This window comes from Streptomyces sp. NPDC003284 (genome assembly GCF_053589675.1).
Genome location: NZ_JBSFSI010000004.1, coordinates 115,344 through 170,180 on the forward strand (window position 1 = coordinate 115,344; position 54,837 = coordinate 170,180).

Here is a 54,837-nt window from a genome sequence, read left to right on the forward strand (position 1 = left end):
ACCACCACGTCCGCCTCGTGCCGCTCCACCTCCCCGGGCTGCTCGTGGTGCCGGGTCGCGATGTCCCAGGTGTCCGCGATGCCCCGGCCGACCTCGACGACCTCGCGGTTGGGCTGAAGCCGCACCAGGTCGGGCCGTCCGTCGACGAAGCGGTGGACGTACATCCGCTGGTAGATGGCCCGCAGGGTGTGCGGGGAGATCCCGTCGCTGCTCAGCACCTGCTCGGCGTTGAACGCCTTCCGCGCGTCCACGGGCAGGCCGTAGAAGTAGTCGGAGTGGCAGGGCATGTAGAAGTCGTTGGTGAAGGGCGAGTCGTCGATGGGGAAGTAGTTGCGGCGGCGGGAGATCCAGGACACCCGGCGGGGCAGCGCGTCGCCGGGCCGGGAGATGAGGTCCAGGAACGCCTCCGCGCCGGACTGTCCGCCGCCGACGACCACGATCCGCTTGCCGCCCATCTCGCGGGCCCGGGTGGTGAACTCGCTGACGTGGAACTGGGTGGGCTCCGGTCGGCGTGCTGCCTGGGGCGGCAGGTACGGGCGGCTGCCGACGCCGAGCACGACGTTGTCGGCGGTCAGGGTGCGCCGGCCGGTGCGTACGCGGAACACGCCCGCGGCGAAGCCGACCTCCCGCACCTCCTCGCCGAAGACGATGTTGTCGTTGCGGGCGCAGGCCCAGGCCAGGTAGTCGCGGAACTCCTGCCGGGGCACCGCGGTGAACTGCGCGTTGATGAAGTGGTAGGCGCGGCCCCGGTCGTGCAGGTAGGCGAGGAAGGAGAAGGGGTTGGTCGGGTCGGCGAGGCTGACCAGGTCCTTGAACAGCGACACCTGGAGGGTCGTGCCGTCGATCTGCTGTCCGTCGTGCCAGCCGAAGGCCGGTTTCCGGTCGAGGAAGAGATTGGACACCTCGGCGGGCGTGTGCAGGAGGGATGCCAGGCTCAGGTTCGCCGGCCCCACTCCGACCCCGATGCACCGGTAGTGCGCCACGGGGTGTTCGGGACGGTTGTGTCCCATGTCCGGGCCTCTCTTTCGGGTGACGATGGAGGGATCACTGACTGCGCCGGTCACCGGTGGGGGCGGCGGCGCGCGGGGCGGGGCCTCATCGCACGGCGGAGAAGCGGGGGCCCGGGGCGGCGGCGCCGCCGGAGGGCGCGCCGGGTGCGGGGGTGCCGAGGGCGTGCGAGCGCCACCACTCGCGGCCCTCGTCCGGGAGGGTGTACACCGGGTCGTAGTACTCGTGGAGCCGTGACAGGTCGTCGGCGTCGCCCGGGTCGAGGTGGGTGCGGTAGTTCTTGGACCAGTAGGAGATGCCGTGCACCCGGTCGTAGTCGGCGAGTTGGTGGACCCAGCGCTTTCCCACGAAGGGCACGTCACAGACGATGCGCGGGGTCGCGAAGCCGGGGAGGTAGCCCATGATGGCGTGCTGGAGTTCCTGTGCCTCGGCGACCGACGTCCGCCAGTGCTCGCTGTACGGGATCATGTCGCACATGTAGAAGTAGTAGGGCATGATCCCGGCCCGGTCGAGCAGGGCGAAGCACAGGTCCAGCAGGGCGTGCGGGGTGTCGTTGACCGTCCGCAGCAGGACCGCCTGGTTGCGCACGTCGCGCAGGCCGGCGTCCAGGAGCAGCCGTGAGGCGTGGGCGACGCTGCGGGTGATCTGCTGCTCGGCGTTGGCGTGGGTGTGCAGCGCGATCTGCACGCCCCGCGCGCGGGCCGTCTCGGACAGCCGGGCCACACCCGCCAGGACGGCGCCGTCGGTCCAGTACTGCGGGAGCCCGATCAGACCCTTGCTGGCCAGCCGTACGTCTCGTACCGACTCGATCTCCAGCAGGGCGTCGACGAACGCCTCGACGCGGGGCCAGGGCACGTTGGCGATGTCGCCGCCGGAGACCACCACGTCCCGCACGACCGGGGTCTTCCGCAGGTAGTCGATCATGGCTTGGAGCCGTGCCTCGGGCTTGAGCACGAAGCGGGTCTTGCCGACCTGCGGGGTGGAGTTGCCCACGAGGTCCATGCGGGTGCAGTGCCCGCAGTACTGCGGGCAGGTCGTCACCAGTTCCGCCAGCACCTTGGTGGGGTAGCGGTGCGTCAGCCCCTCGGTGGCCCACATGTCCCGCTCGTGGAGCGAGTCGCGGTCGGCGTAGGGGTGGGAGGGGAAGTCCGTCCGGCGGTCGGAGAACACCGGCAGCATGTAGCGGCGCACCGGGTCGGAGTAGTAGGCGTCGGTCAGCGACCCGGGCCGCCCGGACGGGGCGTGCGGCGCGATGGTGTTGATCATGTGCGGGGTGATGAGCAGCGACATGGTCGCGCGCTCGCGCTGGTCGCGCTCCAGGTCCGCGAAGAAGGTGTCGTCCAGCAGATCGCCGGTGACCGCGCGCAGTTGGCGGAGGTTCTTCACACAGTGGGCCCGCTGCCACTGGGGCGAGTCCCACTCCTCCTCGGTGGCCTCGCGCCACCCGGGTAAGCGCCGCCAGTCGGGTTCCTCGGCCTCCGTGCGGCGGTAGGAGTACGGCTGTGACAGGCCGTCGGACATGCCAATCCTCTCGGTCGGTTCCACGTCGGTGCCGGGGGCGGGACGGTGGGGGTACGGGCCCTGGCCGGGCCCTCGCCACCCCGTACCGGCGCTGCCGCTCCGCCGCCCCGCGCCCCGCGGCGGTGGTGCCGCGGGGCGCGGGGGACCCGGGCCGGGGCTACGGGCGACGGCCCGGGGGCCGTGCGTCCGGAGCCGGCCGGGCGGTCAGCGTACGAAGGAGGGCGCGCACACGCTCGCGCCGCTGGACACCTGGTCCAGGGTGCTCAGTCCGCGCAGCGCCCGGCCGTAGGGTTCGCTCAGAGGGGCGAGTACGTCGTGCAACGGCTGGTCGACCTCGGGGAGTTGCCGTAGGGCCTGCTCCACCCGGTCCTTCCAGCGTCCGGTGACGGCGGGGTCGCCGCCCTGGTCCGTCGTGACCGTCCCCCGGCAGCCGGGGCCGCGGCACAGGCACCGCATGCTCCAGCCCGCGTCCTCGACGAAGGTCGCGTAGTCGCACGTGACCTCCTCGCCGGGGGCGATGTCCCGTACGGCGATGCCGAAGTCCAGCCCGAGGTCGAGGACGTTGGCCTCGCAGGAGTGGTTCATCAGGTAGGCGCCGAGGCAGGGCAGCAGCAGGCTGCCGTCCCGCAGCAGGTGCCCGTAGGTGTCGAGCGCCGTGAAGCGGGCCTCGGGCAGCGCGGCGACCTCCTCCTTCGACCAGCGGGAGCATTTGGTGCAGGGTGCCCAGACGGCGGTCCCGGCCGGGACGGTCTCGGTGGCGAACAGTCCCACGTTGTGGGTGCGGCTGGCGCGTACGTCGATCCCCTTGGTCAGCACGGGATCACGCCAGCTTCAGCACGTCGGCGAGACCGGACTCCAGTTCGTCCACCCGGCTGTGGCTCTCGGCCACGACCAGGTAGCGCCACTTGCCGTCGAAGGCGAGCGTGTCGGAGGTGAGGACCACGCCTTCCCGTGCGCCGGGTGTGAAGTCGAGGCCCGCGCTGCGGACCCGCGCGAGTCCGGCGGCGAAGTCCCGTTCGACCCCGCCGGGACGGGAGTCGGCCGCCCATACAGTCCGGGCCGCCCGCTCCGTGCCGAGCAGCCGCCGGACGAGCAGGTCCAGATAGGTGCAGCCGGTCCGGCGGACGTTGCTCTCGGTGGAGTACAGCACGTCGTCCGCGGTGATGCCGCCGTCGATGTCGAAGGGGCCGCGGTAGCCCTCCGTGTGCAGGTGGCGGCCCAACGCCAGCCCGCTCTCGACCAGTTCCTCCACCGCCGAGCTGCTCGCCACCAGCGGGGTGACCTGCCCGCTGAAGCTGCCGTTCGGGGTGCGCATCTCCCCGACGTGCAGGACGCGGGGGCCGTCCTCGTCCACCTCCATCTCGACGGTCACCACCCGGGCGAAGCCGAGCCGTTCCTCGACCACCCAGCCGGGGGGCTGCTCGGCGACCGTCGGGAGGTAGGCGGCGAGCCCGGCCTCCAGCTCGGGCAGGTCCGCCGCGTCCCAGAAGCCGACGCCGTAGCCGTTGGAGCCGCGCGCGGGCTTCACGACCGCCGCGCCCTTCTCGGTGAGGATCTTGCGCAGGCCCGCGGCCAGTTCCTCGGGGGTGTCGCAGGTGAGCCCGTCGGCGATCCTGATGCCGAGGTCACCGGCGACCTGCCGGAAGCCGGGCTTGGTGTTGATCCGGTACGCGGCCGCCACGGCGCTCGCGGGGACGCCGTCCGGCCCGTATCCCTCCAGGGGTACGCCGATCTCCGCGGCGAACTCGACGGCGGGGCGGTCCTGGGCGAAGGGCTGCATGCGGATGCCGGGCCGCTGCCGCACCTCCGAACGCAGCCGCTCCACCAGGCCGTTGCGGCGGACGGCGGCGGTCAGGGTCGCCAGTGCGTCCGTGGGGGCGTCCAGCAGCGTCACGTCCGAGGGCGAGAAGCCGAGCAGGTCGCAGGCGTAGTCGCACAGCGGTCCGGACATGGGGCGGGGGGTGACGAGGACGTCGCCGGGCTGGGTGAGCCAGATCTTGCGCGGCGAGACGGCGACGAGCGCGTCGGCGTGCCGGTGCACGGGGACGGTGACCATCAGCTCGTTGACGAAGTTGCCGAAGACCAGCAGGGGGTGCTCGCGATGCACGGTGGTTGTCCTCACTTCCGGGGCTTCACGCCGCCGTAGACGGCGTGGCCGGCCTTCATCCAGTGGACGTCGACGTCGGTGAACCCGGCGTCGCGCAGCCAGCCGAGCTGGTCGGGGAGCGGGGAGGGCTTGTCGAGCTCGTCGGGGTACTCGTAGCAGCTCCACTCCAGCGCGTGGAACCGCTCGTACGGTTCGAGGCCGCCCGTCCCGGCCAGGCTCTGCGCCTTGACCGACTCGTTCCACATCCGGCGGGCGAGGGCGAGGCCGCGTTCGCCGACGGGCTGCACGAGGTCGGCGATGACGAGCGCTCCGCCGGGGCGCAGCAGGGCGAACACATCGGTGAACAGCGCGCGTTTGCCGGCACCGTCCAGGTGGTGCACGGCCAGCGAGGACACGACGGCGGCCGGCGCCTGGTCCCGGGTGCGCCAGTCCGCGGCGGCGAGGTCGAACTTCTCGGTGACGAAGCGGGGGCCGTAGGAGGACAGCTCCTGCTGCGCGGTGCCCAGCATGGTGGGGCTCAGGTCCAGTCCCACCACGGTGGCCTGCGGGAAGGCGGCGAGGAGCGCCCCGCTCAGCCGGCCCTGGCCGCAGCACAGGTCCAGGATCTGCGCCGGGCCCTCGGGCTCCGGGAGGAGCGAGGTGACGACGTCCATCTGCACGTCGCGTTCCGGGACGAAGTACTCACCCAGCTCGATGAATTCGCCCGAGTCGTCTTCTTCCCAGTCCTGTTGCACGCTCAAGGGATGCTTCCTTTCGCTTTCTCGCGATGGTCGGAACATCGTCGCCACGGCCGGGCGAGGACGGGCGTTCCAAGTCCCCCGGAAGGATGACCGGGCATGCCTGCATGGCGACAGGAAAAGCGCAGCCTTGCCACCGACTGAATTCCGTCGGCGCTATCGGGAACAATCTCCCGGCGACCCGTTGAATGGGCAGGAGGAGGAGAGTGGGAAAGGCCCTTTCAGATGAGGTTCGGTGAACGAGAAGCAGTGCTGGCGATTGATCCCCCCGCCGCCGGTCCGCAGCTTTTCCCTAGCCTTTCCCTATTCTTTCCCATCATACGTGAATTACGGACTTGTGGTCCAGGAACCGCCGGATCGCCGCCGTGACGGCCTCGGGGGCATCGGCGTGGCACATGTGCCCGGCCCCGGCGACGACTTCGGGCGTGCCGCGGGCGACGGACCGGGTGAGGCGCGCCACGTGGCCGGGACCGGCCCAGCCGTCCAGGTCCCCCGCGATGACCAGGGCGGGGCGGACCACGTCGGCGGCCCGCTCCATCACCGCGTCCAGCCGGGGGAACACCTCTTCGTTGAAGTGGCGCAGCGCGTCGGTGTTCGCCGGCCACCGGGCGAGCCGTGCCTGCCAGGCGCGTACCGCTGGTGTCATGGGTCCCACCCACAGCGGGATGACGTCGGCGACGAGCCGGCCGAGGGCGGCGTCGTCCGGGGGGTAGTCGTCCCCCTGGGCGGCGAGCGCCGCCAGCGCCGCGGCGACCGCCGGTTCGGCGCGCCGGGCCTGCTGGAACGCCTCCGCCTCGGCCTCGGCCTCGTCGCCGCCGTACGCGGGCGTCGCCAGGAGCACCAGGCTGCGGACGAGGTCGGGGCGGTCCGCGGCGACCAGGGCGGCGACCATCCCGCCGTGCGAATGGCCCAGCAGGTCGACGGGGCGTCCGCCCGCCTCCCGCTCGATCCAGGCCACCAGGTCCTCCGCGTACCGCTCCGGCCGGTAAGCTCCCGGCCCGTGCGGGCGCGGGCTGTCTCCCGTACCGCGCGGGTGGACCAGGGCCACCGTCCGGCCGCCCGGGGCGGCGAGGGCGGCCAGGGGGTCCAGGTAGTGCGGGTGCATTCCCGGTCCGCCGGGGTGGCACACCAGCAGGGGGCCGCTGCCGTACCGGGTGTCGGCCAGCCGCAGCGCCATCACGCCTCCTTGGGGACGAACAGCCGGGCGCAGAGCGCGGAGGCCACCGTCAGCACCGCGGCGACGGCCAGGGCGTTCTGCGGCGAGGTGGCCCCCACCAGGAAGCCGCCCGCCGCCGTGCCGATGGGGAACCCGATCAGGTTGACGCTGATGGAGACGGTCATGATGCGGCCCAGCCAGCCCGGGTCGGTACGCCGTTGCCGCAGGGAGAGCAGACTGACGTTGACCGTCCCCTCCATCAGGCCGAACGCGGCCAGTCCGACGGTGAGGGCGACGAGGGAGCCCAGCGCGCTGAGGGGGTAGATCGCGACGGCCGCCAGAGCGGTGGCCCCCACCAGGTAGCGGCGTTCGACCCCGGCGCGGACGAGCTTGCCGGCCACGAGCGCGCCCATGCCGCCGCACAGCCCGGCGACGGCCCACACCACACCCACCCAGCGGCTCGACGCGTCCCCTTCGGTGCCCCACCGCGCGATGGCGACCGGGACGATGAGGACCAGCATCCCGTACGACACCTGGAACAGGGAGTAGGAGACCGCGAGTCCGCGCAGGGTGGCGTTGCGCAGGAGGTAGACGACGCCCTCCCAGGCCGAGCGCAGCAGGTGCGGGCGCGGTCCGGCCGCACCGGCCGTGGCGCCCCCGGACGCGGCGCCCGCGGCCGTGGCCTCGGCGGCGGTCGCCGCACCGGTCGATGTGCCCGTGCGCAGCAGGGCCAGGCTGAGTCCGGCGAGCCCGTACATGGCGGCCACGGTGATCAGCGTCGGGTTGGCGCCGAGTGCGGCGAAAAGGGTGCCGGCGACCAGCGGGCCGCCCACCTCGATCACCGAATAGGTGCTCAGGTCCAGCGCGTTCGCCCGGTCGTAGGCGGAATCCGGGACGAACTGCGGGAACAGCGTCCGGATTCCCCCGTCGGTCAGCGGGCTGGTCAGGGAGAACAGCGCCAGCAGAACGTAGAGGACGACCGGCGCCAGCCGGTCGGCCAGGGAGAACACCGCGATCGCGCCGATGATCAGTCCGCTGGCCGCGGTGTCCAGGGCCACCGCCCGCAGCGCGCCGAACCGGTCGAGAACGGCACCGGCGACCGGGCTGATGAGGAACCCCGGGAGGGTGAGGAAGAAGCCGCACATTCCGGCGACCGAGGCCGAGTCGAATTCGGCGAGCGCATACAGCACGATGACGAACAGCAGCATCCCGTGCGCCAGCCGGGAAAGGGATGCCGCGAGCAGGAGTTGTGGAACGTTACGGCTTGCGAGGACCTGTCGGTACGTGACGGCCGGTTTCACGGCGGAATCCACGGAACCTTGCGGTGGTGTCATGCTGACGCACTCACCCGTGAGCCGGCCGTATCCGTGGCGTGCCGCACACGGAAACACATCACGCGAAGTCCCCCCTGTCATGAAGATACCAGTGATACACATGCGATCGAGCGAGAGTGATGTTGCCACAGGCAAAGCACCTATGGAAGCCTTGCCGTACGCCGGCCGGAGGGGGGTGAAACTTTCCGGCCAGCGGGTAATGCGGACCGCTTGGCGAAATTCCGAGGGGGGACGAGCAGGGTGGCGAACGCGTTCTCACCGCGCCCGACCGGCGCGGAGCACGACATTCTCTATCTCGGATGGCAGCGGGAGGCCGTCGAGGCGCTGGGCCGGCTCGGCGCGCGGGTGGCCTGTGTCGTGTCGTCGTCCGACCGGTTCAAGCCGACGGACGAGGGCTTCGACGGGCCGCTGGCCGTGGCCGCCGACCACACGAGCCCGGAGAGCGTGCTCGGCGCGCTGGACGAACTGGGCCTGGCGCCCGGCGCGTTCTGGACCGTGTGCACCGAGGACGAGTTCGCGATCGTCACGGCGGCCGTCCTCGGCAGCCTCGGCTGCCGCCGTGCGGTCCCCGTCGCCGGTGCGCTGTCCCTGCGCGACAAGGCCGCCCAGAAGAAGCTGATCCGCCGGGCCGGCCTCCCGGTCGCCGCGTGTGTACGCGTCCCGGACCTGGCGGCGGTGGAACGGGCCGTCTCCTCGCACGGCATCGGCCTGCCGTGCGTCGTCAAGCCGCCCGCCGGAGCCGGTTCCCAGCACACCCATGTGGTGCGCGACCGCCGGGAAATGGCCGCCACGCTGGACGCCCTGGCCGAAGAGGCCGGCGGCACCGTCGGCCCGTGGCTGGTCGAGGCGTTCGTACCCGGCGAGGAACTGCACATCGACGGCGCGGTGCGCGACGGGAAGCTCGTCCTGGCCTCGGCCAGCCGCTACCTGCACAACGTCGTCGAGGTCCACCGCGGCCGCCTCGTGGCCTCCGCCACGCTGGACGACGTCACCGAGCGCGAACTGGCCGACGCCGCCGTCCTGCTGACCGAGCGGGCCCTGACCGCGCTGAACCACACGGACGGGGTCTTCCACCTGGAGGCCTTCCACGAGGACGGCGTCCTCACCTTCAGCGAGTGCGCGGGCCGCATCGGCGGCGGGATGGTCCTGGAGGCCGTACGCGGCAAGTACGGCACCGACCTGTACGACGAGTGGGCCGCGGCCGTCCTGGACGCCCCCTCCCCCACCCCGGCCGACGCTGGGGAGCCGCGCCCCGGCTCCTTCGGCTGGGCGAACCTCACCGCGCCGCCGGGTCCGCTGCGCAACCTGCCCACGCGCGGGGACATCGAGGCCAGACCGGGGGTGGTGGAGGCGCAGTTGTGGGCGAAGGAGGGTGACCTGGTCGACGACATGCGCCGGGCCTCCCACCACCTGGCCGCCAAGGCCCTCGTCCACGCGCCGACCGAGGAGGCCGCCCGCGCCCGTCTCGTCGAGGTGGCGTCCTGGTTCACCGGCACCCTGCGCGGCGACGAGCGGGGGTGCGGCGATGCGTGAGCCCCGGCTGCTGGACCTCGCACGGGCCGCCGCGCTGCCCTCCTGGGCGGCCCTGTGCGGTCCGGCCGACCTGTTCTGCGCCCCCCGGTGGCTGGCGGTGGAACAGGACAAGGTGGGGCCCTGGGTGCCCGCCGCCCACGGGTGCCTCGTCGCCGGTGCGGACGACCGTCTCACCGCGGGCCTCACGGTGCTGGCGTTCGACCGCACGGTCGACGACGACACCTGCCGCCTGGACAAGATGGTCCGGGAACTGCCCGGCGCCCGGCACCTGCCGCCCGCCGAGCTGGAGGACGCCCTCCTGCCCTCCCTGATGTGCGGGGGGTGGTTCAACTCCACCGTGCTGACCCGTCCCGGTGCCGACGCCCAGGAGGCCGCCGTAGCCCGCCGCGGCCTGATCGACAAGGCCGTGGCCACCGCCCGGGACCAGGGCGGCCGGGCGGTCTTCTTCCCCTTCCTGGACGCCGACGACACCGCCCTGCGCGCCGATCTGCGCCGGGCGGGCTTTCGCGAACTGCCCGCCCCCGCACGGCATGTCCTCGACTCCGGCCACCGGGACCACGAGACCTATCTCGCCGCGCTCCCGTCCCGTCGGCGCGTCCGGATCCGCAAGGAACTGCGCCTGTTCTCCGAGGCGGGCGTCGTCACCGGCCACAGCGCCCTGGACGGCTCGAACGTCGAACAGGTCGCCGCGCTCGCGCACAACCTGGAGCGGAAGTACGAGCAGACGTCCACGCTCGGCCAGCTGACCGAGTGGTTCGAGGCCATCGCGAAACACGTGCCCGCCTCGGTGTTCACCGCGGAACTGGACGGCCGGCTGTGCGCCATGTCGCTGTGGCTGCACCACGAGGACCGGCTGTACGGCTTCCACGCCGGGTTCGACTACGACATCGGCCGCGGGCTGCCCATGTACTCGGTGGTCGGCTACCACCTGCCGATCGCCCACGCCTGCTCCGACCCGGCCGTCAAGGTGCTGGAGTACGGCACCAGCGCGGACCACGCCAAACTGCTCAGGGGCACCCGCGCCCTGCCGCAGCTCCTCGCCGTGAAGCCGCTGACGCCACGGGCCGAGGCCGTGCTCGACGCGGTGGCGTGTCCGATCGCCGGATGAGGCCGGGACGACTCGGCGCTCCCGCGGGCGAGACGGTGCCGCGAGCCGCGGGAGGCGAGCCCTCGCGCGGGTGGCGGTGGTTCCGGGGGGCCGGGCAAGCCGACAGGGCCGTGCGGCCGTCGGCGCGGTGCGGTGCGGTGCGGATAGCGTGCGCGGATGGAGCGGATGCAGCGAGCGGCCGGTGCGGTCGTCGGCTCGGCGGTGGGCGACGCCCTGGGCGGCCCCTTCGAGTTCGGGCCGCCGGGAGCGTTCTCCGCGCGGTTCCCCGCGCCCGGTGCCGGTGGCGAGATGTGCGGAGGCGGTGGCTGGGACCCCGGCGAGGCCACGGACGACACGCAGATGGCCGTCCTTGTCGCGGAGTCCCTGCTGGAGCGGGGCGGACTCGATCTGCCGGACATCTTCGGCCGCTTCCAGCGGTGGGCGGCGGCGGAACCGAAGGACATCGGCTTGCAGACCGAGGACGTCCTGACCAACGGCATGCCCTGGGACCTCGCCGCCGCGCTTCATTTCCAGGTCAACCGACGAGCGGCGGGGAACGGCTCCCTGATGCGGGCATCCACCTCCGCGGTGCGCTTCGCACCCGCCGGCCAGGAAGCCACCATGGACGCGGCCCGCCGCATCGCCGCCCTCACCCACGGCGACCGCGCGGCGTGGGAGGGCACCGCGATCTTCCACGAGCTCGTCCGTGTCACGTTCGAGGACACCGACCCCCTCGCCGCGCTCCCGGACACCCTGGCCCTGGTCCACCCCGGCCACCGCGACCGCTACGCCACCGTCCTCGCGCCCGGCTGGCACCCCGGTCAGGCGACCGAGTTCAACGGCGCCGTCTGGCCCTGTCTGGGCTCGGCCGTCTGGGCCCTGCGCACCACCACCGGCTTCGAGGAGGCGATCCGCGCGGCGATCGACCTCGGCGGCGACACGGACACCGTCGCCGCGGTGACCGGAGGTCTCGCGGGGGCGTACTACGGGCTGGACGCGATCCCCGCCCGCTGGACCCAGCCGCTCCATGTGCCCCTCCCCGGCTTCGACGGACGGGTGCTGCGCCTGGCGGATCTGCTCCGCCTCGCGGACCGTCTCGGGGACGGCCTCGGGGACGGCCTCGGGGCTGAACCGGGTGCTGCTCCGCCATCGAGTCCGAGCACCGGATGACAGCACCGGATGACAGCACCGGATGACCATGAGCGCCTTCGGGACGGAGCGCGGACCGGGGACCGCCCCGGCCCGCGCTCCGTCCGTGTGCGGGGGAGGTCAGCTGGTGGCGAGCCTGCCGACCGCGTGGATCTCATCGACGTCGCCGGTGCTGAAGAACGTCCACGGCACGGTGAAGAAGCCGCCGTCGCCCCAGCCGGAGCCCCAGCTGTTCTCGACCTTCACGCCCTGGGAGTTGTACCCGACTATGGTGACCTCGTGCCCGCCGAGGACCGGGTCGCTGGAGGAATCGCCGGGCAGGTAGCTGTAGTCCGAGGCGGTCCGGGAGTCGAGGTCCTCGAAGCTCTGGTGCACCGTGAAGCCGATCGCCACGGGCTCGCCCTGGGAGATGGCGTTCTCGATGGCGGACTTGGCCGACGTACCGCTGGTGGGCAGTTCGTCGAAGCCCGACAGCCGGTACCCGGCCGCGTTGGCGCGCTCGTTGTCGTCCGGCTGGGTCGTGTAGTCCTCGGTGCCCTGCCAGTAGTCGGACTGGGTGTCGATGCCCTGGTCCCGCTCCATGGGCAGGGCGACGCTCGCGGTGGTGCCCTCGTCGTCGCCCCTGGCGATCTGCGAGTAGATGTACATCGGAGCCATGGGCGAGCCGCCGATGCCCTGTTCGTTCATGAGGACGCCGTACGCCGAGTACCCGGTGGCCCAGGCGACGCAGGAGCCGACCTTGCCCTGGTCGCCCGGCGAGAGCGCGTACTTGCTCAGGTCGGCGCTGGCCGGCGCGGCACCGGACCGCTCGAAGACCGGCTGCGCGCCGTGACGGCTGAGCTTCGCGTTCGGGTGCTTGCCCTGTAGTTCCTTCAGGTTCAGGCCCAGACCGTGCGTCAGGTGGTGGGCGGCGCGAGGGGCAGGTTGTGCGGCGGTGTTCGCGGTGTTCGCGAACGCGCTGGTGCACAGGCAGGACAGGGCGGCGGCGGTCACGGTGGCGACACCGGCGACTCTGCGGAAACGCATCGTTCCGACTCCTTGGGACGCGGTAGTGGGGGGACGTGCCAGGGCCACCGGACGGTGGAGACCGGGCACACGCCGGTGAACGCGAGACGGGTGGGGGAAGAGGGAAGGACCTGGTGGCCTGGACTTCCGTCACTCGGCTGCCTGTTCGACCGGCATCCGGAAGCCTGCGCCACCCGGCCCGGACGCGGCAAGGTCATCCCGCCGTTAACTGTTAGGAGTTGATCAGAATGGGATCAATGAACCCGGTTGCCCGCTTCTCGACCGCAACTCTTACCTGCTTCGCGTTGACTTGACGTGAGCCCCCCACTTCGCTGGGGTCCACGCGGGACCACGCTCCCGGGGCCAGGACCGGGGCCGGTGGATCGTCCGACTGCGCAGCCGGGACACCGGCCCGACGTCCGCAGGAGGTTGACCCGACGATGCACGACGATGCCGCTCCCCCTCCCGAGGAGCCGCTGGCGAGACTGCTGCGCACCGGCCCCTTCCCCGACGCCCTGCGGGCCGCGATGGACGCCAGTGGTCTGACCCTCGACCGCATCCGGCACCGGCTCCACGGCTTGGGCACGCCGGTGTCCACGGCCACCCTCAGTTGCTGGCGCTCCGGCCGCCACCAGCCGTCACAGACCGCCGCGCTGGCCGCGCTCGCCTCGCTCGAACGCGTGCTGGATGTGCCGCCGGGCGCCCTCAGCTCACTGCTCGGCCCTTCCCGCCCCCGGAGCCGGTGGCTGCGTCTGGCCGCCGACGCACCCGGTCTCACCGCGCTCTGGCCGGAACCCCGGCGGCGCGACGTGAGCGACGCGTACCGCAGCGTCGACTCCCGCTGGATCTCCTCGCTGCGCTGCCTCAACCGCCATATGCGGCTGGAGATCGACGCGCACGGACGCGAACACCGCGTGTGGATGCGCCAGGTGGTACGGGCCGAACAGGACGGACCGGACCGCACGGTCCTCGCCCATCTGCCGGACACCCCCGGCTCGGTACCGTCCCTGGACCTGCGGCCGCCGTGCCGCCGGGGCGCCGTCGTCGAGAACCCGCACACCGGCATGCTTGTCGCCGAGGTGCTGTTCAGCCGGCCGCTGCGGCGCGGCGACACCGCCATCTTCGAGGCCACCCTGACCCATGCCGAACCCCGCCCACCGGCAAGGGAGTTCACCTTCCGCCAGCAGGCACCCGCTGGGGAGTACGCGCTGGAGGTGCACTTCCACCCGGCCGCGCTGCCCGCCACTTGCTACGCCTTCAGCAGTTCGATCGCATCAGGGCGGGACGCCCGCCGCGTCCTGCACCCCACCGACGGCTGCGTCCACGTGATCGGTTCGCGGGCGGGCCCCGGTGTCTTCGGCATCCGCTGGGAGTGACCGCCCGGAGCCCGCCATTCGGGCCCGAACGGGCGCACGGCCGGAGACCGTACGGGAGCCAGGGCCCCCTCACGCGGGGCCCCGCGACCGGATCAGACGGTCAGGACGAGCTTGCCCTGGAGGTGACCGCCGTCGAGCAGCCGGTGCGCGTCGACGACGCGCTCGAACGGGAACGTCTCCTGCACATGGACCCGGAGTCTGCCCTGTTCGACGAGATCGACGAGACCTCGCAGGGCGACCGGGTCGGGGTCGACCCCGATCCCGCTGAAGCGCAGACCGGCCGCCTCGTACCTGGCGATGAGCGCCGTGTCCTCCTCGGCGACCGCCGTCACCAGGTGACCGCCCGGCCGGAGCACGCCGAGTGACCGTTCGACGGTGTCACCGCCGATCGTGTCGAGCACGACGTCGACATCGCGGACCGCCTCGGTGAAGTCGACCGCCGTGTAGTCGATCACCTCGTCGGCGCCGATCCCCTCGACGAACTCCCGCTTGCTCCCTCCGGCGGTCGCGATGACATGCGCGCCGAGCGCCTTCGCGATCTGGACCGCGACATGGCCGACCCCGCCCCCACCGCCGTGGACCAGGACGCGGTCGCCCCCGCGCACGCCGCCGAGATCGACAAGGCCCTGCCACGCCGTCAGCCCGACAACCGGCAGCGCCGCCGCCTCGACGTGCGAGAGCGACTCCGGCTTGCGGGTCAGGTGCAACGCCGGGGCCGGCACCAGCTCGGCGTACGCCCCTGCCGCCCGCGGGAACAGCGGCATCCCGAACACCTCGTCGCCGGGCCTGAACCGCCACGTCCGCGCCTCCACGACCACGCCGCTGAGGTCCCAGCCCAGGACGAACGGCGGGCGGCCGAGCAGCGGGAACTCACCGGCGCGCAGGCGCGCCTCCAGCGGGTTCAGCCCGATCGCCTCGACACGGACGAGGACCTCGGTCGGAAGGGGCTGCGGTTCGGGCGCGTCCACGACGGTGAGCACCTCGGGACCGCCGAACTCCTGCTGGGTGACGACTCGCATGACTCTCCTGGCTTCGAAGGGGGAAGGAGAATCCAGGCTATGAATCCGACAGGAACCAGCAGGTGCCTGCGGCGCGGGTACGTTTGGCGCATGAGCGGTTGCGATTTCCGTCCCGGTGATCCCTTTCTCGCCGACTGCCCGGCGCGTCTGGCGGTCGATCTGATCGCCGACAAGTGGACGGTGGTCGTGCTCTACGCCCTCAGCAGGGGCCCGGTGCGCCACGGGGAGCTGATCGAGCTGATCGGCGGCATCTCCCGCAAGATGCTCACCCAGACGCTCCGACGGCTCGGGGCGCACGGACTCGTCCGCCGCCACGCCTACGCCGAGGCGCCGCCCCGCGTCGAGTACGAACTCACCTCGCTCGGGGCGACGCTGATCGAGCCGATCCACATGCTGACCGAGTGGGCGAGGGCGAACGGCGACGCGGTGCTCGACGCGCTCGATGGCCTCGATGCGCTCGATGCCGACGGCGAGCCGGGCACCCGGGGCGACTGAGACCCTTGCCGGGGACGGCCCGTTCAGCTCCAAGTCCCGGGGATCGGCCCGGGACTTGGTGATGAGCGCGCCGTAGGCGAGCAGGTAGAACATCGACATGACGGCCCCGCGCCGTTCGGCGGGGACATGGGCGGTCAGATGGCGCAGCGAGCCGCCGAAGGCGAGCCCGTAGGCGCCGCCCTGGAGGGCGACGGTGACGATGATGGCGACGGCGTTGCCGGTCGCGAAGCTGACCGCACCGGCCAGCATGAACACGGCAAGCCCGGTAGCGCGCACCGGCGATCTGTGTCGCGGCGGCGGCGAGGGTCACGGCCGCGACGACGACACCGCCGAAGAGCGGCCCGTCCACGTGCGCGGCGTGGGCGGCGATGGAGGGCTCCAGCGAGAAGCACGCGAGAAGCACACCCCGAGTACGGCCCAGGCGGCGCCCGCGCCGAGCACGGCGAAGACGAAGCAGCCCCGGATCTCCTGGGGCACCTGCGGGCGCGGGATGCCCAGGGGTGCGGTACCGGGCGAGGTGTGCGGTTCGCGCATCACCAGCAGGAGGACGAGCAGGACGAGGCCGATCAGTCCGTCGGCGAGGTAGGGCAGGAGCAGGGGGTTGGAGGCCGCTCTGGGCGAGGGCCGCGGTGCCGAGCACGGCGACGGCGATCCCGATGTCGAACGCGATGGCGGTGAGCGTCCCGCTCCGGGCCGCTCGCTCGGGACTCACGTCCAGCAGGGCCGCTCCGCCCACGACGACGATCGCGCCGGTCCCCAGGCCGTTGAGCATCCGGGCCACGACGAGATACCCGGGCCCCGCGGCGAAGACGAAGACGGCGAGCCCGGCGAGCAGCAGCACGACGGAGCCGATGAGCACCGGCCGGCGGCCGTACCGGTCGGACAGGGCGCCGGACAGGAGGATCGCGACGAGCGCCACCGCTCCGTACGCGGCGAAGATGACGGTGGTGAGAACGGGAGGGTAGTCCCATTTCCCGGCGTACAGGGAGTAGAGCGGTGAGGGGATGGCTGAGGTCGCCTGGCCCTTGGGAGATCCCTTCCGCCCAGTTGCCGCCCGTTGCCGCGGTCCAGAAGCTGCTGCGCGCGCTCGCCGACCCCGTGCGCCTGGAGATGGTTCGCCGGCTGGCGGCGGACCCTGTCGGCGAAGCCCCCTGTTCGAGCCTCTACGAGAACCTGAACAAGTCCACCGCGACCCACCACTTCAAGATCCTCGTGGAAGCGGGCGTGCTTCATCCGGTCATGGTCGGCCCCTCCCGCGGCCACCGCCTGCGACGTGACGCCTTGCAGCAGGCGGCGCCCGGCCTGCTGGACGCGCTGATGGGGGCGTTGGCCCGTCAGGACTGACGCCGTGCCGGGGGGCGCTGGCTAGCGCGTGGTCCCCGCGGGCGGGTCGGCGAATATGCCGGTCAGCATGCCGGTGGCCTGGCCGACCTCGATGAGGTAGCCGTCCGGGTCCCGCAGGTAGCAGCGCAGCTCGGCCTTCCGGTCGAGAGGCTCGGTGAGGAACCGCGCGCCCTTGGCCGTGGCGTCGGCGTAGAAGGCGGCGATGTCCGCCACGCGCACGTTCAGGAAGCTGGAGACGGTGTCCCCAGCGCCCGGCGGCTCCAGGGTGACGCCGGGCTTGTCGGGAGTCGGCCCACCGCCCGGGTTCATGATGATCCAGCTGTTGGCGACCTTCACGATGGCCGGATTCTCCTCCAGCACGACCTCGCCGCCGAGGATCTCGGCGTAGAAACGCCGCGAGACCGCCGCGTCGCGAACGGTCAGAAAGTGGGTCAGGATGAGCCCCGTTTCGGGCGCGGGCAGTTTGCCGTCAGTCGTCATGGTGGCGTCCGTCCTTCCGCACGACCGGCCTGTTCGGGCGGCCACCGGGCGGGTAACCCTTCTGGCGGCGGATAGGCATGGGGCGGGCATGAGCGAGCCGGGCAGCACGGGAGACGCGGCTGTGCGGGAGTGCGGCTGTGCGGGAGTGCCGGGAGGCCGTCGGCGCGCTGGGGGCCGATGCGCGCGGCGTGGCCGGTTGCCCGCAGGGCCTGCTCGGCTTCTACGCCGACGAGAACGCGCCGGTGAACCGGGTCACGACCGGCCGGGCACCGCTGGAGGCGACCACCACCTTCCGCATCCAGAGCCGATGTCGGCTCGCTCTGCCGACCGGTCAGGGGCACCCACCGGTGGGGGCCGGGGCGGAACTGTCCGCCGCCGGGGCCCGGACCGCCTCGACGACACGGTCGGCGAGGTCCGTCCACGGGCGCGGGGCGAGCACCGGGACTCCGGCGGCCCGCGCCTGTGCGGCGAGCCACCTGCCGTACAGCACGCTGACGCGTGCGCGCGGCCCCTGAGGCCCGGCCTCCGGCTCCCGGCGCAGGTAGTTGGCCGTCACCTGCGCCTCGTCGTCCTCGTGCAGAAAGACGGCACGCACCAGACCTCCGGGCCTCGCAAGCCCGGGGAGCACGTAGTCACCTTCCACGATCACCGGCGTGTCGGTGTCCACGTGGTTGGCCACCACCGCCTCGACCGCGGGCGCCAGTGCCCCGGCGATCGCGATCTGCCGCTCGACCACCGACTCGGGCGCCTGACGGGCGGCCTCGGGGTGGGTGCGCCAGAAATGGACCTCCGGCAGATGCTCGGGCAGGGTCACCGCGAGAAGGGCCTCCACGATGTCGTCGACCTCCACGACGGGGACGCCGTACCGCCGCGCCACAGCCCGGCCGACACCGGTCTTCCCCATCCCCGAAGCGCCCCCGACGACGAGCACCCGCCACTCCGGAAGCCCCCGCACCTCATCCGCACCGTTCACCCAGGCAGAGTAACGGTCGGCCGAGGAGACGTCGGCAGAGACCGCCGGTCACACCGGCACCTGCCCCCGTGCGGCTGTCCCGGTGGTCACCGGGGGGCGCGCGGGTCGGGGGCGGGTACGTGACCGGAGGTTGCGCGGGTTCCTGGCGCGCGGGTCCGTCCCGCCCCCGACTGCGGCGCGCCTACCCAGGATCCCGTTCCGGACGCGTTCGCCCGCTCTGGTTCCTGGCCGGGTCGGCACACCGCGGACATGCCTGCGGGGCCCGGCCGTGTGGACGGCCGGGCCCCGCGGGGCGGTGGACGGGTGCTGCGTACGGTGTCAGGTCACCATCGGTACCAGCGGCCGCGGCCGCCGCCCGCGTTCGTGGAGCGCATGACGAACCCGAGCAGCCACACCACCAGCACGATCACGGCCACCCACCACAGAATCTCCAGGGCGAAACCGGCGCCGAAAAGAATGAGCGCAAGAAGCAGTACAAGCAAAAGCGGAACCATGGATATCAACCTCCTGAGACGCCTTGTGCCCCGCACCCTGCCGCATATTCCTCGCACGCCTCTTTTTTCTTCGCACGCTCCTTGTCTGTGCGAGGCTGTCCTTCATGGGTACCGGCGAGAATTCCGTATGAGTGTCCTCGGGACCGACCCGGGGGCACAATGGTGATCATGACATCGACGCCGTCCGGCACCTTCCTGCCGATCCTGGAACGCATAGCCGAGGAGATCAGCCACACCCCCGGGAGCGGGCGCCCCGCCGACTACATCCCGGCCCTCGCCGCCTGTGATCCGCGCAGCTTCGGCATGGCCGTCGCCGAACTGGACGGCACGGTGTACGGCGTGGGGGAATGGCGACAGCCTTTCTCGGCCCAGTCCGTCACCAAAGTGTTCACCCTCGCCCTCGATCTGGCCCGCGAGGGTGACGAACTCTGGGAGCACGTCGGCCGCGAGCCCTCGGGAAATCCGTTCAATTCCCTGGTCCAACTGGAATATGAGAACGGTATCCCGCGAAATCCCTTCATCAACGCGGGCGCACTCGTCGTCACGGACCGGCTCCAGACCCGTACCGGCGACGCCGCCGGGGAGCTGCTGGCCTTCCTGCGCGCCGAGAGCGGCAACCCCGCCCTGGACTTCGACCAGGAGGTCGCCGCCTCCGAAACCGCGCACGGCGCCCGCAACGCCGCCCTCGCCCACTTCATGGCGTCCTACGGCAACATCGACAACGACGTCCCGGTCCTGCTCGACCAGTACTTCCGGCAGTGCTCCGTCGCCACCTCCTGCGCCGACCTCGCCCTGGCCAGCGGCTTCCTCGCCCGGCACGGCATCCGCGCCGACGGCTCCCGGCTGCTCAGCCGCAGCCAGGCCAAACAGATCAACGCGGTCATGCTGACCTGCGGCACCTACGACGCGGCCGGCGACTTCGCGTACCGGGTCGGGCTTCCGGGCAAGAGCGGCGTCGGCGGCGGGATCATCGCCGTCGTACCCGGCCGGTGCACGTTGTGCGTGTGGAGCCCGGGACTGGACGAGCGCGGCAACTCGGTGGCCGGGGTGGCGGCCCTCGACCGCTTCACCACGCTCACCGGCCTCTCGGTGTTCTGACCGAGTCTCGTCCCGTACCCGGACGCCTGCCCGGAGCCTGGGCACCTGGTCAGCGTCTGCGCGACCAGGTGCTGCCGATTCCCGCGACGTGCAGGGCCAGGGCGGTCAGGCCGAGGAGCATGACGTTGACCGACGAGAACGTCTGATTGGTGCTGATGTCGGCCGCGTTGATGAGGAACGCGATGAAGAACAGTACTGCCGCGACGATGCCGAGCATGATGAGCCCCTCTCGAAAGTAGTGAACCCCGTATGCCCGGTCATCGCCCTCGCAGACGCGGACGGCGCCTCCGAATCCGCGGCCCCTCAGGCGGGTGCCTGGCGGGTGCTCGCCGCCCTGCGCGGGGCGGCGTGATGCGCGGGCCGGCCTGTCGCGGGAACGGGCAGACGCCGCAGGGACAGGCCCGCGGTGACAAGGAGTCCGGTGAAGACGGCCAGGAGGAGGGCGCACACCCACATCTGCCGGCTCCCGGGCGTCTGCCAGCCCGTCCAGGCCAAGGCCGCCGCCCACAGCAGGGCGCCTGACGCGTAGAAGGAGCGGACGCGGTGCAACTGCCGCACGGCCCGCAGGAACTGGATACGTTCGGTCTTCGGTGCCATGCCGGGCCGTGTACCCCGACGAACCGCAACCATCAGGGCGGAACGAATCGTGAGCAGCGGGGTCCGTTCCGTCCCGGACGGCCTTCCCGGGTGTCTTCCATGGTCGTCTACTTGTCGGCGCGGGCCACGAGCAGCGGCTGGAAGAAGCCTGTCTCCTGCGGCATCCGCCACCGGACGTCGATGAATCCGGCCTCGGCCGCGAGACCGGCCAGCCGGTCCCGGCTGAGCGCCCAGTAGGTCGTCCGGCGGACCTGGACGTGCCATTCTCCGCCTTCTCCGCCTGTCGGCAGGAGTTGGAAGTGTTCCAAGTCGTAGTGCTCACCGTCGGCGTGCCAGTGCCACAGTTGGAAGGTGACGGCCCGTTCGCCGCCGTCGTCGCCGTCGCCCTCGCTGTCGTCGTCGGTCCGGTGGACTTGCGGAGGTGTCGAAACGGGGTGGTCGCGCAGCAAGTCGTCGTAGGGGCGTGTGCTGACCAGCAGCAGGCCGTCGGGGCGCAGTACGCGGCGCATCGACGCCAGGGCGGTGTGCACATCCTGCTCCGTCAGCAGGTGGGGCAGCGAGTTGTCGGCGCAGACGACGACGTCGAACCGGCCATCGGGAAACGGGAGATGTCTCATGTCCGCGGCTGCCGTGCGCAGGCAGAGGCCCCGGCGGGCCGCCTCACGACCGGCGCGGGCGGCGGCGCGAGGGCTGAGATCGGTCCCGGTGACGCGGTGTCCGCGCAGCGCCAGGCCGATGGCCTGCGTGCCGATGCCGCAGGAACAGTCGAGCACCTCGGCGCGCTCTCGGCCGACAAGGGCGTCGAGAGCGTCCCCCTGCCGACGCATGCTCGCGTCCCAGTCCGAGTAGACCAGGTGGTAGGTGTCGGCCAGTTCGTCGTAGAAATGCGCCACCGGTGCCTCAGACATGGCAAGAGGCTACCGCGCCTGTCCCCCCGGAGGCACCGGTCGCCCCAGCATCTCGCTCCACGCGTGGGCCCGTCCGCTGGTCGAGAGCCGGGCCCCGGACGGACACCCTCCCCTCTCCAGTGGGCCGCTGTCCGGTGACAGGTCTAGAGCTGCGAGGCCCCTCCGTCGACAGGGAACTCCGTTCCCGTCGAGAAGGTCGCGCCGAACGCCAAGTAGGCCACCGCGGCGGCCACTTCCTCGGACGTCCCCAGCCGTTGCATCGGGATGGTGCTCCGGTAGGTGTCCTTCACCGTCTCGACGACATCGGCGGGGACGGAGCGGTCCAGGATGCCCGTGTCGGTCGGGCCGGGGCTCACGGCATTGACACGCACCTTGCGCGGCAGCAGCTCGCGGGCCAGAGTGCGCGTCATCGACCGCAGGGCCGCTTTGCTCGCCGAGTAGACACTGAGCGCGTCGAGGCCGAGGACGTTCACCACCGATGTGGTGAGGACGACGCCGCTTCCCTCGCGCATCAGCGGCGCCAGCGCCTGCACGGTGAAGTACGGGCCCTTGGTGTTGATGTCGAACAGTTCGTCGTACATTTCTTCCGTCGTCGAGTCGAGCGGCGCGGACGCGGTGACACCGGCGTTGACGAACAGCGCGTCCACCGCGCCGAACCGCTCCTGAACCGTGTCGGCCAGCGCCTCGATCTCCTTCAGGGACGCTGCGTCGCTGCGGACGGCGATCGCCTTGTCCCCCAGTCGCTCCAGGGCGGTGTCCAGGGTGGACCGGGTGCGGCCGGTGATCAGTACATGCGCCCCACCGCCCGCGAACAGCCGGGCGGCAGCCAGGCCGATACCGCTGCTGCCGCCCGTGATCACGATCTTCTTGCCGTCATAAGTGGTCATGCCCTCAAGCCAAATGGCCATCGGCACACCTTGTCCAAGACCTGTTCCGTATGCCGTCATACGCCTGGCGCATGAGCGCATGAGCGCATGAGCGCATGAGCGCATGAGCGCATGACAGCGCGCGACGTACGCTGGGCAGATGGACGTCGATCTGCGGCTCGTGCGCTACTTCACGGTCGTGGCGGAGTACGGCAACTTCGGCCGGGCCGCCACCAGTCTGCACCTGGCGCAGCCGTCGCTGAGCCGCCAGATCCAGCGGCTGGAAGCTCAGCTCGGTGTCCGGCTTCTCGACCGCTCGCCGCAGGGCAGCAGCCTCACCGACGCCGGCCGGGCATTCCTTCCCCGGGCCCGGATCCTGCTCCAGGAAGCCGAGCACGCCGCTCGTACCGCCAGAGCCGCCGTGCAGCCCCGTACCGTCACCGTCGGCTGCGCCGAAGGACTGGTCCTCACCGCCTGCGTGCAGGAACTGCGCCGTCGGCACCCTGGAGGCCAGGTCCGCACCCGGCACCTCGACTGGCGGGACACGCGCGCGCTCGCCGAGGGGCGGGTCGACGCCCTCGTCGCGTACAGACCCCTGCCGTTTCCCACGGACGGACTCCGGGTGACCACGCTCCGCGAGGAACCGCGGGTGCTCGTCGCATCGACGAGTCATCCTCTGGCGAACGAAAGAGCGGTCAGCCTGCGGGCCCTGTCGGACGTGGAACTGGTGGCCTGCGTCAGCACTCCGGTTGTCTGGAGCACTCCCCAGCCGGTCGGCGGCCACCCGGCGCCGCCTCCGCCCTCGATCGACGACAGCTTCGAGGACAAGCTGGAGCTCGTCGCCACCGGCCACTGTGTCGCGATCTTCCCTGCCGGTGACCGACGCGCCGCGGTGCGCGAGGACATCGCCCTGGTACCCGTCGTCGACACCGATCCCTGCGAGGTCGTGCTCGTCACACGCGCCGACGACCCGAACCCGCTGCTCGGCCCGCTGGAAGATGTCGCACGTACAGTGCTCGGCACGGTCTCCCCGGCGGACCAGCGCGGCTCGTCCGCCGAGGTCCGCTCCTGACCGAGCCGGCTCGATACGACCGACCTCGCCGAGCGGACCGAGGAGGCCCGGCGGGCGAATTCCTCCGGTGCCTGGCTCGGGGATGTCTGCGTGTGCGTGTGCGTCAGGAAGTCTGCGGGCCGCCCCGGCCCAGTTCACGTGCCGCGAGCGTGGCACAGAGGACGGCCAGCGGGAGTTCGGCACACAGGGCCATCGCGAGGGCGGAGGCCAGGTCGCCGCCCGTGGCCGCCGTCGTGGTGTCGAACCAGGCGTCGACCACCAGCAGCGTCGCCGTCACGGCCGCCGCGAGGGCGTGCCGCCGGTCGCGGCGGGTGGCGAGCAGGCCGGTGGTGATCAGGCCGACCGCCTGCAACGCGTCGAGACCGACCCAGGCGACCGGCCAGTGCGCGGCCGTCGCGGTGTCGGGCAGCCCTGTGGCGAGCACGTACAGCCAGGGCAGCAGGACGAGCCCGCACAGCACGAGGAGGCATCCGGCGCGCCGTACTCCCCGCGCGGGCGGCACCGGTGTCCGGACCGCCTCGTACAGGGAGATGATCTCCGCGTCCTCGGACACCGGCTCCGTCGTCCGGACGCCCCCGGCCGTCGTCGTGTCCGCCGCGGAGCCCGTCTCGTGAGTCCTCGGTCGACGCATGTTCCGCTCCCTCAGCCGTGTGGTCCCCTGCACGGTCACCACCCTGCGACGCGGGGCGGCCCTCGGTCAGTCACGCAGGGTTCCGATCCGGGGTGGAGAAAAGTGCACCCCGGAGCCGGGCACGGGCGTGATGGTCCGACCGTGGCCCGCGGCTCTACCGTGGGGCGCATGTACTTCACGACCTGGCTGCGGCAGGTGCCCGGCCGGCCGTTCCGCGGAGCGGGACGCCGCACCGCCCTCGTCGCCGCCGGCCTGCCGCTCCACGTCGCGGCGGTGCCGCTGTGGGTCTGGCTGGTGGGGACGGTGGTGGCCGTGGTGCCCGCCGCCACCCCGCTGCCCGTCCTGGTCGCGCTCGCGCTGACCCCCGTGCTGACCGCGGCCCAGCGGCGCCGCTACCGGGCACTGACCGGCAAGGAACTGCCGCGCCCCGCCCACGGCGCACCGCGGCGCGGTGTGCGTTCCGTGCTGCGCCCTCTGACCGCACGGGCCTTCTGGCGGCAGGTCTGCCACCACACCCTCGCCGGTCCGCTGCTCGCCGTCCTGGACGTCGCCGTCCTCGCCGTCTGGGCCGCCGGGCTGGTGGCCGCCACCGTCTATGTGTGGATCTGGGCGCTGCCGCCGGGGTGGCGGATCGCCCACGCCGGGTACACCACGCAGGCGGGGTACGTCACCGCCGGGGGCGTGCTCCTGCTGTTCGCTGCGCCGCGGCTGACCGGCCTCCTGGTGCGGGCGCAGACCTGGGCCGCCGAGATCCTGCTCGGCCGCAGCCGTACGGAGGAGCTGACCCGCCGGGTCGAGGACCTGACCGAGAGCCGGGCCGGTGTGCTCGACGCGGCCGACGCCGAACGGCGGCGCATCGAGCGCGATCTGCACGACGGGGCGCAGCAGCGGCTCGTCTCGCTCGCCGTCAACCTGGGCCTGGCCAGATCCACCCTGCGCGACCTGCCCGAGGACGCCCGCCGGGTGATCGACGACGCGCACCGGGAGGCCAAGGAGGCGATCGCCGAGCTGAACAGCCTGGTGCGCGGCCTGCATCCGGTCGTCCTGGAGGACCGGGGGCTCGACGCCGCGCTGTCGGGCATCGCCGGGCGCGCCCCGATCCCGGTGCGGGTGGCCGTGGACCTGGCGCGGCGCCCGGCGCCGACCGTCGAGGCGGTCGCGTACTTCGTGGTCTCCGAGGCGCTGACGAACGTGGTCAAACACGCCCGCGCCGACCGGGCGGACGTGACCGTGGCACAGGTCGGGGAGACACTGCGGGTGGTCGTCACGGACGACGGCATCGGAGGTGCGGTGCCGTCGGGCCCCGCAGCCTCCGGTGGACCCACGGACCGCACGGGCACCGGACTCGCGGGGCTCGCCAAGCGGGTCGCGTCCGTCGACGGCGTGTTCTCCTGCCACAGCCCCGCCGGGGGCCCGACCGTCATCACCGTGGAGCTGCCGTGCGCGCTGTGATCGCCGAGGATTCCGTCCTGCTGCGGATCGGGGTGGTGAAGGTACTGGAGATGGCCGGGTTCGAGGTGTGCGCCGAGGTCGACGACGCCGAGGCGCTGCTGACGGCGGTCGAGGAACACCGGCCCGACATCGCGGTGGTCGACGTGCGCATGCCGCCCGGCTTCACCGACGAGGGGGTACGCGCCGCGCTCGTCGTCCGCCGCCAGTGGCCGGACACCTCGGTACTGCTGCTGTCGCAGTACGTGGAGGAGCGGTACGCCGCCGATCTCCTCGCCGCCAACACCTCGGGCGTCGGCTACCTCCTGAAGCAACGGGTCGCCGACGTCGACGAGTTCGCCGACGCCGTGCGCCGGGTCGCGTCCGGCGGCACCGCCCTCGACCCGCAGGTCGTCGCCCAGCTCCTCGTACGCCGTCACAGCGACCCGCTCGACCGTCTCACCCCCCGCGAACGCGACGTCCTCGCCCTCATGGCGGGCGGCCGCTCCAACTCCGGCATCGCCGCCGAGCTGGTGGTGAGCGAGAGCGCCGTCGCCAAGCACATCAACAGCATCTTCACCAAGCTCGACCTCCCCAGGGCGGACGCCGACCACCGCCGCGTACTGGCGGTCCTGCGCTTCCTCGGGGTCGCGTCGGGCTAGGTCGCGTGCCGCTGCCCGTAGTCGCCTTTGCCGGACTCGGGTGGCCGTCCCCCTCGGGATCCGCTTGCTTGGAGTGCACATCAAGGCCATAGCGTGGCAACAGCTGAACCGAACACCCACCGCGTCGACGCACCATCCAGCACCCCCGACCAACTGGAAAGACGGCAAGTGGCAGACAACCAATTCACCCCGCATGCGGCACTCTTCGACCTGCGTGGAAAGCGCGCGCTCGTCACCGGTGGCACCCGAGGCATCGGCATGATGATCGCGCGAGGTCTCCTCCAGGCGGGCGCCCGCGTGGTGATCAGCTCACGCAACGCGGAAGCGTGCGCTCAGGCGCAGGAACAACTGTCCGCATTCGGTGAGGTGCGGGCCGTCCCCGCCGACCTGTCCCGCCACGACGAGTGCCGGCGGCTGTCGGACCTCGTCACCGCCGGCTCGGAGCGTCTCGACATCCTCGTCAACAACGCGGGCGCCCTGTGGGACGAGCCGCTGGCGACGTTCCCGGACGCGGCCTGGGACACGGTCCTCGACATCAACCTGAAGTCGCCGTTCTGGCTCGTCCAAGAGCTGCTGCCCGCACTGCGCAGGGCGGGCACCGCCGACGATCCCGCGCGGATCGTCAACATCGGCAGCATCGCCGCCATCCACATCCCCCAGCGGCCCAACTACTCGTACTCCAGCAGCAAGGCCGCGCTGCATCAACTCACCAGAGTGCTCGCCAAGGAACTGGGACCGCAGCACGTCACCGTGAACGCCGTGGCGCCGGGACCGTTCCCGTCGACGATGATGGCCGCGACCCTCGATGAGTTCGGCGAGGCGATCGCGGCGGCGGCCCCACTACGCCGGATCGGCCGCGACGACGACATGGCGGGTGTCGCCGTGTTCCTCACCAGCCGGGCAGGCGCATACCTGACAGGCGCCGTGATCCCCGTCGACGGCGGCATCGCCACAACCGCGTAGGCCAGTCGGGTCGGCCTGACCATCTGGGACGTGGACATCGGCTCCACGGTCTGCCGGGCCCACCCGCACGCTCGCGGTCCGCTACGAGGCGACCGTGCTGGTCGCAGTCCTCAACGAGCGGCTGCGACCAGCACTTTCCCAACGGACCGTAGTCGGGTCTATCGCGTTGGCGGGACGGGGCGGGCCCGACGGGCAGGTCCGACAGGCAGGTCCGACGGGCGGGGCCGGGGCGTCAGGCGGCCTCCTCGTCAGTCGGTTTGCGAGCCAGGAAGCTGGCGAACTTCCAGTTCCGTTTCTCGTCGGGCTCCTGCACCAGCTGAGCGGTGACGGTGAATCCGACCTGGTGCAGCAGTTCGGCGAGCTGGTGCGGGGGGAGCCGGTACGACACGTAGGCCACGGGGTGGCCGCCGTAGCCGTGTGCCGGGCGGCGGTGCTCGCCGGTGCCGACATGGCCGGCGAGGAGGAGATGGCCGCCGGGTGCCAGGGTGCGGTGGAACTCGGCGAACACGACCGGCAGCAGCTCCGGAGGTGTGTGATGGGTGGAGTAGTACGCCAGGACGCCGCCGAGCGTGTCGTCCCCGATCTCCAGCGCGGTCATGGAGCCCACGGAGAAACGCAGGTCCGGATAGGCGCGTCGGGCCAGTTCGACCATCTTCGGGGACACGTCGACACCGAACGCGGACACCCCGAGGCCGGCCATGTGGGCCGTCACTCTCCCGGGTCCGCACCCCAGGTCCGCGACCGGTCCCCGGTCAGCCGTCCGCACCAGTTCGGCGAAGGCGGTCAGCAACGAGCGGGACAGCGGGTCCAGTTCGGACGGGCTCCTGACGAGAGCGGCGTAGTCGTCGGCCACGGTGTCGTAGGACTCCCGGACCGCGGCGAGGTAGGAAGGCTCGGTCATGCGGTGAATCTAGACGGGCGCACCGACAGCGCCTGTGGGCGGGCTCAGGGCGCTCCGGCTCGCCTGCTGTGTCCGCGGGCGCCCAGATCCATACCGGTCAACACGACGAACGGCCAGTGGGACCAGGGGAGATGTCTGTGCGTCACCGGGCCGCGCCATGAGCCGACTGTGCGTGTAACAGGAATGTACTAGGCGGCGATCCGGGGGAACGGGGCGGCGGGTCCGGGCTGTCCCATGGGGCAGAGTGGCCGGGGACGGCCGCTCGTGCCGTCTCCCACCGATGCTGAGGAAGAAACGATGCGTGTGCACAAGGCAACCAAGGTCACCTACGCGGCCCTGGTCGTCGCCGCGAGTCTCTCGCTCACGGCCTGCCAGAGCGACGACGACGGCGGTACGGGGCAGAGCGCCCCGTCGTCCGCGGCCACCGTGCCGTCCGCGGATGGCGGCACCCAGGAGTCCTCCGGCAGCGGCTCCGGCGGGAGCAGTTCCTCCGGGAAGACCTCCGGCGGGCAGAACGCCGCCTCGGGGACCGGGTCCGGCCAGAGCGGCAGCACCGGCGGCACCGGCGGCACCGGTGGGTCCAGCGGGTCGGGTGCGGCCGGTGGGCTGAGCAAGTGCCGTACCAGCGATCTGACGATCACGGCGTCGGACGCCACGGTCGGCGGCGACCCCGACCTCACCGTGGCGGTGCAGTTCAAGAACCGCAGCGGGCGGGACTGCACGCTCTCCGGGTACGCGGGGGTCGACCTGAAGACCAACTACGATCCCGTGTCGGCCAAGCGCTCCGGTGAGAAGGCCGGTACGTCCGTCCTCAAGGCCGGCAAGTCGACGTACTTCGGCATCCACTACCCGGCCAACAAGACGGGCGGCACCGGCGTCCGCATCCTGGGGCTGCTGGTGACCCCGCCGGACGAGACCAGGACGGTCGCCCTCGCCTGGCCGGGCGCCCCCTCCCTGGCCGTCACCGAGAGCGGCGGCGACCCCATCACGGTCGGCCCGATCGGCAGCGCGGGCCAGGGCGAATGACCCGCACGGCCGTCCCTGGAGTTCACCGCTCGGCGCTCGTCGGCGCGGTGGGCTCCTCCTCGGCGAGCCGGTCGGCGAGCCGCTGTACGGCCGACCGGATGCCCTGGCCGTAGCCGTCGTCGTGGAGCGCGTCGAGGTGCTCCCGGGCCTGGGTCAGGTGCGTGCGGGCCTGCGGGACGTCCCCGAGTCGGTGGAAGTCCGCGGCGAGGTTGAGGTGCAGGGACGGGTAGAACCCGCGGATGGCCAGGGACGAGTCGTGCCGCCTGGCCCGGTCGTCGGTCACCGAGGCGGCGGCGTCCAAGGCCCGCAGGTCCCAGTCCAGTTCGTCCCGCGGGTCCTGCTGGAGGTCGGCCATGTAGTGGGCGAGGACGCAGCGGTGGAACGGGTCGCCGTCCGGGGCGATCTCCTCCCAGATCTCGGTGAACCGCCGCCGGGCAGCGTCGGCATCGCCCGCGTGCTGCGACGCGATGGCGGCCTCGATGCGCTTCATGGTCCTGTCCTCGGTGGTCACGGCAGCCTCTCCGTCGCTCTTCGGTGATCGCCACGCAGCGTAGGGGCAGCCACTGACATCGAACGGCGTCGGGCGCCTCGACGGCGTGACTTCGGGCGGCCCGTCTCAGGAGATCCGCTGCCGCGAGGTCTCTCCCCCACCACCATCACACAGGCTGTTCGCCGCGGCGGGCACGGACGGGAAGGCCGGGTCCTCGTATGCGGGGACACCGACCAGCGCGGCACGGGAGCCGGACCGGTTCAGCGCGGCACGGGAGCCGGACCGGTAGATCCGTTCAGTTGCCGGTGCCGTGCAGTCACCTTGACGTCCGCGCGTGCTTGAAGATGACGGCCATCGGCTCCAACTCCCTTCCCTGTAGCCGTATCTGACGCGGCTTCGGGTCGGCGGCGGAGGGAGGCCGGTCAGGCGGGTGGCGTCCAGGCGGCTGTCGCCTCCTGGACGGTGGGGTGGGTGGTGAAGACCTGTTCCAGGCCGACGATGCGGAAGATCCGCCGGACGCGTTCGGGGACGGCGGCCAGGGCGATGTCCGCGCCCGCCTCCAGGGCGTGGTTGCGGGCGGCGATCAGGACGGTGATGCCGCTGGAGTCGCAGAAGGTGAGAGCGCCCAGGCCGACGACGAGCTGCTGCCCCGGACGCAGGTCCAGGTCCGCCAGAGCGTCGCGGACCCGGGGGGCGCTGTCGTGGTCGAGGTCGCCTGCGATGTCGATGACAGGGCCGCCGGGGGCGGTGCGGATACTCAGCGTCAGGGGGGTCACTGCTGCTCTTCACCGGGGGGTCGGGGCACATGGACGGCCAGGACGGCGGTGTCGTCGTCCAGGCCGGTGCCGAGGTCGTCGAGCAGGTCGCTCAGGGCCCGGATCGTGTCCGAGGCGGTGGCGGGGGCCAGCGAGCGTGCGAAGTCCAGCAGCGCTTCGTCGCCGTAGCGGCCGCCGGACCGGTCGGTGTGGGCCTCGGTGAGGCCGTCGGTGTAGAGCAGCAGGGTGTCGCCCGGGTCCAGGCGGACGGTGGTGGTGGCGATGTGGGCGTGGGGCAGGACGCCGATGAGCTGGCCGCCGGGCGTGTGCAGGTGGTCGGCGCTTCCGTCGGCGCGCATCAGGACGGCCGGGGGGTGGCCTCCGCTCGCCAGGGTGATCTGGAAGGCACCCTCGTCGCCGTCCGGGGTGAGCAGGCCGAAGATCACGGTGCAGAAGCGGGGGTCGGTGCCGTGGTGCTTCTGGTTCAGGACGGTGTTGAGGTTGCCGAGGACGGCGGCGGGGTCGGGATCGTAGACGGCGGCGGCGCGCAGGGTGTAGCGGGCCAGGGAGGTGACGGCGGCCGCGGCGGCGCCCTTGCCGCACACATCGCCGAGGAACAGGCCCCAGGTGCCGTGGGCGAGGGGGAACAGGTCGTAGAAGTCGCCGCCGACCTCGTCGGCCGAGGCGATGTGGTAGTGGGCGGCGACGTCCAGTCCGGGTACGTCGTCCAGGGCCGGGGGCAGCAGGGTGCGTTGCAGCGTGGCCGTGAGGACCTTGAGCCGGTCGCGTTCGCGGTCGGCCTCCTGCCGGGCGCGCAGCAGTTCCGTCTCGTAGGCGCGCCGGTCGCGGGCGTCGGTGACGGTGGTGCGGATCAGCAGCGGCTGCCCGTCGTCGCCGGTCTTGACGGTGGAGGTGACCAGGACCGGCAGGCGGCTGCCGTCGGCGGCCCTGAGCTCCAGCGCGATGCCGCCGACCCCGCCCTGCAAGGAGAGCAGCGGCGCGAAATGGGTTTCGTGGTAGAGCTTGCCGCCCACGGTGAGCAGGTCGGAGAACCGCCTTCGCCCGACCAGGTCCTCCCGGCGGTAGCCGAGCCAGTCCAGGAGTGTCTTGTTGACCTTGGCGATCTGTCCGTCCAGCAGCGTGGACAGATAGCCGCAGGGCGCGTTCTCGTACAGGTCCGCGGCGCTGTCCTCCAGCAGCGCGGCGAACGGCGCCTGCTCGTCGGCGGGACCTGCCGCTCGGTGGTCGTGTCGGTCGTCGGTCACACACATCACCGGGTAACTCCTGCGGCGAACGAGGCGATCGCCGCGCCGGTCGCCTCGGGCGCGCTCAGTTGCGGGCAGTGACCGGTCGCCTCCAGGGTGACCAGTTCGCTGCCCTTGATCCGGGCGTGGACGAAGGCTCCCACCTCCGGCGGGGCGATCGCGTCGAGGGAGCACTGGGCGATCAGGGTGGGGACCGTGACCGCGTCGAGGTCGGCGCGGTTGTCGGACAGGAAGGTGGCCCGTGCGAAGACGCGGGCCATCTCCGGATCGGTGCGGCAGAAGCTGTTGGTCAGCTCCTGCCCCAGTTCAGGCCGCTGCGGGTTGCCCATGATCACCGGGGCCATCGACGCCGACCAGCCCAGATAGTTCGATTCCAGCGAGTGGAGCAGCTCGTCGATGTCCTCGGCGCTGAACCCTCCCCGGTAGCCGGTGGCGGGATCGTCGATGTAGCACGGCGACGGGGTGAGCAGCACCAGGCCGGCGAAGCGCTCGGGTTCCCGCGCGGCGGCCAGGACGCCCATCATGGCGCTCACGGAGTGCCCCACGAAGACCACCGGACCCAGGTCCAGTTCGCGGCAGATCTCCAGTACGTCCTGCGTATGGCCGTCGAGGCCGGCGTAGCGCTCCTCGCTCCAGGCCGCCGGATCGGAGCGGCCCGCCCCCACGTGGTCGAAGAGGACCACCCGGAAGTCGCGCTCCAGGGCCGGTACCACCAGGCGCCACATGTTCTGGTCGCAGCCGAAGCCGTGCGCGAGCATCACCACGGGCCCGTCCGTCCGGCCTGTCACCGTCACATGGTTCCTGGCTCGTACATCCATACGAACCATCCTCGCACCTCCACCCTTCTCGCTGTTCCCCCCGCCGTTCCGCGCGCTCGGCGCCGCCGCCGAGGGAGGAGTGCGGGCCCCGGTCCGGCTCGCCGCCGCCTCGCCCGCGCCGCGCCCCGCTTTCAGAGGGCGCCGGACGGTGCCGGGTCCTCGGGGAGTTCCCAGGCGCCGCCGCGGTCCCGCGTGGCGAGGCGTGCGGCGAGGCCGGGGATGCGGAGGAAGCAGGCCAGTGCGGTGGTGGCCTGGAAGGCGTCGATCGCGCGCCGCGTCATCGGCAGGCCCAGGCGCAGCAGGCGCGGGTTGACCTCGCCCTGGATCTCGTCGACGAAGGGCCGCAGCACCCGGTCGTAGCCCGCCAGCGCGGCCGGCAGGTCGTCCGGGTGCCGGTTGATCTCCCCGGCCAGGACGTGGGCGCCGACCAGGCCGCCGGAGACGCCCATGCCGCTGTAGGGCGAGGCGCAGTGCGCGGCGTCCCCGGCCAGCACCACGCGCCCCTTCGACCAGGTGTCGGTGCGGACCTGGACGACCTCCTGGGAGTAGAAGAACGGGCTGGTCCGCATGCCCTCGACGAAGCGCTCGGTCTGCCATCCGGCATCGCGGAAGCGGCTCGCCCAGAACGCGTGCCGGTCCTCGACGGGCGCCCGGTGGATCGCCGAGGCCTCCGCCGATTCCTCCCGCAGGACGAAGTACACCTGGGTCTCGCTCGGGCTGTGGCTGCGACGCATGATCTGGCGGCCGCCCGGGACCATGCAGGTGTCCCGGATGCTGCTGTCGGACGCGATGCGCGGGACGAACCAGTAGGCCATGTGGATGCCCGTGCGCCAGTACGGGTCGAGGTCCTGCGGGAGGATCGCCCGCCGGATGCGCGATCCCTGTCCGTCCGCGCCGATCAGGAGGTCGTACGCGCCGGAGGACCCGTCGGAGAAGTGCCCGACGACCTTCCCGGCGTCCTGCTCGAAGCCCTCCACGCCCACGCCGAAGACGTACTCCGTGTCGTCCTTGGTGGCGTCGTGCAGGATGCGCACCAGGTCCCCGCGCATGATCTCGTACTCGGACGTGAGGGTCTGCCGCCCCTTCCCCGAGGTGTTCGCCATGATCGTCGCCCTCGGCCTGCCGTGTGCGTCGATGAAGGCGACGCCCGCCTCGTCCACGAGCTTGCGGCGTACGGCGTCGAGCAGCCCCATCCGCCTGACGGCCTCGATGCCCTGGCCGCGCAGATCGACCTGGGCCCCGGTGTCCCGCAGCGCGGGAGCGCGTTCGGCGACGGTCACCCGGTGGCCGCCCCGGGTGAGCCAGAAGGCCAGGGCCTGGCCCGCGATCCCGCCCCCGGCGACGAGAACCCTCAGAGGCTGTCCGCCCGATCCTCTCGTCATGCCCGTCCCTCCAAAATCTATCAGTGAAAGATTCCTTTCCAGCGTCATCTATCAGCGATAGATTGTCAACGTGACCAAGATGAACCGCGAGACCGTCGTCGCCGAGGCGCTCGGTCTGCTCGACGAGGTCGGGCTGGACGCCGTCAGCACGAGAAGGCTGGCGAAGCGGCTGAACGTCGAACAGCCGTCGCTCTACTGGTACTTCCGCACCAAGAAGGACCTTCTGGCCGCCATGGCCGAGGCGGCGATGGCACCCCATGCGAGCGCGCCGCTGCCGGTGCCCGGCGACGACTGGCGCGACTGGTTCGCGGAGAACACACGCGGCTTCAGGCGCACCCTGCTGATGCGCCGGGACGGAGCACGGCTCCACGCCGGGAGCACCCCCGTCGGTGATCTCGACCGGATCCGGCGCAAGATGGAATTCCTCGTGGCCTCCGGCGTCCCCGAGCGGGATGCGCAGATGGCGATGCTGGCCGCGAGCCGCTTCACGGTCGGCAGCGTCCTGGAGGAGCAGGCTGAGACCGGGAGCGGAAGCGGGAGCGGGAACGGGAACGGAAGCGGGAGCGGGAACGGAAGCGGGGCCGGTACCGGGAGCGGTGCGGCTCCCGGTGACGGGGTGGACCTGCCGGCCGATGTACCGGTGATCGATCACGAGTCGGCGTTCGAGGCGGGGCTCGCCCTCATCCTGGGCGGTCTGGCGCACCGCGTCGGGCCCTCGGGCCCGCCACGGACGTCGACCGGCGGCTGAGTCCCGGCGAGCCGGGTTTTGCCGGACGGAACCTCAGTCGCTCGCGTCGAGCGTCCGCGCCAGCGCGTCGAGGGTCACGTCGACGATGGCGCGCAGTTGCTCCGCGCTCGCTCCGGCCCTGCTCATGACGGCGAGTGACTGGTTCACGGCAGCGAGGTGGGCCGCGTAGGAGTCGGCCGCCTCGTCGTGCAGTCGGCCGGCCTTCAGCGCGGCGCGCAGCCGGGCGTGCTGGCGGCCGATCGCCTCCCGCGCGTGCGCCGCGACGTTCGCGCTCAGCGCGGGGGCCGCCATCACGGTCTGGGCCACCAGGCAACCGTCGGGCACGCCGGGGTCCGCGATGCGGTCCAGCGTGATGTCGAAGAACGCCCGCGCGGCTGCCAGGGGCCGGTCGGCGGCGCAGGACAACGCGGCGTCGTACTTGCCTCCGTACCGCGTGGTGTAGCGCTCCAGGCAGCGGACGAAGAGCGTGTCCTTGTCCCCGAGGGAGGAGTAGATGGAGCTGCGGTTGAGTCCGGTCGCCCGGGACAGGTCGTCCACGGACGTGTCCGCGTAACCGGCCCGCCAGAACTGGATCATCGCGGCATCGAGCGCCGTGGCCATGTCGAACTGCTTCTTGCCCGCCATGCCGCGCCTTCCTCCCGCTCCGCCTTGCCTTCCGGTGGCGTCCATCCTCTCACCTCGGAATCATCTTGAACTGCTCGGTTCAAGATGAGTTAGGGTGAAGGCATGCCGACGCGCGGCGCGGCCCCGGCGACCGCCCTCACATCAGTGGAGGAGACTCATGAACGACCCCGCAAGCGCCCCCCGCACCCCCCTCACCCCCCGCGCCACCGGCAACCCGGTCCGCGGCCTGGCGCTGCCCGACCTGGCCGGTTTCGCCCACCGCTGGGTGGACGCGGACGGCGTGCGGCTGCACGCCGTCGAGGGCGGGCGGCCGGACGCTCCGACCGTCGTGCTGCTCGCCGGGTTCCCGCAGACCTGGTGGGCATGGCGCAAGGTGATGCCGGACCTGGCCGACCGGTTCCATGTCGTCGCGATCGACCTGCCGGGCCAGGGCCACTCCGAGCGGCCGGACATCAGCCACGACACGCACACGGTCGCCGCGCACGTCCATGCCGCGGTCGAGGCGCTGGGGGTCTCGGCGTACTGGCTGGCCGCCCACGACATCGGCGCGTGGGTCGCCTTCTCCCTCGCCCTGGAGCACCAGCGCCAGTTGCGGGGCGTGGCGCTGCTCGACGCCGGCATCCCGGGCATCACCCTCCCCGACGCCATCCCGACCGACCCCGAACAGGCGTGGAAGACCTGGCACTTCGCCTTCCATCTCGTGCCCGGTCTGCCCGAGACACTGCTCAGCGGCCGCGAACGAGAGTACGTCGGCTGGTTCCTGAGGGCCAAGTCCCTCTCCCCCGACGCCTTCGACGACGCCGAGATCGAGCGCTACGCCGCGTCCGTGGCCGCCGAGGGCGGTCTCCGTGCCTCCCTGGCCTACTACCGGGACGCCGCTGAGTCGGCACGGAAGAACCACGAGGCGCTGGAGCAGCGGCGCCTGACGGTCCCGGTTCTCGGGATCTCCGGCAGCCACGGCTCCATCCCCGACATGGCGGCTTCCCTCAGGCCATGGGCCGCCCACGCCACCGGGGTCGTCGTGCCGGACTCGGGGCACTTCATCCCCGATGAACAGCCCGCCGCCGTCGCTGCCGCACTGGCCGCCTTCATCACCGAGGACGAGGAGGACGGGGGAGCCGAGGGAGAGGAGGCAGAGGAGGGAGTGTGAGCGGGATCCGGTCTTCCGTGGGCGCTCGCGCGGACTCCCGTGTGCCGGGTGCGGTCCGGCCCTCGGCCCTCCCCCTCGAAGAATCGGTATCTTGATGTGACCCACATCACGTTACCGGAGGTATCTGAAACACCGTGTCGCAGGTAAGTTGCCGTTCATACGCAGAAGTTGGAACCGCGTGTCCGAGCAACTGCCGTGCCCCCAGGGGCAGGGCGCGTCTCCGCCCCCGCCTCTGCCCGGAGGCCCGCGAGCGAGAGTGAGGATCCTCCGCGATGGAGCAGACCCGCGTCGACGTCCTGGTCATCGGCGCCGGAATATCCGGCATCAGCGCCGCCCGCCACGTCCTGCGTGACAATCCCGGCGCCTCGCTCGTCGTACTCGAACGCCGCGCCCGGGTCGGCGGCACCTGGGACCTCTTCCGGTACCCGGGGATCCGCTCCGACTCCGACATGCCCACCTTCGGATTCGGCTTCCGCCCCTGGCGCGACAAGCGCATCCTCGCCGACGGGGCGAAGATCCGGCAGTACGTCGAGGACGCCGCCGACGACAGCGGCGTCCTGGGACGCGTCCGCTTCGGACGCCGCGCGCTCAGCGCCGACTTCTCGCACGACACCGGGCGCTGGACGGTCGAGGTCGACGACGAGAACACCGGCGAGCGCGAGTCGTACAGCGCGGGCTACCTCGTCGGCGCGACCGGCTACTACGACTACGACCGGCCCTACCGCCCCGAGTTCCCCGGCGAGGCGGACTTCCGGGGCACCCTCGTCCACCCGCAGCACTGGCCCGAGGACCTCGACCACACCGGCAAGCGCGTCGTCGTCATCGGCTCCGGCGCCACCGCCATCACCCTGCTGCCCGCGATGGCCGACGCCGCCGCGCACATCACCATGCTCCAGCGCTCGCCCACCTATGTGCTCGCGCTGCCCGAGGTCGACCCGCTCACCGCCGTCCTCCAGAAGCTGCGCGCCCCCGCCCGCCTGACCCACAAGGTCGTGCGCTCCCGCAACATCGCACTGCAACGCGGGAGTTACGCCTTCTGCCGCGCCTACCCGCGCCTCGCCCGCAAGGTGCTCCTCGGCCTCGTACGGGCCCAGACCGGCAAGGGCGTCGACATGCGCCACTTCAGCCCCAAGTACAAGCCCTGGGACCAGCGCCTGTGCGTCGTCCCCGGCGGCGACCTGTTCAAGGTGCTCAAGAGCGGCAAGGCGTCCATCGCCACCGACCACATCGACACGTTCACCGCCGACGGCATCCGGCTGCGGTCCGGCGAGGAGCTCAAGGCCGACATCGTCGTCACCGCCACCGGCCTGACCGTCCGCCTCATGGGCGGCATGGCCCTCAGCGTCGACGGCGAGCCGGTGGACGTCAAGGACCGCGTCCTCTACAAGGCCGTGCTGCTGGAGGGCGTCCCCAACATGTCGCTCGTCATCGGCTACACCAACGCCTCCTGGACGCTGAAGGCGGATCTGGCGGCCGACTACACCGCCCGGCTGCTCGCCCATATGCGGCGCCACGGCCACGACATCGCCACTCCGGTGGCCTCCGACGGCGACCGCTCGGCGTTCTCCGTCATGGGCGAGGCGCTGACCTCCGGCTACATCGCCCGCGCCGACGAGGTCATGCCGCGCCAGGGCACCCGCGACCCGTGGCGGCTCTGGAACAACTACTACCGCGACCGCGCCCTGCTCCAGAACTCCCCCCTCGACGACAGCCCCCTTCGCTTCGAGAAGGCCGGCGCGCCACGGACCGCGCCGACCCGCGCCGCCTGACCGCTTCGCGTACGACAGGAACCGAGGACGAAGATGACCGCGAACCTGACCAGGAAGCTGTACGACGAGCGTCTGCGGACCCTGTCCGAGGGCTCGGTGAACGTCAACTTCAACGCCTTCATCGACATCAAGTGGGACGACCCCGAGTTCGCCGTGGACACCAGCGACCCGCGCTGGGTCCTCACCAGCGCGGACGCCCTCGGCGCCCACCCGTGGTACCGGGAGCAGCCCCTGGAGACGCGGATCCGGATCGGGATCTGGCGGTGGGCGGTGATCGCCAAGGTGGGCATGCAGTTCGAGAACATCCTGATGCGCGGCGCCCTGGACTACCTCTACGAACTGGGCAACCGCAACGAGGAGTTCCGGTACCTCACCCACGAGATCACCGAGGAGACCCACCACACCCAGATGTTCCAGGAGCTGGTCAACCGCACCGGCGTGGACACCGCGGGCGGCAAGCGCTGGTTCCGCAGGGTGAGCCGCTTCCTGCCGCTGGCGGGCTCGCTCTACCCCGAGGCGTTCTTCACCGGCATCCTCGCCGGTGAGGAGCCCATCGACCACCTCCAGAAGTCGGCCCTGCGCAGCGGCGAGCCGGTCCATCCGCTGCCGCAGCGGATCATGCAGATCCACATAGCCGAGGAGGCGCGGCACATCTCCTTCGCGCACGAGTTCCTGCGTCTGCGCGTCCCGCACATGGGCAAGGCCCGCCGCGGCGCCCTGTCCGTCCTCTTCCCGCTCATCATGCGGGTCCTGTGCGACGTCATCATGATCCCGGACCGCAGGTCCGCCGCGCAGGTCGGCATCCCGGCCTGGGTGGTCAAGGACGTCTTCTGGAAGTCCGAGGCGGGCCGGAGGATGCTCCACGACCTCTTCTCCGACGTACGGATGCTCGCCGAGGACATCGGCCTGATGAACAAGGTGTCCCGGCCGGTCTGGAAGGCCCTGCGCATCGACGGCCGCCCGGCCCGCTTCCGCGGCGAACCCGCCCTGCACACCGACTGACGGCGCCTTCACCGGCTGCACCGACTGCGTCGACTGCGTCAGCTTCACCGGCTACCTCGGCTTCACCGCGCTTCACCGCGTTTCATCACCGAACGGAGAACAGCCCGCCGTGCCGTACGTCGTCACCCGCTCCTGCTGCGCCGACGCCTCCTGTGTGCTGGCCTGTCCGGTCAACTGCATCCACCCCGCGCCGGGCGAACCCGGCTTCGGCACGGCCGAGATGCTCTACGTCGACCCGCGCACCTGCGTGGACTGCGGCGCCTGCACGACGGCCTGCCCGGTCGACGCGCTCAAGCCGCACACGAAGCTCGGCGAGGGCGAACTGCCGTTCCTGGAGCTGAACGCCGGCTACTACCGGCGGAACCCGCACGCCGACCGCACCCCCATGTACGTCGTACCGCGTCAACGCTCGGTGCCCGAAGGCGAGTTGTCCGTGGCCGTGGTCGGCGCGGGCCCGGCCGGGATGTTCGCCGCCGACGAGTTGCTCCGCCACCCGGGCGTCAGCGTCACCGTCCACGACCGGCTGCCGACGCCGTACGGTCTCGCGCGGGCCGGTGTCGCCCCGGACCACCAGGACACCAAGCAGGTCACACGGCTCTTCGGGGCGATCGAGTCGCAGCCCGGCTTCCGCTACCGCCTCGGCGTCGAGGTCGGCACCGACCTCACCCACGCCGACCTCCTGGCCGAGCACCACGCGGTGCTCTACGCCGTCGGCGCCGCGACCGACAGACGCCTCGGCATCGAGGGCGAGGACCTGCGCGGCAGCGTCTCCGCGACGGACTTCGTCGGCTGGTACAACGGCCACCCCGACCGGGCCCACGACGACCACCCGCTGGACACCGAGCGCGCCGTCGTCATCGGCAACGGCAATGTCGCCCTCGACATCGCCCGCATCCTCACCGCCGACCCCGGCACCCTCGCCCGTACCGACATCTCCGACCGCGCCCTCGCCGCGCTCCGGGCCGGCCGGGTCCGCGAGGTCGTCCTGCTGGGCCGCCGCGGACCCGCGCAAGCGGCGTTCACCGTGCCCGAACTCCTCGCGCTCTCCGCGCTGAAGGACGTGGACGTGCTGGTCGAGGGCTGGCCCGACGGCCTGGACCCGGACACCGGCGAGAAGACCCGGCTGCTCGCGGATCTGGCCGCCCGTACACCGGCCGGGGGCCGCCGCCGCATCGTGCTGCGCTTCCTGACCAGTCCGGTGCGGCTCACCGGCGACACCTCCGTACGCGCTCTGGAGATCACCCCCACCGAGCTGTACGAGGACGAGGACGGCACCGTCCGCGCCCGGCCCACGGGCGGCGGCACACAGACCCTGGAGACCGGCCTCGTCCTGCGCTCCGTCGGCTACCGTGCCCGCCCGGTTCCCGGCCTGCCCTTCGACGAGGCGAGTGCGACGGTCCCGCACGAGCGCGGGCGGGTCGGGCCCGGTGTCTACGTCGCGGGCTGGATCAAGCGCGGCCCCACCGGCTTCATCGGGACGAACAAGACCTGCGCGCAGGAGACGGTCGCCTCGCTCCTGGACGACTTCGCCGCGGGCCGCCTCACCGGACCCGCACGAGCCGTCCGTACGCGGACGCAGGCGCTCGACCTGGACGCCTGGCGCGCGATCGACCGGGCGGAGCGGGCGGCGGGCGAGGCGCAGGGCCGCCCCCGCGTCAAGTTCACGGACGCCGAGTCCCTGCTCAGCGCCGCGCGGGCGGCCCGGACGGCCCGCACCTGACGGTCACGGGGTTGCGCGGTGGGCTCAGACCCGCTCCAGGTCCGCCACCCGCTGCCCCGGCGAGAGTTCCACGCCCAGGTCCCGCAGGGCCGCGTCGAGGACCGCCCACACCGAACGGCACAGCATCGCGCACAGTTCCTCCTCGGACTGCTCGCGCCGCTCGTCCCGCATCCACTGGTTGACCGACGTGTCCACGAACCCCACGATCCCGATCGCGACCGACCGGATCGGCGCCTCGCTCACCCCGAGCGCCTTGAGCACGTCGCTGAACCGGTCGCTCAGCATCATCGCGATGGCCGTCTTCGTGTCCGCCACCAGCGACCCGTCGCCCATCGCGTGCTCCCCGACCCCCATGTAGGCGTACAGGCGCGGGTGGTGTGCCACCCAGTCCAGATGCGCGCCGATCACGCGCTGCACGGCCTCCTCGATCGTCCCGTCGAAGGTGAGCGTGGGCTCCATCCGCCGCATGAACAGCTCCACCACCCGGCGGCGGATCAACTCGTCCAGATTGGCACGGTCCTTGAAGTGCCGGTACAGCACGGACCGCGGCAGACCCACCCGCTCAGCGAGCCGCTGCACCCGGAAGCGCGCGCCCTCCTCCTCGATGAGAGCGACCGCCGCGTCCACCAACTCGACCTGCCGCTGCGCCTTGTGCTCGCCCCACCGGGTGGAGCGCCCGTCGATCTGCGGCTCACCGCCGGTTCTGTCCGCCATCACGCCAGGATATCGGCCTCCCGCACGCCGACGGCGGGCATCGTCGTTCTTGCCGCCGCCCCTGGTCACGGGGCCGCGTGGCCCAGGCGCCGGACGGCCGCTCACGTCCCGTCGCGCCGCTCGGCCGGTGCCAGCAGCAGCACTTCGAGCGCCCGCGCGCAGGAGAGGGCCCGTTCCAGGAAGCGCGGCAGGGCCGCCGCCGTGATCAGTTCCGGGGTCCCCCGCACCGCCAGCGCGAACCGTGCGTGACCGGCACGGTCGAGGACCGGTACCGCGAGCGTGCGCACGCCCTGTGCCGACTCGCCGTCGTTGAGGGCGTGGCCGTCCTCGCGTACGCGCCCCAACTCCGCCCGCAGGGCGTCTCGTTCGACGATCGTACGCTCGGTGAAGGCATGCAGCGGCGGCAGCGAGCCGAGGTCGGGGTCGCCGGGGCGCGGCCACGCGAGGAGTACCTTGCCGAGCGCCGTCGAGTGCAGCGGACGGCGCAGCCCCACCTTCGGCGTGACCGATCCGCCCGCGACGATGACCGCGTACGGTCCGCTGCGCAACGCCAAGTCGGCGGTGGCACCGGTGCGTTCGGCCAGGTCGGCCAGTTCGGGTGCGGCCAGGTGCAGGCCGCGCTGGTGGTAGGAGAGCCGGCCCAGCTCGGTGACGGCGGGTCCGAGGCGGTAGCGGGACGTGCGGAAGTCCTGCTCCAGGAAGTCGGCGGCCAGCAGGGTGCGCGCCAGCCGGTGGGCGGTGGACATCGGCAGCTCCAGGCGGCGGGCCAGGTCCGACGCGCTGAGGTCAGGCCCGTTGTCGTGGAAGCAGTGCAGGAGGTCGAGCGCGCGGCGCACCGCCTGAGCGCCGGACGGTGCCCGCGCCGGTGGGGGGACGGCGGCGGACGCCGGACGGAGGGCATCGGCTGCGGAATCGGTCACTGCGGTCCTCGGGAATGGACGGTGACGGGAACCCCCGTACTCTATGCCGCTCCCACATTACGGCAGCGCTGGACGGCCCGAAGGGGTCTGTGCAACAAGGCGTTCACACTCGTTCCCACATGGTGGGAAGCGACTTGCCGTGCCGTCGCGCGGCGTGCCACGCTGCGGCCACAGCGGGCCGGCCTGGCCCGTACCGAGAAGACCTCGGGGACCGGACCGAAGAGGCCTCGGGACCGAAGAGACCTCGGAGACCGAGGAGAGGGGAGCCGCGCCATGCACCGTCGCACCGACCGCGTCGCGCCCACCGCTCCCGTCGCCCTTCCGGTCCCGGCCGTGTTCACGCTCCGCCGCCACATCGACCTGGCCCGCGTGACCAGCGCCTCCTGTCGCCGCGCCCGCGCCTGAGCGCCGCAGCACCCTTTCTCCCCGCGGGCCCGTACGACGTCCCGTACGACGTCCCGTACGACCTGCCGTACCGCTTCCCGCACGACGTGCCGTACGGCCTCGCGCAGCACACGCCGCGCACGCCCCGACGGCCTGCCCGCGCGCCGCCCCCGCCCCTCACCCCCGGGACCCCGCATGCCCTCGCACACCTCCGTCCGCGGCACCCGCACCGCCACCCCCAAAACCCTCTGGTTCACCCGCTGTCCCGTGCCCACGGCCACCGGCATCGCCGCCGACCGGCGCTGGCTGGCCGACGAGTTCGCCGCGGACGGGATCGCCGTACGGTCCCTCCAGGACGCGGCACCCGATGTCGACCGCCAGACCCACTACACCCACGCGCTGCCGGGCCTGTTCCGGGAGGGCGGCAATGTGCCCGCCCTGTGGGCCCGTGCGCGCGGCGAGCGGACCCGGCTCATCGGTCTGACCTGGATCGAGGAGCGCCAGGCGATCCTCGTGCGGCCCGACAGCCCGGTGCGCGGCGCCGAGGCGCTGCGCGGTCTGCGCCTGGCCGTGCCCCGGCACTCCCTGGCGATCGACTTCTGGCGGGCCATGGCCCTGCGCGGCTTCGAGGGTGCCCTCGCCTCCGCCCGGCTCACCCTGGACGGCGCCCGCCCGGTGGACGTCCCCGCCGACGGACATCCCGGACAGTGGGCCGCCGAGCTCGCCGCCCTGCGCCGCGGTGAGGTCGACGCCGTCTACGTGAAGGGCGCCCTCGCCGTCGAGGCCGCCCGGCGCGCCGGAGCCCGCGTCGCCGTGGAACTCGACGAGCTACCCGACCGGACCCACCGGGTCAACAACGGCACCCCGCGCCCCATCACCGTGCACCAGAGCCTCCTCGACGACCACCCGGGCCTCGTCGACCGGTTCCTCGCCGTCCTGCTGCGCGCCGCCGACTGGGCCGCGGACCACCCCGCCGACGTGGCCCGCATCCTCGGCGCCGAGACCGGTGCGGGCGCCGAGGGCGTCGCCGGGGCCTACCGCCCCGGCACCCACCGCACCCTGCGTCCGGATCTGTCCGCCGACCGCCTCGACCTGCTCGCCCTACAGGAAAGCCGGTTGCGCGCGCACGGCTTCCTGCCCGCGGCCGTCGACGTACGCGCCTGGGCCGATCCGGCGCCGCTGCTCCGCGCCCGACAGCTCCACCCCGCCCCTGAACGTTCGTGAGGACGCCCGCCATGCGCACACCGAAATCCGTCACCGCCCTCGCCGCAGCCGCGGCGCTCACCGCCTTCGCCGCCGGCTGCGGCACCTCGCAGGCCGACGCCGGGAAGGGCGGGAGCGGGCAGATCACCGTCCGCATCCCCGACCCCGGCAACTCCGGCGTCCTCGCCGTCGGGAAGAAGGACGGCAGCCTCGACAAGGCGCTCGCGAAGGTGCACGCGAAGGTCGAGTGGACCGGCAGCGCGGGCCCGTTCGCGCCCGCCGCGCAGGCCATGAACGCGAACCAGCTCGACATCGCCACCGGCTCCATCACCTCCGGCATCACCTCGCTCACCCAGACGCCCGGCTTCAAGTTCTTCACGGCGACCGCACCCGACGGCGTGGGCGAGGGCATCCTCGCCAGAACGGGCTCCGGCATCGACTCCGTCGGGGATCTCGTCGGCAGGAAGGTCGCCGTCAACCAGGGCGGAACCGGCGAGTACCTCCTCCTCAAGGCGCTCGCCGCGCACCACATCCCCGCCTCCCGGGTGGAGCGGGTCCGTCTGCGGCCCGACCAGACCGCGGCCGTCTTCAACAGCGGCAAGGTCGACGCCTGGGCGGTCTGGGCGACGTACTCGGTCGCCGAACTCGGCACCGGCAAGGCGAAGTTCGTCGCCACCGGCCGGCAGATCGGCTCGGACAACTACAGCCTCACCGCCGTGCGCACCGCCTTCGCCGACCAGCATCCCGAGGTCGTGCGCGCGCTCTACGACTACCTCCACACCGCCAGCGCCAAGGAGAAGCAGGACCCGGCGGCGTACCTGAACGTGAACACCGACGCGGGACCGCAGGCCCTCACCGGCGCCGCGAAGACGGCCCAGATAGCCATCACGCGGCAGGGCGGCACCGTCGAACCCGTCACCCGGGCGGACATCGAGCGCTTCGAGGACGTCGCCCGGTTCTACGCCGAGCAGAAGGTCACCGAGAAGACCGTGGACATCGCCGCCCACGTCCTGGACGTGGAGAAACTGTCATGACGGCACAGGCACAGGCACAGGCACAGGCGCAGGTGCAGGGACAGGGACAGGCGCAGGCGCAGCCACCGGCCGAGGCACAAGCACCAGCAGACGCACAGGTCACGACGCTGGTCGCGCCCCGGCCGCCGCGCGTCCGTACGCGCCGTCGCGGACACACGGCCGTCATCCGGGCCCTCGGCCCGCTCGGCCTGCTCGCCGCGTGGTGGACCGCCTCCGCGACCGGCGCCCTCACCCAGGACGTACTCGCCTCGCCCGCACACGTCGTCGCAGCGGTGGCGGAGTTGTGGGGCAACGGCCAGCTCTCCGACGCGCTCGCCGCCTCCCTCGCCCGCGCCGGCATCGGACTCGTCATCGGGCTCACCGCCGGTCTGGTCCTCGGCGTCGTCACGGGCTTCACCCGCCTGGGCGACGAACTCCTCGATTCCTCCCTCCAGACCCTGCGCACCATCCCGTTCCTCTCCCTGGTGCCCCTCTTCATGGTCTGGTTCGGGATCAACGAGACCGCGAAGATCCTCCTCATCGCGGTCGCCACCACCTTCCCCATGTACGTCTCCACGTACGGCGGTGTCCGCAACGCCGACCGCAAACTGGTCGAGGCCATGCGCAGCTTCGGCATGGGCCGCCTCGCCGTGGTCCGCGAGGTCGTCCTGCCCGGCGCGCTGCCCTCGCTCCTCGCGGGACTGCGCCTGTCCATGACGCTCAGCGTGATCGCCTTGATCGCCGCCGAGGAGATCAACGCCACGGCGGGCATCGGCTACCTGATGGCGCAGGCCCAGAGCTACGCCCGTACCGACGTCCTCGCGGTCTGCATCCTGATCTACGGGCTGCTCGGACTCACCGCCGACACCGTCGTACGCCTCCTCGAACGCGTCCTCATGCCGTGGCGCGCGGCAGGACAAGGGGCGACGCGATGACCGGCCCCGCCGTGACCACCGACGGCACCGCCGTCCGCATCCGGGGACTGCGCCGCGTCTTCGGCGACCGCGCCGTGCTCGACGGCCTGGAACTCACCATCCGGCGTGGCGAGTTCGTCGCCCTGCTCGGCGCGAGCGGGAGCGGCAAGACGACCCTGCTGCGCATCCTCGGCGCGCTCGACCGGGCCGACGGCGGTGAGGTGCTCGTCCCGCGGGCCCGCACCGTCGTCTTCCAGGAACCGCGCCTCGTCCCGTCCAAGAAGGTCCTCGCGAACGTCGCCGTCGCCCTGCCGCGCGGCCGCGCCACGCGACAGCGCGCCCGCACCGCCCTCACCGAGGTCGGCCTCGACCGGCACGCCGACGCCTGGCCCGCGACCCTCTCGGGCGGTGAGGCCCAGCGGGTGGCTCTCGCCCGTGCCCTGGTCCGCGAACCCGAACTCCTGCTCCTGGACGAGCCTTTCGCCGCGCTCGACGCGCTCACCCGCCTCAAGATGCAGGACCTCGTCGGCGACCTGTGCCGGGTCCACCGGCCCGCCGTCCTCCTCGTCACCCACGACGTGGACGAGGCGGTCCGCCTCGCCGACCGGGTCTGCGTCCTGCGCGACGGGCAGCTCGTCACCGACGAGGCCGTCACCGTCGACCGCCCCCGCGACCCGGGCGACCCCGCCTTCGCCTCGCTGCGCCGCCGCCTCCTCACCGACCTCGGCGTCCACCCGGCCACACCCCTTTCGCCTTCTTCACCTCAAACGCCTCTCACGCCTCTCACGCCCCTCACGCCTCTCACCACAGGAGCTCACTGACATGACCGTCACCATCGGCGTCCACCACAGCAACCCGACGCTCTACCACCTCTCCCGCCTCGACTACGCCCAGGAAGAACTGGCCTCGATCGGTGAGACCGCCGCCTTCCACAGGTACACCGACGGGGTGCGCACCGGGCCGCTCCTGACCGAGGGCGTCATCGACTTCGGCGGCACCGGCTCCACCCCGCCGATCACCGCGCAGGCCGCCGGGCACGACATCGTCTACACCGCCGTCTCCGCGCCACGCCCCGACCACGGTGCCCTCCTCGTCCCGGCGGACAGCCCGCTGCGCACCGCGGCCGACCTGAAGGGTGCCACCGTGCACCTCGCCATCGGCTCCTGGCAGACCCACCTCGTGGCCAAGCTCCTGGACGGAGCCGGGCTCTCCTACGCCACCGACATCACGGCCGTACGGTCCGACGAGGACAGCGAGCACCGGCTGCGGGCACGGGAGATCGAGGCCTGGGTGGCGCAGGGCCCGCAGCTCGTCGCCGCGCTGCGCACCGGCGAGGTCCGCGTCCTGGTGCCCACCGCCGACGTCATCACCGACCGGTCCGTCTTCTTCGCCCGCCGCGACCTCGCCGAGCAGCGGCCCGAGATCGTCGCCGCGCTGGTCCGCGCCCTGCGGAGGGCGGACGACTGGGCGCGGACGCACCCCCGCGAGGCCGCCGAGACCGCAGCCGGGGACCAGGGCGGCGCCGTCGCCGACTGGGAGACCGCCCTGAAGGCACTGCCCTGGCGCATCGAGGACGTCACGGACGCGTTCCTCGCCGAACAGCAGGAAGCGGCGGACATCTTCGCGCGCACCGGGTTCATCGAGCGGCCGGTGACGGTCGCGGACGCCGTGGCGCGGGCGGGGCAGGCCCGACCGTGACGACGACCCACGACGCACCCGAAGTCCTCTGGTACATCATCCCCCGCGAAGGCGCCTACCCCTGGGAACCGGCGGGCCGCCGCCCGATCGACCTCGGCTACCTCCAGCAGCTCGCCGGGACCGTCGAACGCCTCGGCTACACCGGAGCCCTGCTCGCCACCGACCTCTACGACGTGTGGCCCCTCGGCAGCGCCCTGGCCGCCTCGACCGGCCCGGCCTTCCAGCCGCTCCTGGCCGTCCACCCGGGCCTGATCTCGCCGACGCTGCTCGCGAAGATGGCCCTCAGCTTCGACACCCTCTTCGGCGGGCGCCTCCGCTTCAACGTCGTCAACGGCTCCACCAAGTCACTGAAGGAGTACGGTCTCCACGTCGAGCACGACGAACGCTACGAGCTGAGCGCCGAGTACTGGTCGATCGTCAAACGCCTCACCGCCGGAGAGGTCTTCGACCACAAGGGCCGCTTCTACGATCTCCAGGACGCGGGCGCCTCCTTCCGCGACCTGAAGCCGGTGCAGTCCCCGCACATTCCGCTGTGGTTCGGCGGCTCGTCGGCCCCCGGCATCGAGATGGCCGCCGAGCATGTCGACGTCTACCTCACCTGGGGCGAACCCCCGCACCTCCTCAAGGAGAAGCTCGACCGGGTCCGCGAACGCGCGGCCGCGTACGGCCGCACCCTGCGCATCGGCCTGCGCCTGCACCTCATCGTCCGGGACACGGAGGACGAGGCGTGGGCCGCCGCCGACCGGCTGCTCGACGTCACGAGCGAGGCGACCTACGCGCGTCAGCTCGGCGACCGGGCGGGCGAGGACGGCACCGGCTGGCAGCGGCAGTTCCGCCAGCACGGCGGCCGTGTCCCGGCCCGTGCCCGGGAGTTGGAGACGCACCCGAACCTGTGGCCCGGGATGAGCCTGTTCCGCCCCGGCCCCGGCACGGCGATCGTCGGCTCGACCGGCCAAGTCGTCGAACGGCTGTCGGAGTTCAGGGACCTGGGCGTCGACACCTTCATCCTCTCCGGGAACCCCCTGCTGGAGGAGGCCTACCGGGTGGCGGAGACGGTCCTGCCCGCCTTGGGGGTGACCGACCGCTTCAGGGCGGGTCCGCGAGGTCAAGGGTGACTTCCGACGCGGGGCAGCCCGTGCGTGTCGGCCCATACCGGGCGGCCCTCTGCTGAGGTGCCGGGGGGTACGGACGGACTGTCGTGGGCGGCACAGCCGGGGCGAGGGTCCGAAACAGGAAGGTGCGGGAATCAGCACCGCTCCGGGAACACGTACACGCCGTCCACCGTGCGCGGCACGCCCAGCGGGTTGCCGTCGCGCAGTTCCGCGGGCAGCAGTTCCTGCGGGGTGTTCTGGTAGCAGACCGGGCGCATCCAGCGTTCGGTCGCGGTGGCGCCGACCGACGTCGAGGTGCTGGTCGAGGCCGGGTACGGGCCGCCGTGGTGCATGGCGGGGGCGACGGTGACGCCGGTGGGCCAGCCGTCGACGACGACCCGCCCGGCCAGCTGGGTCAGCCGGGCCACCAGGTCCGCGGCTGCCGCGTCCCGCTCGTCGGCCGCGAAGTGCACGGTCGCGGTGAGGCTGCCCGTCAACGTGCCGAGCACGGCGTCCCGTTCGGCTTCGCAGCCGTAGCGGACCAGTACGGTGACCGGCCCGAAGCACTCGTCGAGCAGCGCGCGGTGCACCTCGCCGACGGCCAGCCGGCCGGCGGGGACGGACAGTATCCCCGGGCGCACCGACAGTGGCGCGTCCGCGGCGTCCGCCGCGCCCGCGGCCAGGACTTCCTCGACGCCGGGCAGCGCCGCGCGGGCGCGCGTCCCGGCCAGGAACGCCTCGCGCATACGCGGGTCGAGCAGCGGCCCGGACGGTACCCGCGCCGTGACGGCGGCTGCCACGACCGCGTCGCCGTCCGCGCCCGCCGGGAGCAGGACGAGTCCCGGTTTGACGCAGAACTGGCCCAGCCCCTGGGTGTAGGCGGCGGCCAGTCCGGTGCCGATCTCGGCGGCGCGGGTGGCGGCGGCACGGGCGGTGACCACGACGGGGTTGAGGCTGCCGAGTTCGCCGTGGAAGGGGATGGGCCGGGGGCGGGCGGAGGCGATGTCGAAGAGGGCCCGGCCGCCGCGCACCGAGCCGGTGAAGCCGACGGCCGCGGTGAGCGGGTGGCGGACGAGCGCGACACCCGCTTCGAGGCCGTGGACGACGGCCGTCACGTCCCCGGGCAGACCGGCCTGGGCCGCAGCGGTGCGCAGCGCCCGCGCGCACAGGACGCCGGTGCGCGGGTGGTCGGGGTGCGCCTTGACGACGACGGGGCAGCCGGCGGCCAGCGCGCTGGCGGTGTCACCGCCGGGAACGCTGAACGCCAGCGGGAAGTTGCTCGCGGCGAAGACCGCGACCACGCCGAGCGGTACCTTGCAGCGGCGCAGGTCCGGGCGGGGCGCGGGCCGGGCGTCCGGGTCCGCGTGGTCGATGATCACCTCCAGGTGGCGTCCGCTCTCGGCGAGGTCGGCGAAGGTACGCAACTGGTGGCAGGTGCGGGCGAGTTCACCGGTGAGCCGGACGTGGCCCAGCGCCGTCTCGGCGTCGGCGGCGGCGATGATCTCCGCGCCGTCCTTCTCCAGCGACGCGGCTGCGGCACGCAGCAGTTCGGCCCGCGCCCGGTGGTCGGCCAGGGCGGTGCGGGTCGCGTGGGCGGCCCGCACCGCCCTGTCCACGTCGGCGGCCGTGGCCTCGGTTGCCGCGGGTCCGCGGGACCCGCCCGTGCGCGGGTCGATGCTCAGCACTTCGGTCACGGGGTCACGCACCGTCCTGGTTCGCCGGTTCTTCGTCGTCCGGCCGGGGATCCACGGGCATCTGAGGCATCTGATCGGCTGTCATGGTCTCGGCCAGGGCGGCGAGTTCGCCGAGACGCACCGGGACCGCCGGGGTGCGGCCGGAGAGCGGGCGCAGGTCGTCCGCGGTGGCCGTGCGGCCGGAGAGGCAGGCGGCGATGCCCGCCGTCGCGTATCCGCAGATCCTGCCCTGGCACCAGCCCATGCCGGGACGCGCCAGCATCTTCAGGGTGCGCGCGTCGGTCGCGCCCAGGTCGTCGTGGGCGCGGCACAGGTCGCCGTAGGTGACCTCCTCGCAGCGGCACACCACGGTCGAGTCCGGCAGCCACCTCGGCCAGCCGTCCGGCACGGGGTAGGTGCGGTGCATGGCGGCGGCGAACCGCCGCGCCCGCCGGATGCGGGCCTGGGCGCGGCGGATCTGAGCCGCGGGGCCTGCCGCCCCGGCCGAGCCCGATGGCGCAGCGGAGTGCCCGCGGCCGAGCGAGGCGGCCAGGGCGAGGGCGCTCAGCCGGCCCTCGCTGACGGACAGGGCGGCGCCGCCCACGCCGGTGGCCTCGCCCGCCACGTACACGCCGTCGACGCTGCTGCGCTGGAGCGCGTCGACCGTCACGACGAGCGACCCGTCGAGGTCCTGCCGGGTCGCCGCGCCGAGCATGAGCGGGAGTTCGAGCGAGGGGGTGAACCCCCAGCCGAGGGCCACCAGGTCGGCGGCGAGCTCCCGTTCGGGTCCGGTCGGCCGTCCCCGGCGGTCCAGCCTCGCGATCCGCACGGCCTCGACCCTGCCGTCGCCGAGTATCGCGCGGACGACGGTCCTGGTCCGGTACGGGACGCGGTGCCGGGCGAGCACGGCGGCGTACCGCGCGGCCTCGATCCCCTTGCCGGGCGCGGAGATGGTGCCGACCGGGTCACGCAGCCAGCCGAGTGTGGCGTTGGCCTCGACGACCGCGGGGATCCGGGCGCCCGCGCGGGCGAGCCCGGCGGCCACCGGCAGCAGGAAGGGTCCGGTGCCGCCGACGACGGCGCGTCGCCCGGCGAGCGTGCGGTGGCCCTTGAGCAGTGCCTGGACGCCGCCCGCGGCCATGACTCCGGGCAACTCCCATCCAGGAACCGGCAGTTGCCGGTCGTATCCACCGGGGCACAGGATCAGCGCGCGGGCCGCGACGGGCTCGGGGGCGGCGGGGCCCGGGTCCGCGACCGGCACGGTGGGCGTGACACGCAGGGTGAACCTCCTGTCGCCGTCCCGGGTGGCGAGCCACACCTGGTGGCCTGGCAGGTAGCGGACACGCCCGGCGGCGCTCAGGGCGTACAGCCGGTCGCGCAGGCCGGTGAAGGCAGACCGCCCGTGGTGGCCGCGGAGGTCCTCCGGACGGCTGTGGTCCTCGTCGAAGTGCCGCCAGAACTGGCCGCCGGGCTGTCCGGCGGCGTCCACCAGGGCCACATCGAGGCCCGCCTCCGCCGCTTCGACGGCAGCCGCGAGTCCGGCCGGACCGGCCCCGACCACGGCCACATCATGAAGGTGCGCCATCGCCGTCCTCCTCTGTGTGCCGTACGGCCTCTGGGTGCCGCGCGCGGGCGGGCTCCGGATCGCCGTCGTCCTGCGGTGTCTCCCCCGGCTCCGCCGCTTCGGCGCTCTCCAGCGCGTCCCCCAGCCGCATGCCGTCGGCGGCGGGGACCAGGCAGGCGCGCTCGGCGCGCGCGCCGTCGACGGTGATCAGGCAGTCGAAGCAGACGCCGATGCCGCAGAACAGGCCGCGCGGCCGGCCCTTCCCGCGGGTGGTGCGCCAGTCGGTGATCCCGGCGGCGACCAGGGCCGCGGCGATGCTCTGACCGGGCTGCGCGGGGACCTCGATACCGCGGAAGGTCATCCTGTGGGTCACGGGGAAACTCCCTCGGCGACGTCCTCGTGCCGGTCGGGGAAGCGGTCGGGGGCGAACGGCGCCAGGTCGAGGTCCGGCTGCCCGCCGGTCAGGGCCTGGACGATCAACTTGCCGGTACCGGCGGCCAGTCCGATGCCGGCGCCCTCGTGGGCGCAGGCGTGCCACAGGCCGGGGGCCCGCGGGTCGGCACCGATGACGGGCAGATGGTCGGGGCAGTACGGGCGGAAGCCGTGGTAGGCGCGTATCAGCCGCACCTGCCGCAGCATCGGGAACAGCGCGACGGCCTTGGCCGCGAGGGTGCTGATGGCCGGTACGGACACCGTGCGGTCGAAGCCGACCCGCTCGCGGGAGGCGCCGATGAGGACGGTCCCGCTGTCGGTGCCCTCCACCACGGGCGAGGTCTGGAGGGCCGCGTCGGAGCTGGCGACGTCGCCGACGTACTCGGCGGCGTACACCTTGTGCCGGACAGTGCGCGGCGGCAGGGGCTCGGTGACGAGCACGAAGCCGCGCCGGGGGCGGACCGGGACGGAGACCCGGGCCAGGGCCGCGACTTCGCCGGCCCAGGTGCCCGCCGCGTTGAGCACGGCGCCCGCGGGGATGTCGCCCGCACTGGTGCGGACCCCGGTGACCCGGTCCCCGCTGCGCAGGAAGCCGGTCACCTCGGTGCCGGTGCGCACGTGCGCGCCCCTGTCCCGGGCGAGGCGCAGCAGGTGAGCGACCGCCAGCATCGGCTGCACCTGTGCGTCCTGCGGGTAGAACGCGGCCCCGGCCAGGTCCTTCGCCAGGTGCGGCTCGTGGTCGTGCAGCCGGTCCTGTCCTACGTCCTGGACCTCGACGCCGCTCGCGCGCTGGTGGACGCTCAGCTCCCGCAGCGTGGCAAGGCTCCGCGCGCTCGCGGCGACGACGAGGCCGCCCTTGGACTCGAACTCCCAGCGGCCCGCGTGCTCGGCGAGGTCCTGGCGCCAGACGGTCTGCGAGTACAGCGCGAGATCGAGTTCGGGACCGGCCTCCTTGTCGGACACCAGCAGGTTGCCCTCCCCCGCGCTGGATGTGCCACCGGCAAGGGCGCCGCGCTCGACGACGACCACCCGGCGGCCCGCGAGCGCCGCGAAGTAGGCGGCGGCCGCGCCGATGACGCCCGCGCCGACGATCACCAGATCGGCGCTCCGGCTGCGCGCGGTCCCCGGGGCGGCGTCGAGCGGTGCGGTGCTCACGGCTCCTCCGCGCCGCTTGCGCGCCGGCCACGGGCGTGGCCGGTGTGATGGTGCGGCTGTTTCCCGGCGGTCCGCGGGGCACGGCGCTCGACGAGGTCCGTCGGCTCCTGCTGTCCGGCCGCGTCCGCGAAGGCGTGCGCCGGTTCCCGGACGGGTGCGGATCCCGGCGCGGTCCGGACGCGCTCGCGCGGCGTCGCCCGCCGGTCCCGGCTCTGCGGACGGGCGGTCGAGGGCGCGTTCACAGCAGGAATCCCGCGGGGAAGGGGTCGCTCGGGTCGAGGTGGAACTGGGAGGTCCCGGTGATCCAGGCGCGGCCGGTGAGGGAGGGCAGCACCGCGGCGTACGGGCCCACGGTGGTCTCGCCGAGAAGGCGTCCGGTGAAGCGGGTGCCGATGAAGGACTCGTTCACGAACTCCTGTCCGACGGCGAGTTCACCGCGGGCGTGGAGCTGCGCCATCCGCGCGCTGGTGCCGGTGCCGCACGGTGAGCGGTCGAACCACCCCGGGTGGATGGCCATGGCGTGCCGCGACAACCGGGCGGTCGACCCGGGGGCCTTGAGGTAGACGTGGTGGCAGCCGGCGATGTCGTCGCGCTCGGGGTGGACGGGCGGATCGGCGGCGTTCACGGCGTCCATCACCGCGAGGCCCGCGGACAGCAGGTCTCCGGCCCGGGACCGGTCGAACGGCAGCCCGAGGTCGGCGAGTTCGACGATGGCGTAGAAGTTGCCGCCGAAGGCGAGGTCGTAGCGCACCGCGCCGTACCCGGGCACCTCGACGGTGGCGTCCAGGGTGTGGGCGTAGGACGGCACGTTGGCGAGGGTGACGGAGGTGGCCGCGCCGTCCTCGACCGCCACCTCGGCGACGACGAGTCCGGCAGGGGTGTCCAGCCGGATGGTGGTGACCGGCTCGGTGACCGGGACCATCCCGGTCTCGACCAGGACGGTGGCGACGCCGATCGTGCCGTGGCCGCACATCGGCAGCAGGCCGGACACCTCGATGAACAGCACGCCGAAGTCCGCGTCGGGGCGGGTCGGTGGCTGGAGGACGGCGCCGCTCATCGCGCTGTGCCCGCGCGGCTCGTACATCAGCAGTGTGCGGACGTCGTCGCTGTTCTCCATGAACCAGCGTCTGCGCTCGGCCATCGTGGCGCCGGGGACGGTGCCCACGCCGCCGACGACGACCCGTGTCGGCATGCCCTCGGTGTGTGAGTCGACGGCGTGGAAGGTGCGGCGGGACCTCACTTGTAGCCCTTGGCGAGGACCGCTTCGGTGTCGGCGGTGATGCGGGCCGTCTGTTCGGGCGGCAGCGGCAGCCGGGGCGGCCGGCAGGGTCCGCCCCTGAGCCCGGCGATGTCCATCGACAGTTTGATGGACTGCACGAACTC

The 54,837-nt window shown here is 72.5% G+C and carries 56 protein-coding genes and 1 pseudogene (2 of these 57 running past the window's edge); 24 read left to right on the plus strand and 33 right to left on the minus strand.

Translation table 11 applies throughout. From position 1 onward, the window contains the following. The 7 genes from ACWDYF_RS10510 to ACWDYF_RS10540 form a co-directional block, all read right to left on the minus strand. Positions 1-1,010, minus strand: partial view of a lysine N(6)-hydroxylase/L-ornithine N(5)-oxygenase family protein gene (locus ACWDYF_RS10510; protein ID WP_389467629.1) — the 5' portion only. The gene continues 313 nt to the left of window position 1, outside the view; only the first 1,010 of its 1,323 coding nucleotides appear in the window; its start codon is at positions 1,008-1,010; the stop codon falls past the left edge of the window. Positions 1,011-1,095: 85 nt separating this feature from the next. Further along, positions 1,096-2,529: a KamA family radical SAM protein gene (locus ACWDYF_RS10515; RefSeq protein WP_389467631.1), complete on the minus strand. Its 1,434-nt coding sequence runs from the start codon at positions 2,527-2,529 to the stop codon at positions 1,096-1,098. A gap of 204 nt (positions 2,530-2,733) precedes the next feature. After that, positions 2,734-3,345 (minus strand): SET domain-containing protein, encoded by a 612-nt coding sequence (locus ACWDYF_RS10520; protein WP_018565863.1) that lies wholly within the window; start codon positions 3,343-3,345, stop codon positions 2,734-2,736. 4 nt (positions 3,346-3,349) lie between these two features. Further along, on the minus strand, positions 3,350-4,636 hold the full coding sequence (locus ACWDYF_RS10525; protein WP_389467636.1) for a preATP grasp domain-containing protein: 1,287 nt from the start codon (positions 4,634-4,636) through the stop codon (positions 3,350-3,352). An 11-nt stretch (positions 4,637-4,647) separates the two neighbouring features. Next, a complete protein-coding gene (locus tag ACWDYF_RS10530; protein WP_381736504.1) occupies positions 4,648-5,370 on the minus strand; it encodes a class I SAM-dependent methyltransferase in 723 nt (240 codons plus the stop codon). A gap of 319 nt (positions 5,371-5,689) precedes the next feature. Continuing rightward, positions 5,690-6,550 carry an alpha/beta fold hydrolase gene (locus tag ACWDYF_RS10535; RefSeq protein WP_389467639.1) on the minus strand — a complete coding sequence of 287 codons (861 nt, stop codon included), beginning with the start codon at positions 6,548-6,550 and terminating at the stop codon, positions 5,690-5,692. Next, the gene (locus tag ACWDYF_RS10540; RefSeq protein WP_389467642.1) at positions 6,550-7,965 is read right to left on the minus strand and encodes an MFS transporter; all 1,416 of its coding nucleotides are present in this window, start codon (positions 7,963-7,965) and stop codon (positions 6,550-6,552) included. Before ACWDYF_RS10540 ends, ACWDYF_RS10535 begins: the two co-directional genes overlap by 1 nt. 138 nt (positions 7,966-8,103) lie before the next feature. On the opposite strand from ACWDYF_RS10540, the gene ACWDYF_RS10545 reads away from it, so the two are divergent. The 3 genes from ACWDYF_RS10545 to ACWDYF_RS10555 all read left to right on the plus strand — a co-directional run bounded on the left by ACWDYF_RS10545 (position 8,104) and on the right by ACWDYF_RS10555 (position 11,653). Continuing rightward, the gene (locus tag ACWDYF_RS10545) at positions 8,104-9,396 is read left to right on the plus strand and encodes an ATP-grasp domain-containing protein (protein WP_389467646.1); all 1,293 of its coding nucleotides are present in this window, start codon (positions 8,104-8,106) and stop codon (positions 9,394-9,396) included. After that, complete coding sequence (locus ACWDYF_RS10550; RefSeq protein WP_389467650.1) at positions 9,389-10,504, plus strand: GNAT family N-acetyltransferase; 1,116 nt, start codon at positions 9,389-9,391, stop codon at positions 10,502-10,504. The genes ACWDYF_RS10545 and ACWDYF_RS10550 overlap by 8 nt, the downstream gene beginning before the upstream one ends. Positions 10,505-10,660: 156 nt before the next feature. Further along, positions 10,661-11,653 carry an ADP-ribosylglycohydrolase family protein gene (locus ACWDYF_RS10555; RefSeq protein WP_389467653.1) on the plus strand — a complete coding sequence of 331 codons (993 nt, stop codon included), beginning with the start codon at positions 10,661-10,663 and terminating at the stop codon, positions 11,651-11,653. 99 nt (positions 11,654-11,752) lie between these two features. Here the strand turns inward: ACWDYF_RS10555 and ACWDYF_RS10560 are convergent, their stop codons facing one another. Further along, positions 11,753-12,658: a C1 family peptidase gene (locus tag ACWDYF_RS10560; RefSeq protein ID WP_037892450.1), complete on the minus strand. Its 906-nt coding sequence runs from the start codon at positions 12,656-12,658 to the stop codon at positions 11,753-11,755. A gap of 419 nt (positions 12,659-13,077) precedes the next feature. Here ACWDYF_RS10560 and ACWDYF_RS10565 point away from each other — a divergent pair, with 419 nt between their 5' ends. Beyond that, positions 13,078-14,013 (plus strand): hypothetical protein, encoded by a 936-nt coding sequence (locus ACWDYF_RS10565; RefSeq protein ID WP_051576346.1) that lies wholly within the window; start codon positions 13,078-13,080, stop codon positions 14,011-14,013. A 92-nt stretch (positions 14,014-14,105) separates the two neighbouring features. Here the strand turns inward: ACWDYF_RS10565 and ACWDYF_RS10570 are convergent, their stop codons facing one another. Next, on the minus strand, positions 14,106-15,032 hold the full coding sequence (locus tag ACWDYF_RS10570) for an NADP-dependent oxidoreductase (protein ID WP_389467657.1): 927 nt from the start codon (positions 15,030-15,032) through the stop codon (positions 14,106-14,108). 90 nt (positions 15,033-15,122) lie between these two features. Here ACWDYF_RS10570 and ACWDYF_RS10575 point away from each other — a divergent pair, with 90 nt between their 5' ends. Beyond that, positions 15,123-15,527, plus strand: a complete 405-nt coding sequence (locus ACWDYF_RS10575; protein ID WP_381736407.1) for a winged helix-turn-helix transcriptional regulator — start codon at positions 15,123-15,125, stop codon at positions 15,525-15,527. A gap of 670 nt (positions 15,528-16,197) precedes the next feature. Here the strand turns inward: ACWDYF_RS10575 and ACWDYF_RS10580 are convergent. Continuing rightward, positions 16,198-16,533: pseudogene (locus ACWDYF_RS10580) on the minus strand (MFS transporter); the annotation flags it as partial. On the opposite strand from ACWDYF_RS10580, the gene ACWDYF_RS10585 reads away from it, so the two are divergent. Beyond that, complete coding sequence (locus ACWDYF_RS10585; RefSeq protein WP_389467662.1) at positions 16,524-16,871, plus strand: ArsR/SmtB family transcription factor; 348 nt, start codon at positions 16,524-16,526, stop codon at positions 16,869-16,871. The pseudogene ACWDYF_RS10580 and the gene ACWDYF_RS10585 overlap by 10 nt on opposite strands. A gap of 21 nt (positions 16,872-16,892) precedes the next feature. Here the strand turns inward: ACWDYF_RS10585 and ACWDYF_RS10590 are convergent, their stop codons facing one another. The 3 genes from ACWDYF_RS10590 to ACWDYF_RS10600 form a co-directional block, all read right to left on the minus strand. Continuing rightward, positions 16,893-17,351 (minus strand): VOC family protein, encoded by a 459-nt coding sequence (locus ACWDYF_RS10590; protein ID WP_389467664.1) that lies wholly within the window; start codon positions 17,349-17,351, stop codon positions 16,893-16,895. Between the two features lie 331 nt (positions 17,352-17,682). Beyond that, the gene (locus ACWDYF_RS10595; RefSeq protein ID WP_389467667.1) at positions 17,683-18,324 is read right to left on the minus strand and encodes a hypothetical protein; all 642 of its coding nucleotides are present in this window, start codon (positions 18,322-18,324) and stop codon (positions 17,683-17,685) included. Positions 18,325-18,647: 323 nt separating this feature from the next. After that, positions 18,648-18,818, minus strand: coding sequence for a hydrophobic protein (locus tag ACWDYF_RS10600; RefSeq protein ID WP_381736412.1), 171 nt, complete (start codon positions 18,816-18,818; stop codon positions 18,648-18,650). Between the two features lie 159 nt (positions 18,819-18,977). On the opposite strand from ACWDYF_RS10600, the gene ACWDYF_RS10605 reads away from it, so the two are divergent. Beyond that, the gene (locus ACWDYF_RS10605) at positions 18,978-19,916 is read left to right on the plus strand and encodes a glutaminase (protein WP_381736413.1); all 939 of its coding nucleotides are present in this window, start codon (positions 18,978-18,980) and stop codon (positions 19,914-19,916) included. 49 nt (positions 19,917-19,965) lie between these two features. Here the strand turns inward: ACWDYF_RS10605 and ACWDYF_RS10610 are convergent, their stop codons facing one another. The 4 genes from ACWDYF_RS10610 to ACWDYF_RS10625 all read right to left on the minus strand — a co-directional run bounded on the left by ACWDYF_RS10610 (position 19,966) and on the right by ACWDYF_RS10625 (position 22,308). Beyond that, positions 19,966-20,133, minus strand: a complete 168-nt coding sequence (locus ACWDYF_RS10610) for a hypothetical protein (protein WP_018565839.1) — start codon at positions 20,131-20,133, stop codon at positions 19,966-19,968. Between the two features lie 86 nt (positions 20,134-20,219). Beyond that, positions 20,220-20,513, minus strand: a complete 294-nt coding sequence (locus tag ACWDYF_RS10615; protein WP_381736414.1) for a hypothetical protein — start codon at positions 20,511-20,513, stop codon at positions 20,220-20,222. Between the two features lie 107 nt (positions 20,514-20,620). Further along, a complete protein-coding gene (locus ACWDYF_RS10620; RefSeq protein WP_389467672.1) occupies positions 20,621-21,421 on the minus strand; it encodes a class I SAM-dependent methyltransferase in 801 nt (266 codons plus the stop codon). Positions 21,422-21,564: 143 nt separating this feature from the next. Further along, entirely contained in the window at positions 21,565-22,308 is a 744-nt protein-coding gene (locus ACWDYF_RS10625; protein ID WP_389467909.1) for an SDR family oxidoreductase, read from the minus strand. A gap of 139 nt (positions 22,309-22,447) precedes the next feature. On the opposite strand from ACWDYF_RS10625, the gene ACWDYF_RS10630 reads away from it, so the two are divergent. Continuing rightward, positions 22,448-23,359, plus strand: a complete 912-nt coding sequence (locus ACWDYF_RS10630; RefSeq protein WP_389467675.1) for a LysR family transcriptional regulator — start codon at positions 22,448-22,450, stop codon at positions 23,357-23,359. A gap of 103 nt (positions 23,360-23,462) precedes the next feature. Here ACWDYF_RS10630 and ACWDYF_RS10635 read toward each other — a convergent pair whose 3' ends face one another. Then, the gene (locus ACWDYF_RS10635; protein WP_389467678.1) at positions 23,463-23,990 is read right to left on the minus strand and encodes a hypothetical protein; all 528 of its coding nucleotides are present in this window, start codon (positions 23,988-23,990) and stop codon (positions 23,463-23,465) included. Positions 23,991-24,158: 168 nt separating this feature from the next. Between ACWDYF_RS10635 and ACWDYF_RS10640 the strand changes: the two genes are divergently transcribed. The 3 genes from ACWDYF_RS10640 to ACWDYF_RS10650 all read left to right on the plus strand — a co-directional run bounded on the left by ACWDYF_RS10640 (position 24,159) and on the right by ACWDYF_RS10650 (position 27,043). Then, positions 24,159-25,442, plus strand: coding sequence for a sensor histidine kinase (locus ACWDYF_RS10640; protein ID WP_389467681.1), 1,284 nt, complete (start codon positions 24,159-24,161; stop codon positions 25,440-25,442). After that, a complete protein-coding gene (locus ACWDYF_RS10645) occupies positions 25,430-26,080 on the plus strand; it encodes a response regulator transcription factor (protein ID WP_389467683.1) in 651 nt (216 codons plus the stop codon). The genes ACWDYF_RS10640 and ACWDYF_RS10645 overlap by 13 nt, the downstream gene beginning before the upstream one ends. 168 nt (positions 26,081-26,248) lie before the next feature. Further along, positions 26,249-27,043 carry an SDR family oxidoreductase gene (locus ACWDYF_RS10650; RefSeq protein ID WP_389467686.1) on the plus strand — a complete coding sequence of 265 codons (795 nt, stop codon included), beginning with the start codon at positions 26,249-26,251 and terminating at the stop codon, positions 27,041-27,043. 232 nt (positions 27,044-27,275) lie between these two features. On the opposite strand, the gene ACWDYF_RS10655 is transcribed toward ACWDYF_RS10650, so the two are convergent. Further along, positions 27,276-27,944 carry a class I SAM-dependent methyltransferase gene (locus ACWDYF_RS10655; protein ID WP_389467688.1) on the minus strand — a complete coding sequence of 223 codons (669 nt, stop codon included), beginning with the start codon at positions 27,942-27,944 and terminating at the stop codon, positions 27,276-27,278. 297 nt (positions 27,945-28,241) lie between these two features. Between ACWDYF_RS10655 and ACWDYF_RS10660 the strand changes: the two genes are divergently transcribed. Beyond that, positions 28,242-28,970, plus strand: coding sequence for a DUF4232 domain-containing protein (locus tag ACWDYF_RS10660; RefSeq protein WP_389467691.1), 729 nt, complete (start codon positions 28,242-28,244; stop codon positions 28,968-28,970). 22 nt (positions 28,971-28,992) lie between these two features. On the opposite strand, the gene ACWDYF_RS10665 is transcribed toward ACWDYF_RS10660, so the two are convergent. From ACWDYF_RS10665 to ACWDYF_RS10685, 5 genes are all read right to left on the minus strand, one after another. Next, positions 28,993-29,481: a hypothetical protein gene (locus ACWDYF_RS10665; protein WP_389467693.1), complete on the minus strand. Its 489-nt coding sequence runs from the start codon at positions 29,479-29,481 to the stop codon at positions 28,993-28,995. Positions 29,482-29,882: 401 nt separating this feature from the next. Continuing rightward, complete coding sequence (locus ACWDYF_RS10670; protein WP_389467696.1) at positions 29,883-30,236, minus strand: STAS domain-containing protein; 354 nt, start codon at positions 30,234-30,236, stop codon at positions 29,883-29,885. Then, positions 30,233-31,486 (minus strand): PP2C family protein-serine/threonine phosphatase, encoded by a 1,254-nt coding sequence (locus tag ACWDYF_RS10675; RefSeq protein ID WP_389467698.1) that lies wholly within the window; start codon positions 31,484-31,486, stop codon positions 30,233-30,235. The genes ACWDYF_RS10670 and ACWDYF_RS10675 overlap by 4 nt, the downstream gene beginning before the upstream one ends. After that, a complete protein-coding gene (locus tag ACWDYF_RS10680) occupies positions 31,486-32,298 on the minus strand; it encodes an alpha/beta fold hydrolase (protein WP_389467701.1) in 813 nt (270 codons plus the stop codon). Before ACWDYF_RS10680 ends, ACWDYF_RS10675 begins: the two co-directional genes overlap by 1 nt. 131 nt (positions 32,299-32,429) lie before the next feature. After that, positions 32,430-33,680, minus strand: coding sequence for an FAD-dependent monooxygenase (locus tag ACWDYF_RS10685; protein ID WP_389467704.1), 1,251 nt, complete (start codon positions 33,678-33,680; stop codon positions 32,430-32,432). Positions 33,681-33,759: 79 nt separating this feature from the next. On the opposite strand from ACWDYF_RS10685, the gene ACWDYF_RS10690 reads away from it, so the two are divergent. Further along, positions 33,760-34,428: a TetR/AcrR family transcriptional regulator C-terminal domain-containing protein gene (locus ACWDYF_RS10690; protein ID WP_389467912.1), complete on the plus strand. Its 669-nt coding sequence runs from the start codon at positions 33,760-33,762 to the stop codon at positions 34,426-34,428. A gap of 33 nt (positions 34,429-34,461) precedes the next feature. Here the strand turns inward: ACWDYF_RS10690 and ACWDYF_RS10695 are convergent, their stop codons facing one another. Continuing rightward, complete coding sequence (locus ACWDYF_RS10695; RefSeq protein WP_389467707.1) at positions 34,462-35,052, minus strand: TetR/AcrR family transcriptional regulator; 591 nt, start codon at positions 35,050-35,052, stop codon at positions 34,462-34,464. Positions 35,053-35,209: 157 nt separating this feature from the next. Here ACWDYF_RS10695 and ACWDYF_RS10700 point away from each other — a divergent pair, with 157 nt between their 5' ends. The 4 genes from ACWDYF_RS10700 (at position 35,210) to ACWDYF_RS10715 (ending at position 40,693) form a co-directional block, all read left to right on the plus strand. Next, on the plus strand, positions 35,210-36,202 hold the full coding sequence (locus ACWDYF_RS10700) for an alpha/beta fold hydrolase (protein WP_389467710.1): 993 nt from the start codon (positions 35,210-35,212) through the stop codon (positions 36,200-36,202). Between the two features lie 272 nt (positions 36,203-36,474). Continuing rightward, complete coding sequence (locus ACWDYF_RS10705) at positions 36,475-37,971, plus strand: flavin-containing monooxygenase (protein ID WP_389467713.1); 1,497 nt, start codon at positions 36,475-36,477, stop codon at positions 37,969-37,971. 33 nt (positions 37,972-38,004) lie between these two features. Further along, entirely contained in the window at positions 38,005-38,973 is a 969-nt protein-coding gene (locus tag ACWDYF_RS10710) for an AurF N-oxygenase family protein (protein WP_389467716.1), read from the plus strand. A gap of 109 nt (positions 38,974-39,082) precedes the next feature. Then, complete coding sequence (locus ACWDYF_RS10715) at positions 39,083-40,693, plus strand: FAD-dependent oxidoreductase (protein ID WP_389467718.1); 1,611 nt, start codon at positions 39,083-39,085, stop codon at positions 40,691-40,693. 24 nt (positions 40,694-40,717) lie between these two features. On the opposite strand, the gene ACWDYF_RS10720 is transcribed toward ACWDYF_RS10715, so the two are convergent. Continuing rightward, positions 40,718-41,407 carry a TetR/AcrR family transcriptional regulator gene (locus ACWDYF_RS10720; RefSeq protein ID WP_389467720.1) on the minus strand — a complete coding sequence of 230 codons (690 nt, stop codon included), beginning with the start codon at positions 41,405-41,407 and terminating at the stop codon, positions 40,718-40,720. A gap of 101 nt (positions 41,408-41,508) precedes the next feature. Next, positions 41,509-42,327, minus strand: coding sequence for an IclR family transcriptional regulator (locus ACWDYF_RS10725; RefSeq protein WP_389467723.1), 819 nt, complete (start codon positions 42,325-42,327; stop codon positions 41,509-41,511). Positions 42,328-42,600: 273 nt separating this feature from the next. Here ACWDYF_RS10725 and ACWDYF_RS10730 point away from each other — a divergent pair, with 273 nt between their 5' ends. The 7 genes from ACWDYF_RS10730 to ACWDYF_RS10760 all read left to right on the plus strand — a co-directional run bounded on the left by ACWDYF_RS10730 (position 42,601) and on the right by ACWDYF_RS10760 (position 48,654). Then, the gene (locus ACWDYF_RS10730) at positions 42,601-42,732 is read left to right on the plus strand and encodes a hypothetical protein (RefSeq protein ID WP_018565808.1); all 132 of its coding nucleotides are present in this window, start codon (positions 42,601-42,603) and stop codon (positions 42,730-42,732) included. Between the two features lie 174 nt (positions 42,733-42,906). Beyond that, positions 42,907-43,935, plus strand: coding sequence for an ABC transporter substrate-binding protein (locus ACWDYF_RS10735; protein ID WP_389467725.1), 1,029 nt, complete (start codon positions 42,907-42,909; stop codon positions 43,933-43,935). Positions 43,936-43,946: 11 nt separating this feature from the next. Next, complete coding sequence (locus tag ACWDYF_RS10740; protein WP_389467728.1) at positions 43,947-44,948, plus strand: NrtA/SsuA/CpmA family ABC transporter substrate-binding protein; 1,002 nt, start codon at positions 43,947-43,949, stop codon at positions 44,946-44,948. Then, a complete protein-coding gene (locus ACWDYF_RS10745; RefSeq protein WP_389467730.1) occupies positions 44,945-45,862 on the plus strand; it encodes an ABC transporter permease in 918 nt (305 codons plus the stop codon). The genes ACWDYF_RS10740 and ACWDYF_RS10745 overlap by 4 nt, the downstream gene beginning before the upstream one ends. Continuing rightward, positions 45,859-46,662: an ABC transporter ATP-binding protein gene (locus tag ACWDYF_RS10750; RefSeq protein ID WP_389467732.1), complete on the plus strand. Its 804-nt coding sequence runs from the start codon at positions 45,859-45,861 to the stop codon at positions 46,660-46,662. Before ACWDYF_RS10745 ends, ACWDYF_RS10750 begins: the two co-directional genes overlap by 4 nt. A 1-nt stretch (position 46,663) precedes the next feature. Beyond that, positions 46,664-47,539: an ABC transporter substrate-binding protein gene (locus ACWDYF_RS10755; RefSeq protein WP_389467735.1), complete on the plus strand. Its 876-nt coding sequence runs from the start codon at positions 46,664-46,666 to the stop codon at positions 47,537-47,539. Beyond that, positions 47,536-48,654 (plus strand): LLM class flavin-dependent oxidoreductase, encoded by a 1,119-nt coding sequence (locus tag ACWDYF_RS10760; RefSeq protein ID WP_389467737.1) that lies wholly within the window; start codon positions 47,536-47,538, stop codon positions 48,652-48,654. The genes ACWDYF_RS10755 and ACWDYF_RS10760 overlap by 4 nt, the downstream gene beginning before the upstream one ends. 131 nt (positions 48,655-48,785) lie before the next feature. On the opposite strand, the gene ACWDYF_RS10765 is transcribed toward ACWDYF_RS10760, so the two are convergent. From ACWDYF_RS10765 to ACWDYF_RS10790, 6 genes are all read right to left on the minus strand, one after another. Continuing rightward, complete coding sequence (locus ACWDYF_RS10765) at positions 48,786-50,315, minus strand: aldehyde dehydrogenase family protein (RefSeq protein ID WP_389467915.1); 1,530 nt, start codon at positions 50,313-50,315, stop codon at positions 48,786-48,788. 13 nt (positions 50,316-50,328) lie between these two features. Then, positions 50,329-51,888, minus strand: coding sequence for an FAD-dependent oxidoreductase (locus ACWDYF_RS10770; RefSeq protein WP_389467739.1), 1,560 nt, complete (start codon positions 51,886-51,888; stop codon positions 50,329-50,331). Next, complete coding sequence (locus ACWDYF_RS10775; protein WP_389467741.1) at positions 51,872-52,240, minus strand: (2Fe-2S)-binding protein; 369 nt, start codon at positions 52,238-52,240, stop codon at positions 51,872-51,874. The genes ACWDYF_RS10770 and ACWDYF_RS10775 overlap by 17 nt, the downstream gene beginning before the upstream one ends. Then, entirely contained in the window at positions 52,237-53,454 is a 1,218-nt protein-coding gene (locus tag ACWDYF_RS10780; protein ID WP_389467744.1) for an NAD(P)/FAD-dependent oxidoreductase, read from the minus strand. The genes ACWDYF_RS10775 and ACWDYF_RS10780 overlap by 4 nt, the downstream gene beginning before the upstream one ends. 238 nt (positions 53,455-53,692) lie before the next feature. Continuing rightward, on the minus strand, positions 53,693-54,694 hold the full coding sequence (locus ACWDYF_RS10785) for a proline racemase family protein (RefSeq protein ID WP_018565796.1): 1,002 nt from the start codon (positions 54,692-54,694) through the stop codon (positions 53,693-53,695). Next, positions 54,691-54,837, minus strand: the end of a protein-coding gene (locus tag ACWDYF_RS10790) for a dihydrodipicolinate synthase family protein (RefSeq protein ID WP_389467751.1). 759 nt of this gene lie beyond the right edge of the window; the window shows 147 of its 906 coding nt (coding positions 760-906); its start codon lies beyond the right edge, outside the window; the stop codon is at positions 54,691-54,693. The genes ACWDYF_RS10785 and ACWDYF_RS10790 overlap by 4 nt, the downstream gene beginning before the upstream one ends.

Excerpts from the sequence above, each read along its gene's own strand:
- ACWDYF_RS10770 (WP_389467739.1), bottom strand. The coding sequence starts at position 51,888 with ATGGCGCACCTTCATGATGTGGCCGTGGTCGGGGCCGGTCCGGCCGGA.
- ACWDYF_RS10635 (WP_389467678.1), bottom strand. The coding sequence starts at position 23,990 with ATGCGTCGACCGAGGACTCACGAGACGGGCTCCGCGGCGGACACGACG.
- ACWDYF_RS10590 (WP_389467664.1), bottom strand. The coding sequence starts at position 17,351 with ATGACGACTGACGGCAAACTGCCCGCGCCCGAAACGGGGCTCATCCTG.
- ACWDYF_RS10710 (WP_389467716.1), top strand. The coding sequence starts at position 38,005 with ATGACCGCGAACCTGACCAGGAAGCTGTACGACGAGCGTCTGCGGACC.
- ACWDYF_RS10575 (WP_381736407.1), top strand. The coding sequence starts at position 15,123 with ATGAGCGGTTGCGATTTCCGTCCCGGTGATCCCTTTCTCGCCGACTGC.
- ACWDYF_RS10620 (WP_389467672.1), bottom strand. The coding sequence starts at position 21,421 with ATGTCTGAGGCACCGGTGGCGCATTTCTACGACGAACTGGCCGACACC.
- ACWDYF_RS10515 (WP_389467631.1), bottom strand. The coding sequence starts at position 2,529 with ATGTCCGACGGCCTGTCACAGCCGTACTCCTACCGCCGCACGGAGGCC.
- ACWDYF_RS10630 (WP_389467675.1), top strand. The coding sequence starts at position 22,448 with ATGGACGTCGATCTGCGGCTCGTGCGCTACTTCACGGTCGTGGCGGAG.
- ACWDYF_RS10740 (WP_389467728.1), top strand. The coding sequence starts at position 43,947 with ATGCGCACACCGAAATCCGTCACCGCCCTCGCCGCAGCCGCGGCGCTC.
- ACWDYF_RS10685 (WP_389467704.1), bottom strand. The coding sequence starts at position 33,680 with ATGACGAGAGGATCGGGCGGACAGCCTCTGAGGGTTCTCGTCGCCGGG.
- ACWDYF_RS10695 (WP_389467707.1), bottom strand. The coding sequence starts at position 35,052 with ATGGCGGGCAAGAAGCAGTTCGACATGGCCACGGCGCTCGATGCCGCG.
- ACWDYF_RS10680 (WP_389467701.1), bottom strand. The coding sequence starts at position 32,298 with ATGGATGTACGAGCCAGGAACCATGTGACGGTGACAGGCCGGACGGAC.
- ACWDYF_RS10750 (WP_389467732.1), top strand. The coding sequence starts at position 45,859 with ATGACCGGCCCCGCCGTGACCACCGACGGCACCGCCGTCCGCATCCGG.
- ACWDYF_RS10690 (WP_389467912.1), top strand. The coding sequence starts at position 33,760 with ATGAACCGCGAGACCGTCGTCGCCGAGGCGCTCGGTCTGCTCGACGAG.
- ACWDYF_RS10615 (WP_381736414.1), bottom strand. The coding sequence starts at position 20,513 with ATGGCACCGAAGACCGAACGTATCCAGTTCCTGCGGGCCGTGCGGCAG.
- ACWDYF_RS10610 (WP_018565839.1), bottom strand. The coding sequence starts at position 20,133 with ATGCTCGGCATCGTCGCGGCAGTACTGTTCTTCATCGCGTTCCTCATC.
- ACWDYF_RS10705 (WP_389467713.1), top strand. The coding sequence starts at position 36,475 with ATGGAGCAGACCCGCGTCGACGTCCTGGTCATCGGCGCCGGAATATCC.
- ACWDYF_RS10600 (WP_381736412.1), bottom strand. The coding sequence starts at position 18,818 with ATGGTTCCGCTTTTGCTTGTACTGCTTCTTGCGCTCATTCTTTTCGGC.
- ACWDYF_RS10720 (WP_389467720.1), bottom strand. The coding sequence starts at position 41,407 with ATGGCGGACAGAACCGGCGGTGAGCCGCAGATCGACGGGCGCTCCACC.
- ACWDYF_RS10700 (WP_389467710.1), top strand. The coding sequence starts at position 35,210 with ATGAACGACCCCGCAAGCGCCCCCCGCACCCCCCTCACCCCCCGCGCC.
- ACWDYF_RS10550 (WP_389467650.1), top strand. The coding sequence starts at position 9,389 with ATGCGTGAGCCCCGGCTGCTGGACCTCGCACGGGCCGCCGCGCTGCCC.
- ACWDYF_RS10730 (WP_018565808.1), top strand. The coding sequence starts at position 42,601 with ATGCACCGTCGCACCGACCGCGTCGCGCCCACCGCTCCCGTCGCCCTT.
- ACWDYF_RS10555 (WP_389467653.1), top strand. The coding sequence starts at position 10,661 with ATGGAGCGGATGCAGCGAGCGGCCGGTGCGGTCGTCGGCTCGGCGGTG.
- ACWDYF_RS10605 (WP_381736413.1), top strand. The coding sequence starts at position 18,978 with ATGGTGATCATGACATCGACGCCGTCCGGCACCTTCCTGCCGATCCTG.
- ACWDYF_RS10675 (WP_389467698.1), bottom strand. The coding sequence starts at position 31,486 with ATGTGTGTGACCGACGACCGACACGACCACCGAGCGGCAGGTCCCGCC.
- ACWDYF_RS10565 (WP_051576346.1), top strand. The coding sequence starts at position 13,078 with ATGCACGACGATGCCGCTCCCCCTCCCGAGGAGCCGCTGGCGAGACTG.
- ACWDYF_RS10660 (WP_389467691.1), top strand. The coding sequence starts at position 28,242 with ATGCGTGTGCACAAGGCAACCAAGGTCACCTACGCGGCCCTGGTCGTC.
- ACWDYF_RS10540 (WP_389467642.1), bottom strand. The coding sequence starts at position 7,965 with ATGTGTATCACTGGTATCTTCATGACAGGGGGGACTTCGCGTGATGTG.
- ACWDYF_RS10755 (WP_389467735.1), top strand. The coding sequence starts at position 46,664 with ATGACCGTCACCATCGGCGTCCACCACAGCAACCCGACGCTCTACCAC.
- ACWDYF_RS10735 (WP_389467725.1), top strand. The coding sequence starts at position 42,907 with ATGCCCTCGCACACCTCCGTCCGCGGCACCCGCACCGCCACCCCCAAA.
- ACWDYF_RS10535 (WP_389467639.1), bottom strand. The coding sequence starts at position 6,550 with ATGGCGCTGCGGCTGGCCGACACCCGGTACGGCAGCGGCCCCCTGCTG.
- ACWDYF_RS10625 (WP_389467909.1), bottom strand. The coding sequence starts at position 22,308 with ATGACCACTTATGACGGCAAGAAGATCGTGATCACGGGCGGCAGCAGC.
- ACWDYF_RS10745 (WP_389467730.1), top strand. The coding sequence starts at position 44,945 with ATGACGGCACAGGCACAGGCACAGGCACAGGCGCAGGTGCAGGGACAG.
- ACWDYF_RS10640 (WP_389467681.1), top strand. The coding sequence starts at position 24,159 with ATGTACTTCACGACCTGGCTGCGGCAGGTGCCCGGCCGGCCGTTCCGC.
- ACWDYF_RS10560 (WP_037892450.1), bottom strand. The coding sequence starts at position 12,658 with ATGCGTTTCCGCAGAGTCGCCGGTGTCGCCACCGTGACCGCCGCCGCC.
- ACWDYF_RS10570 (WP_389467657.1), bottom strand. The coding sequence starts at position 15,032 with ATGCGAGTCGTCACCCAGCAGGAGTTCGGCGGTCCCGAGGTGCTCACC.
- ACWDYF_RS10655 (WP_389467688.1), bottom strand. The coding sequence starts at position 27,944 with ATGACCGAGCCTTCCTACCTCGCCGCGGTCCGGGAGTCCTACGACACC.